Genomic DNA, 49,886 nt, shown 5'->3' on the forward strand with positions numbered 1-49,886 from the left:
GATGGTGGTGTTTGATGAGCACACAAGCGCAAGGCATCACCTGCCAAAGCAATAGTTGCGCTCGACCTATCGACAAGGTCGCAGGGGCGCCCGCCAAGATCAAATTCCCAACGGACCATCGATCTCGGTTCTCACTCGGATAAAATGTACTTGATTGCATTGTTGCAAGAGCCGGTGCTCTTCAGGCGAATACATAGTGCACGGACGCAATTAAAGAGATTAATTCCCTCCGTCCCCTATGTTTCTGTCCCCTATGTTTCTCAAGCTTGATGGAACGGACTGCGCACTAGCCCCTGTCGTCAGTCCGGAGAAAAGTCGACTCTGACCCCTGTTTCTCCTTTGCTTAGGCGCTGAGCTAGGGGGCCATAAGCATCGCCGCGTCTAACCGCGCCAATGGTGCTGCGAATCGTTAGCCTCGCCTCTTCCAGCGAGTGATCGAAGACCGCCGCGCGTAAGCCCGCAGCTCGAATCATTTCTAGCAGGTCAGTAGCGTAAACGCGCTGCTCAGGAGTGTTCAGGTCTAGCAGATCCATGATCAATGGGCCGTCTAGCACTACTCTGAGCGGCGGGTCAGGCATCGCGGAGCTGGGAGGCGCAGCGAGGCCGGCGACCGCGTCAGCCATTAAGGCGCCTTGGGCGATTCTCGCTATCACAAGAAAAACTTCAGGCGCACGTTCCGCGCACGTGAGAACGAACTCGGAGACGAGATAATCAAGGGACTTGTCGTCTGGGAGATCCCGTGTCAGCGACCTCAACCCTAGCAGCCGGCGGAGGCGACCTTTTTTCTTGTCAGTGTCCTCATCTACAAAGATCGAGACAAATTCGGGGCGCGCCACTCGCTCCAGAAATGCATCGGCGAGTTGAGAGCTCTCTTGAATTTTTCCGATGCCGGCGAGCTTGGTGCCTGCCCATTCGGAGAATAGCTCCAAGACTTCGTCAATTTCCTCTTCGCCAACGATCTCGGGCGCCCACTCAAACTGCGCCACGACATAGTCTCGTTCCGTTCGTCGAGCCGGACCGTCTGCAAGGAGGCCGATCTCCACAAGTCGGTCGGCGAGTGCGCTAGCCACAAAAGAGGACATCTGAATGCCGTAAGTTTTTGAAAACTCCTCGGCAAACAGATCTGGACGGTAGTGCTCACCCTTCTTTTCAACCAGGAGGGGCGCGAAGATCGGGCGAAGGCCGCGGATGGGGTCGCCTGACTTCTCGTACTCTTCCTGTACGAGCGCGAAAGCCGAAAGTGGATTCCCTTTAGCCATCCCCGTCCCCCAAAGTTCGGATGTAGAAGTGGCTAGACCTACTCCGATGATCCTTGGACTACATCACCCGCACTTGCTATACCCACAATTCAAACAGGTCGCACACCCATCCATCAGCACCAGCGCCTTCGTGCTGCACTTGTGGCACATGCTCGCGGACGGCGGGAAACTCGCGCCGTCGCCGGTGACTTCGATGTCGCCGACGGGCTCGGGGTAGCCGGGGTCTTCGGGGGTGGCGTCTACGTCAGAGTTTTTTTTTGACTGCTGTTCGTAGGCGCGGCGCTTCTCGGCGATCAATGCCTTCTGCGCGGGGCTCATCTGCGGGTCGTGCAGCATGCCGATCGACTTCAGGTGGTCTTCGACGATGCTGCCCAGTTCCGCCACCAGGCTGGGCATGTACATGCCGCCGGCCTTGAAGTAGCCGCCCTTGGGGTCGAACACGGCCTTCATCTCTTCCACCAGGAAGGTGACGTCGCCGCCCTTGCGGAACACGGCGCTCATGATGCGGGTGAGCGCGACGATCCACTGGAAATGCTCCATCGACTTGGAGTTGATGAAGATCTCGAACGGGCGGCGGTGCTCGTGCTCGTTGCCGGCGTTGAGCACGATGTCGTTGATGGTCACGTACATGGCGTGCTCCACCAGCGGCGACTTGATCTTGTAGGTGCTGCCGATCAGCACCTCGGGGCGCTCGATGCGCTCGTGCATCTGGATCACGTCGGCGGTCTTGGGCAGCTCGGCCTCCACCTGCTCGCGCGGCACGGAAGCGGCCTTGACGGCCTTCTCCTTGTCCTCGGAGGTGACGACGGCATAACCCGTGATTTTCTTGTCGATCTTGACGGCCATTGCGTGATCCTGGTGCTGCGGGGGAACGGGGTGGGGTGGGGGCTTGCGGCCCCGGCCCCCCTCCCGCAGGCGCGGGAGAGGGGAGGGGTCAAGGCTTACTTCTTCTTCGCCGCCTTTTTGGCGGTCGCCTTCTTTGCCGGCGCCTTCCTGGCTGCGGCCTTCTTCGCCGGAGCCTTCTTCGCCGCGGCCTTCTTGCTGGCCTGCTTCGTGGTCTTCTTTACCGCTGCCTTCCTGGTCGCCGCCTTCTTCGCGGGCGCCTTGCGGGCCGGGGCCTTCTTGGCGGTCGCCTTCTTCGCCGGCGCCTTCTTGGCTGCGGCCTTCTTGCCCGCCGCCTTCTTCGCCGGCGCCTTCTTGGCGGCCTTCTTCGCCGACGCCTTCTTCGCGGCCGGCTTGCCGCTCTTGGCCTTCAGGGCGGCCACTTCGCGCTTGCCGGCGGCGCTGGTGCTGGCCAGGGACTTCTTGGCCGCGGCCACGCGCTTGCTCACGGCCTTGCGGGCCTTGCTCGCCGTGGTGGCGGCCTTGGCGGCGGTCTGCTTCGCGGTGGCGGCGGCGGTGCTGGCCTTCTCCACCACGGTCTTGCCGATCTCCTTGGCCGTCTCGGCGACGGTTTCGGCGGCGTGGGTCAGGGTCTGTGCGACCCCGTTGCCGTTGCTCATGGGTGTGTCCTCGTCAGTTTGCTTTTTTTCGGTGATCGGGGTACGGGCAAGGGCCCGTGGAGCGAAATATGTAGCGCGAAGCGCGCGCTACGCAAGCAATACCGCGAAGGGGGGAGGCCCCCACCCCGGCCCTCCACCCGCGACGCGGGGGAGGGAGCACTGCAAGGGGTGTCGCGTGGGCGGTGGCGGGGCGGGCGTGCCTTCCGTGGGACCTGCCTGCCGTGGCCCGGTGTCAGAACTTTCCGTAGTAGCCCTCTTTGAGCGCATCGAACAGGTTGGCGGCGGTGTGGGTCTCGCCGTCGTACTCGATCTGTTCGTTGCCCTTGACCTCGATGGTGCTGCCGTCGTCCAGCTCGAAGCGGTAGGTGGTGTTGGCCAGGTCCGTTTCCTTCACCAGCACGCCCTGGAAGGCGGCCGGGTTGAAGCGGAACGTGGTGCAGCCCTTCAGGCCCTGCTGGTAGGCGTAGCGGTAGATGTCCTTGAAGTCCTCGTAGGGGTAGTCGGTGGGGACGTTCGCGGTCTTGGAGATGGACGAGTCCACCCACACCTGCGCGGCGGCCTGCACGTCGACGTGCTCCTTCGGGGTGATGTCGTCGGCGGAGATGAAGTAGTCCGGCAGCTGGGCGTCGGGGTCTTCCGCGAACGGCATCGCCTTCGGGTTCACCAGTTCGCGGTAGGCCAGCAGCTCGTAGCTCCACACGTCGACCTTTTCCTTGGACTTCTTGCCCTCGCGGATCACGTTGCGGCTGTAGTGGTGGGCGAAGCTGGGCTCGATGCCGTTGGAGGCGTTGTTGGCCAGGCTCAGCGAGATGGTGCCGGTGGGCGCGATCGAGCTGTGGTGGGTGAAGCGCGCGCCGGTCTCGGCCAGCTGCTCCACCAGTTCGGGCGCCACTTCGGCGATCTTCTGCATGTAGCGGCTGTAGCGCGCGTGCAGCACCTTGCCCTCGATCTTCTGGCCCACGCGCCAGCCGTCCTTCGCCATCTCCGGGCGCTTGCGCAGCATCGCGGCGGTGACCTCGAACTGCTCGTCCATGATCGGGGCCGGGCCCTTCTCCTGCGCCAGCGACAGGCCGGTTTCCCAGCCGGCCACCGCCATCTCGCGGGCGATGCGGCTGGTGAACTCGCAGCTGTCCTGGCCGCCGTACTTCATCTTCAGCATCGTCACCGTGCTGCCCAGGCCCAGGAAGCCCATGCCGTGGCGGCGCTTGCGCATGATCTCGTCCTGCTGCTGCTTGAGCGGCAGGCCGTTCACCTCGACCACGTTGTCGAGCATGCGGGTGAACACGCGCACCACTTCCTTGTATTCCTCCCAGTCGAAGCTCGCCTGGTCGGTGAAGGGGTCGCGGACGAACTTGGTCAGGTTCACCGAGCCCAGCAGGCAGGCGCCGTAGGGCGGCAGCGGCTGCTCGCCGCAGGGGTTGGTGGCGCGGATGGTCTCGCACCACCAGTTGTTGTTCATCTCGTTGACCTTGTCGATCAGGATGAACCCCGGCTCGGCGTAGTCGTACGTCGAGACCATGATCATGTCCCACAGGTGCCGGGCCTTGATGTGGCCGTAGACCTTGCAGGCCACCATGCCGTCGTCGCGGCTGATGTAGCCGTCGCTGTGCGGCCAGTCGCGCCAGGTGACGGTGGAGGCGTCGGTGAAGTCGATGTCGGACGCTTCCTTGTCGCTGATCGGGAACACCAGCGGCCAGTCGGCGTCGTGCTCCACCGCGTCCATGAAGCCGTCGGTGATCAGCAGCGAGAGGTTGAACTGGCGCAGGCGCCCGTCCTCGCGCTTGGCGCGGATGAAGTCGCGCACGTCGGGGTGGCTGACGTCGAAGGTGCCCATCTGCGCGCCGCGGCGGCCGCCGGCCGACGAGACGGTGAAGCACATCTTGTCGTAGATATCCATGAACGACATCGGGCCCGACGTGTACGCGCCGGCGCCGGCGACGAACGCGCCGCGCGGGCGCAGCGTCGAGAACTCGTAGCCGATGCCGCAGCCGGCCTTGAGCGTCAGGCCGGCCTCGTGGACCTTGTCCAGGATGCCGTCCATCGAATCGGTGATGGTGCCGCTGACGGTGCAGTTGATGGTGCTGGTGGCGGGCTTGTGCTCGAGCGCGCCGGCGTTGGACGTGATGCGGCCGGCGGGGATCGCCCCGCGGCGCAGCGCCCAGAGGAAGCGCTCGTTCCAGTACTTCTGCTTCTCCGGCGTGGTCTCGGCCTCCGCCAGCGCCCGGGCCACGCGCTGGTAGGTGCCGTCGATGTCGGCATCCACCGGCTCGCCGTGCTTGGTCTTGAGGCGGTACTTCTTGTCCCAGATGTCCTGCGAGGCGGGCTGCATCGGGATCTCCCGTTGGGCGGGCGTCTTCACTGCTTCCAGACGGACGGTGCTCATGCGTCTGCGATCTCCTCTCCGGCCAGGGTGCGTGCCACGGCCTGTTGTTGTTATGGGTGGAATTCGATTGGGGCAATGCCGCCGGCCCGGGGCTCCGGGGACGGCGACGGATCGGTGGCGGTCACGCGGGCGCGCGACCGCCGGAACGTTGCGGGATGCCGGTACTGCTGCGCGGTGTGGCCAATTGCGCGTCCCCTGTCGCCTGGGATGCCCGGGCCGCCGCTGCACCGTCCAAACCCCATGCCTTGGGCTTGTTCCGGCGGGCTGACCCCAACATCTTGTGGCGGGCCGAGCCAAGCTACGCGCGCCTCCAAGTGAAGTCAACAGCCATCCGGCGTGCGCGCGACGAAAGTCGCGCCGTGCCGCGCGCCGCGCCCGGAAAGTCCCCGTTCAGCTGGATCGGGGCGCCCGGGACGACACTTCCACGGGCCGGTCTTGATGCACTGCGGCGTGGCCGATGCGCGGTTCCGGGGTTGCCGGGAGCGCGGGCGGCGCCCATCTTGCCGGTCCTCCTTCCACCGCCTGCCCAGACCCCCGCCATGCGTCCAGCGCCCACCCTGCTCGTCCTTGCCGCCGCCGCCGCGTTCGGCGGCTTCGCCGCCACCGCCATCCGCGATGCGGTGCAGGCGCCCGCGCAGGCGGCCGAGCCGGCCGCGGCGCTGCCGGTGCCCACGGTGGCCGCGCTGCCGATGTCGGTCGACGGCCAGGCGCTGCCCTCGCTGGCGCCGATGCTGCAGCGGGTCACGCCGTCGGTGGTCAGCGTGCAGGCGGCGCAGCGGCGCCAGGTGAGCCCGTTCGGCAACGATCCGTTCTTCCGCCGCATGTTCCCCGAGCTGAGCCAGGAGCGGATCGCGCGGTCGCTGGGCTCGGGCGTGATCGTCGATGCCGGCAACGGCTACGTGCTCACCAACCACCACGTGATCGAGAACGCCGACGAGGTGTCGGTGACGCTGTCCGACGGCCGCACGCTTGAGGCCGAGTTCATCGGCTCCGACCCCGATACCGACGTGGCCCTGATGCGCATCGCCGCCGACGGCCTGACCGCGCTGCCGCTGTCGGCCGCGGCGCTGTCGGTGGGCGATTTCGTGGTGGCGGTGGGCAACCCGTTCGGCGTGGGCCAGACGGTCACCTCGGGCATCGTCTCGGCGGTGGGCCGCAGCAATGTGCCCGGCGTGGGCTACCAGAACTTCATCCAGACCGATGCCTCGATCAACCCGGGCAACTCCGGCGGCGCGCTGGTCAACCTGCGCGGCGAGCTGGTGGGCATCAATACCGCCAGCTTCAACCCGCGCGGCAGCGCCGCCGGCAACATCGGGCTGGGCTTCGCGATCCCGGTGGAGCTGGCGCGCAACGTCATGCAGCAGCTGGCCAGCACCGGCACGGTGCGCCGCGGCACCCTGGGCATCGACACCCAGGCGGTGGACGCGCGCCTGGCCACCGCGCTGGAGCTGGACGAGCCGCGCGGCGTGGTCGTCACCCGGGTACACACCGAATCCGGCGCCGCGGCGGCCGGGCTGCGCACCGGCGACGTGATCACCGCGGCCAACGGCCAGCGCATGGACGACCCGGTGTCGCTGCGCAACTTCCAGGGCCTGCAGCCGCTGGACGCGCCGGTGACGCTCGACGTGCTGCGCGACGGCAAGCCGCTGAAGGTCACCGCGCGCCTGCGCGCCCAGCCGCGCGACGGTGCCAGCTACGACGAGCGCCTGGCCGGCGCCACCCTGGCCGACCTCCCCGAGGCGGTGCGCCGCCAGAACCCCAACGCGCGCGGCGTGCTGGTGGAACGGGTGGACGCGGGCAGCCGCGCCTTCCGCAACGGCCTGCGCGAGGGCGACTTCATCTTCGGCGCCAATGCCGGCGAATTCCGCGACCTGGCCGGCTTCCGCGACAGCCTGTCGGACTCGCCGGACCAGCTGGTGCTGCGGATTTCACGCGGTGGACGCGTCGGAAACCTGATCATGCAGTGACTGGCGTCCCCGGACGTCCCGCGCCCCCGCGCCCCTTCTCCAGGAGATGACGATGAGCCCCAACTCGACTGACGCGATGAAGACCAACCTCGGCGAAGCCGGTGCCCACCTCAAGAACGCCGCCACCGACGCCGGCAGCGCGATCAAGAACGCCGCCCACGTGGCCGGCGACGAACTGCGCATGGGCCGTTCGGCGGTCAAGGCCGACCTGGCCGACTCGGCGCTGGCCGGCATCGCCGCGCTGGAAGAGGGCGGCGGCGCGGCGCGCGAGCAGATGGACCAGCTGATGGACAAGGGCCGCGACCTGATCGACAGCGCCGCCGACCTGATCCGCGAGCGCCCGATCGCCTCGTTCGGCGCCGCGTTCGCCGCCGGCTGGATCATCGCCAAGCTTGCGCGCAGCGGCGACCGGTAATCCCGCGACGTGGAAGGGGGACACCCCAACGCAGGCGCCGGGCGCGACGACAAGGCGCCCGGCCTGGATGAAAGCGTGCGTGCGCTCAACAGTGCGCGCAGGCAGGCGGTCGACGCCAGCCGCGGCACCGGGCGCGCGCTGCGCCGCCTGATCGCGGCCGACTTCGCGCTCGCCCGCAGCGCCTTCGGCCGCGGCCTGGCGTGGGCCGGCGCGGCGACCGTGTTCGGCGCCTCGGCCTGGCTGCTGATCACCGGCACCCTGATCGCGCTGATGCAGCGGGGCGGGATGTCGTGGCTCACCTCGCTGGCGATCGCCGCCGCGGTCAGCGTGGTGGCGGCGGTGTTCTCCGCCTGGCGCGTGTCGCGCTACTTCGACTACACCGGCATGCATGCCACCCGGCGGCAGCTGACCAGGCTCGGGCTGTTCGACGAGGACGGCAGCGCCGACGACGACGACGACGATCCGCCGCCGGACATCTCGCCCGAAGCCGCGGCAGCGGCGGCGGCCGCGCAGGCGGCCAAGTCCGCGGCGCAGGCCTCGGCCGCGAGCCACGTGCGGCCGGCGGGCGTGCCCCCGGGAGCGAACTGATGCGGTTCGAACGCTTGCGCGACGAGGTGGTGATGGCCGAGCGCCGCGTGGAAACGCGGATGCTGCGGGCGCAGACCAACTGGCGCGTGCTCAAGACCGTCTGGCGCGAGAGCTGGACGCCGGCGCGCATCCTTGCCGTCGGCCTGGCCGGCGGCTTCCTGTTCGGACGTGCCCGCCCGTTGAAGAAGATGGGCACGGTTTCGCCGACCCGGTGGATCCAGCTGGCCACCAGCCTGTCGGGCCTGATCGCCACCTTCCGCGCCAAGCAGGCGGCCGAGTCGGCTGAAGTGGCCGCCGCCGATGCCGGCCAAGCTGCAGCCGAGGCCGAAGAGACGGTGGAGGCCGTCGCCACCGGCGCACCCGACGTGGAACTCACGCCCGACACCCCGGTGCGCACCGTCTCCGACGCCCGCCGCCGCCCCGAAGCCCCCTGGACCGGCGAGCCCCGACCGGCGGAAGCCGCGACGGAACTTTCCGAGCGCTGATCGGGGCCTCCCCGCACTGAGGGGGCGTCATCGCGCACCGGGCCGGAAAGAGGGTCGCGTTGTTGTTCGCCGCGACTTCGGCATGGAGCGGGCGGAGTCCGGTTCGCCCGCGACACGGGCAGGGCGAGCCCAAGGCATTCGGCGCAGGCGACCCGACGCTTCGAGGCCGCGCCCTTGCTGTGCCTTCGCCGCTTCCGGGGCATTGCGCCCCGCGCACGCCACAGAGGCGGCAGCAGCACCAGCGCCGCGCAGCTCCAGTCCTTTCGGTTGCCGTCCCGGGAAGGTGCCGGAAGCGGATGGGGCCGGGTCCGCTGTCGCGTTGCCTGCCCCATCCCGCCCTCGGGCCACACTCCCCGCGCGCCGCGCTCCTGATGGTCCTTCCCGCCCGCGGTAGAAGGGGCCGAGGGCGGAGGGGCGAGCCCGCTCCAGCCCGGCACCCCGCCATCACAGGGCCGTGTCCCTCCGCGATGCCATGATCGCGTCCCGATTCCGACGCGCCCGCCATGGCCCACGACGCGCCACCCGTCATCACCGACGTGTCCCTGCCCGAGGCGCCCCCGCCGCCGCTGCGGCCGCGCGCCTCGACTGCGGCCCTGGTGCTGGCGACGCTCGCGGTGGGTTACACGCTGTGGGCCGCGCAGGCGTTGCTGCTGCCGGTGCTGCTGGCGATGTTCTTCTCGCTGGTCGCCAGCCCGGTGCTGCGCCTGCTCAGGCGCTTGTGGGTGCCGCGCTTCCTGTCCGCCCTGCTGGTGGTCTGCGGCGGGCTCGCGGCGTTCGGCGCGCTGGGCTATCAGATGCTGCCCTCGGCGATGGCCTGGGCGCGCGAGGCGCCGCGCGAGATGCGCCAGCTGGCGCCCAAGCTGCGCGAGCTGACCCGGCCGATGCACGAGGCCAACCAGGCCGCCGAGAATTTCGCCCGCGCCGCCGGCGGCGAGACCGGGCGTCAGCCGCAGCTGGTGCGCACCGTGGTCGATCCGTTCCAGAAGCTCACCGAAACCCCGCGCCTGCTGGCGTCGCTGCTGGCGGTGGTGCTGCTGACGTTCTTCTTCATGGTCTACGGCGAGAAGCTGCAGCGGCACGCGATCGCGCTGCTGCCGGGGCGGCAGCAGAAGAAGTTCACGGTGGAGATCCTGCAGTCGATGGAGCGCGAGGTCTCGCGCTACGTGCTCACGATCACCCTGATCAACGCCGTGGTCGGCCTGCTGTTCGCGTGCGTGCTGTACCTGATGCAGATCCCGCTGCCCGAGGCGCTGCTCTGGGGCACGATGGTGGCGCTGCTCAACTTCGCGCCGTACGTGGGGCCGCTGATCGGCATGCTGGCGATGCTGCTGGTGGGCTTCATCACCTTCGACGAGCCGTTGCAGGCGCTGATGCCGGCGGCGGCGTACCTGGTGCTGCACACGATCGAGGGCCAGGTGGTGACCCCGATCGTGCTCGGCCGCAGCATGGCGCTGTCGCCGCTGGTGCTGATCCTGGCGCTGATGCTGTTCGGCTGGCTGTGGGGCATCGTCGGCCTGCTGCTGGCGGTGCCGCTGCTGGTGTGCGTGAAGCTGGTGCTGGCGCGCGTGGAAGGCATGGAGGGCTGGGCGCGGCTGCTCGAATAGGTGCGTTTGCTGGACCAGGGCTCGTCGTTCCGGGCGTGTGCGGGGGGTTCTTGTGCTGTGTGTCGCGCGCGCCTTGTTTACCCGGATGCGGCCTTCGGCCTTATCCGGGCTACGCGCCGCGCGTTGTAGCCCGGGTAAGCGCAGCGCACCCGGGACGCTGCGCCACCTACTCGCGCGGCGGCTTGCGGATGCATCGTCGGGATGCCGAGTCCCCGGATGCGGCCTTTGGCCTTATCCGGGCTACGCGCCTAGCGTTGTAGCCCGGGTAAGCCTAGCGCACCCGGGACGCTGCGCCACCCACTTGCGACGCGGCCTGCGGATGCATCGTCGGGATGCCAAGTCCCCGGATGCGGCCTTTGGCCTTATCCGGGCTACGCGCCCCGCGTTGGTAGCCCGGGTAAGCGCAGCGCACCCGGGACGCTGTGCCACTCACTCGCACGACGGCCTGCGGAGGCATCGTCCGGATGTCGATCCCCGGATGCGGCCTTCGGCCTTATCCGGGCTACGCGCAGCGCGTTTGTAGCCCGGGTAAGCGCAGCGCACCCGGGACGCGAACGTTTCAGGTACGAGGCGCCTGGTCCGCGCCGCCGAGCCTCAGCGCCGCTCGAGCCAGTCCGCCAGCGCGGCCAGGGTGTCGAAGTGCAGGTCCGGCGCGACATCGTCGTGCGGCCAGGTGGCCTGCACGCGGTTGATCCAGCAACTGCGCAGGCCCGCCAGCGCGGCGCCGCGCACGTCGGCGTCGACGTGGTCGCCCACGTGCAGCACCTCGTTCGGTTCGCAGCGCAGCCGCTCGCACGCGGCGAGGAAGATGCTCGGCTCGGGCTTGGCCGCGCCGTGCTCGCGCGCGTGCAGCTGGAAGGCGAAGTGCCGGTCGATGCCGCAGCGCGCCAGGTCGGCATTGCCGTTGCTCAGCGCCACCACCGGCACCTGCGCGGCGATGCGCTCAAGCGCATCGAGCGCGTCGGGGTAGAACTCGACCCGGTTGCGTTCGGCGTAGAAGGCCTCGTATGCCGCGTCGAGCAGGGTCATGTCGCCCTCGCTCTCGCGCAGCGCGATCTCGAGCGTCATCCGGCGCAGGGCGCTGAGATCGTGGGCCAGGTGCGGATGGTCGCGCCACACCCGCTCGCGCAGCGCGCGCATCGCCTCGATCGGGAACATCGTCGCGGTGGCCGGGCTGTGGGTGCGCATCCAGTCGTCGAGCACGCGCTCGATGCGCGCGCCGATCGGCGCGAACGGCCACAGGGTGTCGTCGAGGTCGAGGGTGATCGCGCGTACGGGGAACCGCATGGCGACAGTGTAGCGGGGTGTGGGGTGCGGGTCCCCGGGTGCGCTGTGCTTGCCCGGGCGACGCAAGGCCGCGTCCGTAGCCCGGATAAGGCCGCAGGCCGCATCCGGGGTGGACGGCCGGGTATGTGCTCGTCGCACCTGCGTGGGCTGTGTCATGCCGGTCGCCGCGCTGTTCATGCGCGGGTCCCCGGGTGCGCTGCGCTTACCCGGGCGACGCAAGGCCGCGTCCGTAGCCCGGATCAGGCCGCAGGCCGCATCCGGGGTCGGGCCTCGAATTGGCTCAGCTGCCCGCCAGCCGCCACGCCAGCGGCCGCCACGCGCGGGCCGCGTGGAGTGCCAGGCGGGCGGGGCAGGAGAGCGAGAACGCGCCGGTCGCCACCGGTTCCCGATCGGGCAGCAGGGCGGCCATGTGGCTGTCGCCGCCGGACATGCTGTCGAAGCAGCGCAGCTGCGGCCATGTCGTGCGCAGTGCGCGCATGAGCATCCATTCGTTGAGCCGGCCCGGGCTGTAGCGCGCGAACGCCGGATCGAAGCCGCTCTTGAATGCGTGCAGGGTGTCGCCCACGCGCATGTTGCTGGTGGATGCGACCGCCACGCCATCGACGCGGACCTCGCTGAAGACCATCGCGCCGCGCGCGGCGAATCGCGTGCACAGGTCGCGGAAGAACGCGGCGTGGCGCTGGCTCGACAGCAGCGAGGTGCCGGCCTCGCGCTTCCAGCCGTGGTGCTCCAGGCGCAGGTGGGTCTCGATCGCGGACGCGTCCGCGTCGGCGCCGTGCAGCAGGTGGAACCCGACTTCGCCGCGCTCGCGAAGCCGGCGCAGCCGCCGCTCCAGGTCCTTGCGCACGGACGCAGGCATGCGCGCATCGACGTCGCCGCGGTCCAGGTGCAGCACCGGGCGCTGGAACCGCCCGTGTTCGTGCCAGCGCCCGTGTTCGCGCGCCACCCGGCGCTTGAGCGCGCGCGCCAGCGGGTCGGACATCGCCAGGCGCTCGAACGACAGCCCGTGGCGCCGCCGAGGCGCACGTTCGCGGGTGAAGCGCAGCAGCGCATCGGCGACCGCCTCGTCCTCGCCCGCCTGCACCAGCATGCCGCAGCGGAACGAGTGCACGCTGCGGAAGCCGCCCACCCGCGGCAGCGGCGCGAACAGGTCCGGGCCTTCGTCGACGAAGCAGCCCACGCCGATCAGGCGCGCGCCGCGCGAGACCCGCACCACCGTCGGCGCCGGGCCGTCGAGCCAGCGTGCCGCCGGCAGCACGAATTCCGGCATCGCGAACGGGCTCGCCCACGGAGCCTCCTGGCCCAGCGCGCCCCAGTCCGCAAGCGCACCGGCGTCGAGGGCGTGCAACGGACCCCACTGCAACTCGATCTCGCTCAAGACAACATCTACCGTGATCCCCTGTCACTGGCATACGCGAAATCGGCCGGGCGCAGGCCACGCGCGGACGCCGCCGCGAGAAAATCCGGGCCGCTTCCGTCACACTAGCGGCATGGAACCTGCCGACCTGCCAGCGGGCTTCGCGCCCGCCGATCCCGACGCCCTTCCGCTGCACCTGCTCGAACGCGCGCACTACGACGACTGGCTGCAGGCCCAGCCCGACCCGGTGCGCGCCTGGCTGTCGCAGCAGCAGTTCGACGCCAGCGGGGGCAGCTGCGTGCTGCTGCCGGGCGAGCATGGCGTCGCCGGCGCGGTGCTCGGCATCGGCGATCCGCTCGACCCCTACAGCTACGCGCACGCGCCCACCGCGCTGCCGGCCGGCGACTGGCGCCCGGCCGCGCCCGTGCAGGGCGATGCCGCGCGCGCGCTGCAGCTGGGCTGGGGCCTGGGCGCGTACCGCTTCGCGCGCTACAAGACCGGCGGCCGCGCGCCGGCGCGGCTGTCGCTGCCGGCGCTGGATGCCGAGGCGCGTGACGTGCTCGCCGCCTGCGTGCGCGTGCGCGACCTGGTCAACACCCCGACCGAGGACATGGGGCCGGAGCAGCTCGAAGCGGCGGCGCGCGAGATCGCGCGCACGCACGGTGCGCACTTCCAGAGCATCGTCGGCGAGGCGCTGCTGGCGCAGGGGTTCCCCGCCATCCATGCCGTCGGCCGCGCCTCGCACCGCGCGCCGCGGCTGCTGAAGTTCGAATGGTCCGGCGCGGCCGAGGGCCCGCACCTGGTGCTGGTGGGCAAGGGCGTGTGCTTCGACACCGGCGGCCTGGACATCAAGCCGGCCGACGGCATGCGCCACATGAAGAAGGACATGGGCGGCGCCGCGCATGCGCTGGCGCTGGCCGAACTGGTGATGGCGCGCCGGCTGCCGCTGCGGCTCACCGTGCTGGTGCCGGCGGTGGAGAACGCGATCGGCCCCGAGGCCTTCCGCCCGGGCGAGGTGATTGCCACCCGCAAGGGCGTGAGCGTGGAGATCGACAACACCGACGCCGAAGGCCGCCTGGTGCTGTGCGACGCGCTGGCGCACGCCGGCGAACTGGCGCCCGACCTGATCCTGGATTTCGCCACCCTGACCGGCGCGGCGCGGATCGCGCTGGGCCCCGACCTGCCGGCGTTGTTCGCCAACGACGACGCCCTGGCCGGCGACTGGCTGGCCGCCGGCGAGCGCGAACGCGACCCGCTGTGGCGCATGCCGCTGTGGCGCCCGTACCTGCGCTACCTCACCAGCCACATCGCCGACCTGGCCAACGCCGGCTCGCGCATGGCCGGCGCGGTGACCGCGGCGCTGTACCTGGAGCGCTTCGTGCCCGACGGCGTGCCGTGGGCGCACCTGGACGTGTACGCCTGGAACGACAGCGCCCGCGCCGGCCGCCCCGCCGGCGGCGAGGCCCTGGGCCTGCGCGCCGCCTACGCGATGCTCAAGGCCCGCTGCGGCGGCTGAGCACCGTCAGCGCAGCCAGCCGCGGGCCGCGGCCAGGCGCGCGTACCACAGCAGGAACGCGGCGATGCCGACGATCAGCAGGGTCATCGGCAGGCCCGACACGCCGGAGGCTTCCCAGGCCGGAGTGAGCGCGTAGAGCGCGATCATCTGCACCAGCACCGCGGCCAGCGAGATCGCCAGCAGCGGCACCGCCCAGCGACGCCGCAGCAGCAGTCCCAGCGACCCCAGCGCGCCGCCGCATACGGCAATGGCGTAGAACACGTCGAGCCACGGCGGCATCGCCGCATAGACCGCCTGCTGCGCCGGCGGCAGGGCGGCGATCTGGGCGGCGTCGAGACTGGTCTGCAGGACGAACATCGCGATGCCGGTGAGGTTCCAGGCGAACGCGGCGATCGCGATCACGCGGAACAGGGTCGGGACGCGGGTCATGGCGGTCTCCGGAGCGGTGCGGTACCGGCAGCCTACGCCCGTGGAACGGGCAAGCGGAACGCCCCGGGGCCTCCGATGTAGCCCGGGCAAGCGAAGCGCACCCGGGGCCGGCGGGATGGGTCACCGGCCGGCGTTCGCATCCGTAGGCGGTGCCATTGCGCATCGTGCCGCTCGCCGACCTCCACGGGTGCGGCCTGCGGCTTGATCCGGGCGTCGTGGCGCGGTTCGAAAGGTCCATGCCACCCGGGTAAGCGCAGCGCATCCGGGGAGGCAGGCGGGGCGGGTCATCGACCGGCGTCCGGGATCGTGGCGCCCCCGATGGGGCCTGCGGCCTTATCCGGGCGACGCGCCGTGCCCGTGTAGCCCGGGTAAGCGCAGCGCACCCGGGGCAGGCAGGCGGGGTGCGCCCTCGACTAGCGTCCGGGTGCGTGGCGCCCCGGATGCGGCCTTCGGCCTTATCCGGGCTACGCGCCGTGCCCGTGTCGCCCGGGTCAACGCAGCGCACCCGGGATTCGCGATACCGGGGACGGTCCTACAGCCAGCCCTTCTCGCGCGCCAGGCGGTAGGCCTCGATGCGGTTGCCGACGCCGAGCTTCCCGATCGCCTCGGACAGGTAGTTGCGCACGGTGCCGTGGGACAGGTTGAGCCGCGCGGCGATCTGCCCGGCCGAGAGGCCTTCGCCGGCCAGGCGCAGGGCCTGGCGTTCGCGGTCGCTGAGCGGGTCGGCTTCGCCCCAGGCTTCCAGCGCCAGCTGCGGATCGATCGCGCGGCCGCCGCGGTGTACCTGGCGCAGCGCGTCGGCGAGCTGCTCGGCGGGCGCATCCTTGAGCAGGTAGCCCGACACGCCCGCCTCGAGCGCGCGGCGCAGGAAGCCGCCGCGGGCGAAGGTGGTGACGATCACCACCTTCACCGGCAGGCCATGGCGCTGGATGCGCTGGGCGAGTTCGAGCCCGGTCAGGCCGGGCATCTCGATGTCGGTGACCAGGATGTCGGGCTCGAGCCGCTGCAGTTCGCGCCACGCGCTTTCGCCGTCGGCGGCGGTGCCGGCAACGGTGATGTCGCTTTCCAGTTCCAGCAGCGCCGCCAGCGCGCCGCGCAGCATGGCCTGGTCTTCGGCGAGCAGGATCCGGATCACGGAGCGGGGGCGGGGATTGGCATGGGCATGCGGGCAAAGTAGCAGGTCGGTCGCGTGAGCCGGGGCGGGCGGACGGCACGAAAGGAAGGATGCGTCGGTCAGCCTCGTCGTGCGGAGTCCCGGGTGCGCTTCGCTTACTCGGGCTACGAGGCCCATTCGAGCCCAGCTGCGTAGCCCGGATAAGGCCGTAGGCCGCATCCGGGCGCTGCGGATGCGAAGGGATGGCCCATGTTCAACTCCCGATGGGTCCCGGGTGCGCTTCGCTTACCCGGGCTACGCCGGCCCGTTCGAATCTTGCCGCGTCGCCCGGACAAGGCCGCATGCCGGATCCGGGGATGCGAACCGCGGCGACGTTCAACCGACCGGCGGCGCCGCGTCGTCGTTCGCCGCCAGCGGCACGCGCGCCTCGACCACGGTGCCGCCGCGTTCGCCGGCGCCCACGCGCAGGCGGCCGCGCAGGGCCTCGATCCGTTCGCGCATGCCGGCCAGGCCGTTGCCGGGCACGATCGCGCCGCCGCGGCCGTCGTCGACGATGCGCAGCACCGCGTCGCCGCCGTCGACGCCGAAGCTGACCTCGGCGCGCTGGGCGCGGGCATGGCGCTGGATGTTGGTGGCGGCTTCGCGCACGGCCAGCGCCAGCGCGATCTCCACGCCCGCGGGCAGCGCGCTGTCGGCGAAGCCGGTGTCGAAGCGGTAGTCGAAGGCGATGCCGTCGGTTTCCAGCAGCAGCTTGGCCGAGGCGAGCTCGGCGGCCAGCCCCGCCGCGCGGATCCCGCTCACCGCGCGCCGCACCTGCGACAGCGCCTCGCGCGCGACTCGGCTCACCTCGCCGATCTCGCTGCGCGCGGCCGCGGGATCACGCTCCAGCAGCCGGCCGGCGAGGTCGGACTTGAGCGCCACCATCGACAGCGTGTGCCCGAGCAGGTCGTGCAGGTCGCGGCCGATGCGTTCGCGTTCGGCCAGCGCGGCCAGCCGCCGCACCTCGTCGTGCGACAGGCGCAGCGCCGCGTCGCGCTCGCGGCCGAAGCGCTCCAGCACCACCAGCACGCCGATGATCGCGGTCACGGTGGGCATCCACACCAGCGCCTGCCACGGGTAGCCGATATGCAGCGCGTAGCCCAGCAGCAGCGCGTTGAGCACCACCAGCGCCACCAGGTAGGCCAGGACCGAGCGTCCGGTGCGCGGCTGCAGCATCACGCAGCCGAACACGAAATAGCTCAGGCCCGACGGGTACCACGGCAGCAGCGCGAAGCACAGCGCCACCATCGCCAGCGCACAGGCGTAGGCCTTGCGCGGCGACAGCACCACCGTCATCGCGTACAGCCACACGAACAGCGGATAGGACGCGAGCGTGAGCCAGGCCCAGCGCGCGCTGTAGCCGTAGGCGCCGCCGGAGAACGCGGGGGTGAGGAACACCCACACCGACCACACCAGGTGGATCATCGCCGTCCACGGCGAGCGCCCCATGCGCTGCTCCAGCGCGGCAAGCGAACCGGGCTGCGGCGTCAGCCGGCGCGGCACGGGACGCCGGGTCATGCGTGCGAGGCCCATATGGCGGCGATGCGGCCTGCGGCCTTGTCCGGGCTGCAAACGATGCGGCCTTGCGTCGCCCGGGTAAGCGCAGCGCACCCGGGGATCCGCGCATGCAAAGTGCGGCGACGGGCATGACACGGCCCACGGACGCCTGCAAGGCTGGTCGCGGCGTGTCGCCCGGCACGCAGCGCGCGGATCCGCGCGGGTCGAGCGGGCGCCGGACGATACGCATCGTCCGCCACGCTGGCCGCGCCGCGGCCAACCCGGATCCGGCGCTCGGGTGCGGCCGGGCCCAGGCCGCTGCCACGCGCCACGAACATGGGTGCCGCACTCATGCCATCTCCTCCGTTTCCCCGATGGCCGTCATTCCGCCGCCGTCAGCCGCCGCTGCGCCAAGGCGAAGCACACCGCGGTCACGCCCGCCAGCACCGCGACATGCAGCCAGGCGCAATGGCCATCGTCGTGTCCCACCACCTTCAGCGCAAGCTGGGCGAGATGGTAGGCCGGCCACACCGGGGCCAGCCGCGCCAGCCAGTCCGGCAGCATCGACAGCGGCAGCCACAGCCCGGACAGGAACGCCATCGGCAGGTACAGCGCGTTGAGCAGCACCGGCGCGGCGTTGCCGCCCACGAGGCTGCCGACCCACAGGCCGATGGCCGCGAACGGCACCACGCCGGCCACGTTCACCGCCAGCAGTGCCGCCCACTGCCATGGCGACAGCCGTACGCCGGCCAGGCCCGCGGCGAGCGCCGCCAGCAGCAGCGACACCGCCAGCCCGAACAGCACCGCCATCGCCATGCGCGCGAGCAGCAGCGCGCCGGGCGGGGTCGGCAGCGCGCGCCGCAGGCGCAGGTAGCCGCGCTCGCGGTCCATCGCGATGGTCACGCCGAAGCCGAACATGGCCGCGCCGATCACGCCGAATACGCTGTAGCTGGCGAGCAGGTATTGCGCCGCGCCGGCGCTGCCGCGGTTGAGCAGCACGCCGAACAGCAGGTAGAACAGCGCCGGGAACGCGACCACCGGGATGCAGTACGCCGGCTCGCGCCACATGCGCAGCAGTTCGCAGCGGGCCTCGAGCAGGTAGGCGCGCAATGGCGCGCGGCTATCGATCGCGGTGTCCATCAGGCGGCCTCGGCAGGGGCAGGGCGGGTGAGCGCGAGGAAGGCATCGGCCAGGCCGGCGCGCTGGATCTCCAGCTCGCGCAGCGCGGGGTCGTGCTGCAGCAGGGACCGCACCACCGGTTCGGCCGGTTCGGCGAGGATCCGCAGCGCGTCGCCGTCGCGCGTGGCCGCCTGCACGCCGAGCCACCGTGCGACCGTGTCCGCCGGCAGCGACGACACGCAGCGGATGCGGCGCACCGCCACGCGCGCGCGGATGGCGTCGATGCCGCCCTCGGCGGCCAGGCGGCCCTCCGCGAGCACCGCGACCCGGTCCGACAGCGCCTCGGCCTCTTCCAGGTAGTGAGTGGTGAGCAGCACCGCGCTGCCATCCGCGACGAGTTCGCGCACCGCCGCCCACAGCCGCTGGCGCGCATCGAGGTCGAGCCCGGTGGTGGGTTCGTCGAGGCACAGCAGGCGCGGCCGGCCGCAGACCGCCAGCGCGAACTGCACCCGCCGCTGCTGTCCACCGGACAGCGCGCCGTAGCGGCGGTCGAGCAGTCCGTCCAGGCCGGCGAGCGCGACGCAGTCGGCGACGCTGCGCGGCGCCGGATAGCCGGCGCGCACCAGCGCCAGCATTTCGCCCACGCACAGGCGCTCGGGAATGCCCGCCGACTGCAGCATGACGCCGCAGCGCCGGCGCACTGCAGGCGTGCGCGGCGCTTCGCCGAACACGCGCACGTGCCCGGCGTCCGGCACCAGCAGCCCCAGCAGCAGGCCGACCGCGGTGCTCTTGCCGGCACCGTTCGCGCCCAGCAGGGAGGTGACCTGGCCGGGATGCAGCGCAAGGTCGAGGCCGTCCAGCGCGCGGGTCGCGCCGTAGCGCTTGCCGACCCCGGCCAGCTGCGCCAGTGGCGCGGATGTCGATTCCATGCGGCGTGCTCCGTCGTACGCGTTGACCCGGGGACATCGTGGCGATGGCGGCATGTGCGCGGCAGGCGAGGGCGTCAGCGCAAGCGGGTGACAGCTGTCAGGGGCCTGCAGCCGTCATCGCCGCTACGCTTGACCGTGTCGCGCGTGGCCGTGGGCCGCGTCGACGCGGCCGCTGGGTCACAATGGCCGCGGTTCCCCGTCCAGTGCTCTCATGAACACCAACGCAGACCTGCTCAACGAACTCCGCATCGACCGCTCGCCCGGCCCGCCGCCGTCGCGCAAGGGGCTGTGGATCGCGCTCGCCGCCGCGGTGGTGGTGGTTCTGCTGGCGCTGGCCGGCTGGTGGCTGTTCGCGCGCGAGAAGCCGGTGCCGGTGGAGACCGCGACCGCGGTGTCGCTGTCGGCCAGCACCGCGCCCGCCTCGGTGCTCGATGCCTCGGGCTACGTGGTGGCGCGGCGCATGGCCACGGTGTCGGCCAAGATCACCGGGCGCGTGCGCGAGGTGCTGATCGAGGAAGGCATGGAGGTTGAGGAAGGCCAGGTGATGGCGCGGCTGGACCCGATCGATGCCGATGCCCAGCGCTCGCTCAGCGCGGCGCAGCTGTCGGCGGCGCGCAGCCAGGCCGCGAGCATCTCGGCGCGCCTGACCGAAGCGGAAGCCAATGCGCAGCGCCTCTCGCGCCTGGTCGGCCAGCAGCTGGTGTCCAAGGCGCAGCACGACCAGGCCGTGGCCCAGCGCGACGCGCTGCGCGCCGAACTGGTGACCGCGCGCCGCAACGCCGAGGTCGCGGCCGACAGCCTGCGCATCTCCGACATCGGCGTGGACAACACCGTGGTGCGCGCGCCGTTCGCCGGCGTGGTCATCGCCAAGGCGGCGCAGCCGGGCGAGATCGTCTCGCCGCTGTCGGCCGGCGGCGGCTTCACCCGCACCGGCATCGGCACCATCGTCGACATGGATTCGCTGGAAGTCGAGGTCGACGTCGGCGAGGCCTACATCGGCCGGGTGCAGCCGAAGATGCCGGTGCAGGCCACGCTCAACGCCTATCCGGACTGGAAGATCCCGGCCGAGGTGATCGCGATCATCCCCACCGCCGACCGCGGCAAGGCCACGGTGAAGGTGCGCGTGGCGCTGAAGGAGAAGGACGCGCGCATCGTGCCGGACATGGGCGTGACCGTGAGCTTCCTGGAGCAGGCGCCGGCCGAGGACGAGGCGCCGCGCCGCGGCGTGCGCGTGCCGGCCACGGCGGTGGTCGGACAGGGCGATGGCGCGGCGGTGTTCGTGGTCGGCGACGGCAGCGTGGTCGAACGCCGGGGAGTCGAGGCCGGCGGCACAATCGGCGACGCGCGCGAGGTCACCTCGGGCCTGGCGCCCGGCGAAACGGTGGTCCTCGCCCCGCCGTCCGGACTCGCCGACGGCGCCACCGTCACCACGGAGGCGCCATGAGCATGCCCGTGGCGAACGCCAATCTTCGATCCCACCCACAGTGACAACCCGCGCCCTGCACCGAACCACCCCGCAGGGCAACGACACCGCCACCGGGACGCTCCCGGCCACGACACCACAGCGAGGCAAGCCATGGCATCCCTGGTATCGATCCGCAACCTGACCAAGACCTACCAGCGCGGCCCGGAAAAGGTCGAGGTGCTGCACGGCATCGACCTGGACATCGCGCAGGGCGACTTCGTCGCGCTGATGGGGCCGTCCGGCTCGGGCAAGACCACCCTGCTCAACCTGATCGGCGGGCTCGACTCGCCCACCGGCGGCAGCATCGAGGTCGACGGCCAGCGCATCGACCAGCTCGGCGGCGGCCGGCTCTCGCACTGGCGCAGCCAGAACGTGGGCTACGTGTTCCAGTTCTACAACCTGATGCCGGCCCTGACCGCGCAGAAGAACGTCGAGCTGCCGCTGCTGCTGACCAAGCTCGGCGGCGCGCAGCGCAAGCGCAACGCGCAGATCGCGCTGCAGCTGGTCGGCCTGTCGGACCGGGTCAGCCACAAGCCCACCGAGCTCTCCGGCGGGCAGCAGCAGCGCGTGGCGATCGCGCGCGCGATCGTGTCCGACCCGAAGCTGCTGATCTGCGACGAGCCCACGGGCGACCTCGACCGGCAGTCGGCCGAAGACATCCTCGGCCTGCTGCAGACGCTCAACCGCGAGCACGGCAAGACCATCGTGATGGTCACCCACGACCCGAAGGCTGCCGAGTACGCCAGCCACACCCTGCACCTGGACAAGGGCAGCCTGGTCGACGGCCAGGCCCACGCGGCCTGAGGCCGGGAGGCGCGCGATGAAATACTTCCACCTGATCTGGGCCGCGCTGTTCCGGCGCAAGGCCCGCACCTTCCTCACCCTGGCCTCGATCCTGGCCGCGTTCCTGCTGTTCGGCATGCTCGACGGCATCCGCACCACGTTTGCGCAGCTGGGCCAGAGCGCCGACGGTGCGCAGCGGTTGCAGACCACCTCGCGACTGTCGATCGTGGAGAGCCTGCCGATCTCGCTGGAATCGCGGATCCGCCGGATCGACAACATCCAGGACGTGACCTGGGCCAACTGGTTCGGTGGCGCCTACCAGAACCCGCGCAACCAGCTGTTCACCTTCGCGGTGGCGTCGAACTACCTCGACCTGTATCCCGAGGTGGACGTCGAGCCCGCGCAGCTCGACGCGTGGAAGCGCACCCGCGACGGCATCCTGGTCGGCCAGCAGATGATGACCCGCTTCGGCTGGGAGGTCGGCCAGCGCATCCCGCTGCAGTCGACGATCTTCCCCAACAGCGACGGCACCCTGAACTGGTCGTTCGAGATCGTCGGCGTGTTGCGCGGCAAGGAAGGCCGCAGCGCCGGCTTCACCGACGCGCTGATCCTGATGCACTACGACTACTTCGAGGAAGCCACGCCCTACGTGGACGACACCGTAGGCTGGTACATCAGCCGCGTGTCCGACGTGAACCGCAGCGACGCCGCGGCCAAGGCGATCGACGCGCTGTCGGTCAACTCGCCCAACGAGACCAAGACCATGAACGAGCAGGCGGCGATGGCCGCCCAGCTCAACCAGATGGCCGACATCGGCCTGATCGTGGGCTCGATCATGGGCGCGGTGTTCTTCACCCTGCTGCTGCTGACCGGCAACACCATGGCCCAGGCGGTGCGCGAACGCACCTCCGAACTCGCGGTGCTCAAGACCATCGGCTTTACCAGCGCCAGCGTGCTGGGGATGGTGCTGGCCGAGTCGATCCTGCTGGTGGTGATCGGCGGCGTGCTCGGGCTCGGCCTGGCTGCGGTGCTCAGTCCGGTGGTCACGGCCGCCAGCAACGGCGTGATCAGCCTGCCGGCGATCGGCTGGGAGAGCTGGGCGCTGGGGCTGGGGCTGATGATCGTGATCGGGCTGCTGGTCGGTGCGCTGCCGGCGCTGCGGGCGATGCGGCTGAACATCGTCGATGCGCTGGCCGGACGTTGATGGCCGGCGTTGATCGCCTGCGCGTCGCCGCCACGTTGCGCGGCGCCGGGCGGTCGGACGCGATGGAACTCATGAGGAAATGCAGATGACCACTTTGAAGAAGTTGCTCCGCGGGTTCGGCCTGTTCCTGCTGCTGGCCGTCTTCCTCGCCGCCTGGATCGTGCTGCCGTGGCAGGCGCTGATCGGGATCGCGGTGCTGTTCGCGCTGTGGATGGCGCTCACCCGCAGCGGCCGCCAGGCGGCCTCGGTGACGTGGGTGGGCGTGGGCACGCTGCGCCAGCGCCTGGGCGCCTCGTCGGTGGTGGTGGTCGGCATCGCGGGCGTGGTCGGGGTGCTGGTCGCGCTGCTGGCGATGGCCGAGGGTTACCGCCACACCGTGAGCAGCAGCGGCAGCGACGACACCGCGATCGTACTGCGCGGCGGTTCGTCGGCCGAGCTGATGTCGGTGGTCTCGCGCGAGGCGATCAACGCGATCGAACGCGCGCCCGAAGTCGCGCGCGACGCGGAGGGACGCCCACTGGCCTCGGCCGAGCTGGTGGTGTCGGCCAACGTGCCGCGCCGCGATGGCGAGGACGGCAGCGCCACCCTGCGCGGCGTCGGCGACATGGCCTGGGCGGTGCGCCCGGAGCTGAAGCTGGTGGAAGGCCGCCGGTTCGAGACCGGTCGCCGCGAGCTGGTGGTCGGCACCGGCGCCCGGCGCCAGTTCCAGGGCCTCGACCCTGGCAAGGAGATCCGCCTGGGCAGCCAGGTCTGGACGGTGGTGGGCGTGTTCGAGTCCAACGACGCGATGGCCTCGGAGATGTGGGCCGATGCCGAAGTGGTGGCCTCGACCTTCAACCGCGGCAGCAGCCGCGCCTCGGTGTTCGCGAAGCTGACCGACCCCAAGGCGTTCAACGCCTTCAAGGCCACCCTCGCGGCCGACCCGCGGCTGCAGGTGGAAGCCGACACCACTGCCGACTACTTCGCCGCGCAGTCCGAGGCGCTGACCAAGGTGCTGCGCATCATCGGCATCGTGGTCGGCTCGATCATGGCGATCGGCGCGGTGTTCGGCGCGCTCAACACCATGTTCGCCACCGTGGCCGCGCGTGCGCGCGAGATCGCCACGCTGCGCGCGATCGGATTCCGCGGCATGCCGGTGGTGGTGGCGGTGATGCTCGAGACCATGCTGCTGGCGCTGCTGGGCGGACTGCTCGGCGGGCTGCTGGCGTGGCTGGTGTTCAACGGCTACACCGCCTCGACCCTGGCCGGCGGCGTGGCCAGCCTGAGCTTCGAGTTCCGGGTCTCGCCCGAGCTGCTGTGGGAGGGCCTGAAGTGGGCGCTGGCGATCGGCTTCGTCGGCGGCCTGTTCCCGGCCCTGCGCGCCGCCACGCTTCCGGTCACCGACGCGCTGCGGGCGATGTAGCGCGGGCGCATCATCCTGCGCTGCGGACCAGAGGGCGCTCGCGGCATGGCCGTTCCTTCCCCCCGCTTGCGGGGGAAGGTGCCGAAGGCGGATGAGGGGGCCTGTCGCGCGCCGGATCATTCGCCCATCCGGCCCTTCGGGCCACCGTCCCGTAGAGGGCGCAATGCCCGGTGAAACGGGAACAGGGCAGTGGAGACCGACGTCGCAGTCCGAGGGGCGACGCCGAAGGACGACACCGCAAGTATTCGAAGCCGAGACGGCTCCGCCGTTCCTTCGGGACGCGTCAGTCGTCCAGCAGCCCCGCCTCGCGCAGCGCCGCCTCGACCGCCGGCCGGTTCGCCGCATCCAGCTCGGTCATCGGCAGGCGCAGGGTGGGGCCGCACAGGCCCAGGCGCGCCATCGCCCACTTCACCGGGATCGGGTTGGCCTCGACGAACAGTTGCCGGTGCAGCGGCAGCAGCTGCATCTGCAGCGCCATCGCGCGCGCCACATCGCGCGCCAGCGCGGCCTCGCACAACTCGCGCATCATCCGTGGCGCGACGTTGGCGGTGACGCTGACGTTGCCCTGCCCACCGCAGAGCATCAGCGCAACCGCGGTGGCGTCGTCGCCGGAATACACGGCGAAGCCGTCCGGCGCCTCGCGGATCAGCCACTGCGCGCGCTCGAGGTTGCCGGTGGCTTCCTTGATCGCCACGATCCCCGGCACCTGCGCCAGGCGCAGCACGGTGTCGTGCTGCAGGTCGGCGGCCGAGCGTCCGGGGACGTTGTAGAGCACCACCGGCAGGTCGCCGGTGGCCTCGGCGATCGCGCGGAAATGCCGGTACAGGCCTTCCTGCCCGGGCTTGTTGTAGTAGGGCACCACCTGCAGCTGGCTGTGCGCGCCGACCTCGCGCGCGTACTCGGCCAGTGCGATCGCCTCGGCGGTGGAGTTCGCGCCGCAGCCGGCCATCACCGGCACCCGGCCGGCGGCCTGCTCCACCGCGACGCGGATGATCTCGCAGTGTTCGGCCACGTCCACCGTGGGCGACTCGCCGGTGGTGCCCACCACGCCGATGCAGTCGGTGCCCTGCTCGACGTGCCAGTCGACCAGGCGCCGCAGCGTCGGGTAGTCGACGCGACCGGTGTCGTGCATCGGCGTGACGAGCGCGACGATGCTGCCGCGGGGAAGGGGTGTGGAGGCCATGGTGCGGATGCCGGGCGGTGGGGAAGGCGGAACCGGCGATTCTAATGCTGAATCGCCGCCGCGCTGTCACCGGACTGTCATGCAAACGCGGTAGATGGCCGCGCCCGCGGTTCCTAACCTGTGCAACCTTTTTTCGCCCGAGGACCGCGCCGATGCGCCGCGCGCTGCCGCTGCTGTGTGCCTGCCTGCTGCTGGCCGGATTCGCCTGGCCCGACGGCGGCGATGCCCTCGGCCGGCGCCTGGTCGCGCCCGGCGGCGTGTCGCCGCTGCTGCCCACCGCGCGCATCGAACAGCTGGTCGCGCGCCTGCCGCACCGCGAGGGGCGCGTGCCCACCTCCGCGGGCATCGAGCTGTATTGGCGCGCGTTCGACCCCGGCGCCTACCGGCTCGACTACGCCTACCGTCCGGACGGCAGCGAGCGCGGGCGGATGGATTTCAGCCTCGACGTCGTCGCGCCCACGGTGCCGGTCGCGCCGCGCGGAACGGTGCTGCTGCTGCACGGCTGGATGATGGATGGCGGTTCGCTGCTGCCCTGGTCGCTGCAGCTGGCGCAGGCGGGCTACCGCACCATTGCGCTGGACCTGCGCAACCACGGCCGCTCCGGGGCGGCGCCGGCGGGCTACGGCCTGCGCGAGGCGCGCGACATCGCCGACGCGGTCGCCGCGCTGCGCGCGCGCGGCGAGATCGCCGGCCCGCTGCACGTGATGGGCGTGTCCTACGGCGCGGCCACCGCGATCTTCAGCGCGCGCGAGCTCGGGCTGCAGGTCGAGAGCGTGGTGGCGCTGGAGTCGTTCGACAACGCCGGCCGCGCGATCCGCGACATGGTCCCGCACATGCTGCACAAGGCGCCGGAGAGCCTGGCCCAGCAGGTGAGCCACCGCTGGCTGCGCTGGCAGCTGGACGACGCCGCGCTGGAACGCGCGATCGAGGCGGCGGGCGACACGCTGCGGCTGCCGCTGGACCGCGTGGACGTGGGCGCCGCGCTGGCGCAGGTGCCCGGCTGCGTGCTGCTGGTGCACGGCCGCGAGGACGCGCACGTGCCGGTGGCGCACGGGCGCGCGCTGGCCGCCGCCGCGCCGCGCGCGCAGTATCTCGAGGTGGCGGGCGAGGACCACATCAGTCTGCCGATGCGCCTGGACCGGCTGGCGCCGACCGTGATCGACTGGTTCGACAACGCCGCCCCCGCGCGCCACTGCCAGTCGCCACTCGCGCTGACCGATCCGCCCCCGCCCACTGACGCCTAGCCACCCCGTAGCCCGGATAAGCGAAGCGCATCCGGGGCCCCGCGCATCACCAACGCACACGACGCTCATCGCGCCGCGGTTCGAACGCGCGCTGGCACCGCGGGCCGGCACATGGCGCCCGCAATCCCCGGATGCGCTTCGCTTATCCGGGCTACGAGACGGGTGTCGCGACCCTACGCCTGCTGCGCCACCACGCGGCGGCGATGGGCGAGGGCACCGTCGATCGCGAACGCCGCCAGCCCGATCCAGATGAAGCCGAAACCGATCGCGCGGTCGCTGCCGAAGGGCTCGCCGAAGAAAAACACGCCCAGCAGCAGCTGCAGGGTCGGGCCGATGTACTGCAGCAGGCCGACCACGCTCAGCGGCACCCGCCGCACCGCGTAGGCGAAGAAGATCAGCGGCACCGCGGTCAGCGCGCCACCCAGCACCAGCAGCGCATCGGTCCAGCCACCCCAGCGCAGCGAGAAGAATCCGCCCTGGCCCTGCAGTTCGAACCACGCCAGCAGCGCCACCGCCGGTGCGAACATGAACATGTTCTCCACGCCCAGCCCGCGCACCGCCTCGACCGCGGCGAACTTCCGGATCACCCCGTACAGCGCGAACGAGCCGGCCAGGCACAGCGCGATCCACGGGAAGCTGCCGTAGTGGAAGGTCAGCCACAGCACCCCGCACGCGGCCAGCGCCACCGCCGCCCACTGCGCGCGCGACAGCCGCTCGCGCAGGAACAGCACCCCGATCACCACGTTGAGCAGCGGGTTGATGAAATAGCCCAGGCTGGCCTCGACCACGTGCCCGGCGTTCACCGCCCACACGTACAGGCCCCAGTTGCACGCGATCAGCGCGCCGGACAGCGCCAGCATGCCCGCCAGCCGCGGCTGCGCGGCCACCGCGGCGAACCAGCCGCGCCCCTCGCGCAGGGTGAGCCACGCCGCGACCAGCACCGCGCACCACACCGCCCGGTGCAGCACGATCTGCAGCGAGGGCACCGCCTTGAGCAGGTGCCAGTACAGCGGCATCAGCCCCCAGATCACGAAGGCACCCACCGCGATCCACAGGCCGCGGCGGTCGAGCGCGACCGGGCTCATGCCTCCGCGTCCGCGGGGCGCGGAGGCACCGGCGCCGGTGCCTTGCGCGCACGTGCCAGGGTGATCGCCACCACGCCCGCCAGCACCACCGCCATCGCCCCGAGTTCGTGCGCGCCGAAGCGCTCGCCCGCCAGCGATGCGCCGAGCAGCACCGCGATCACCGGGTTGACGTAGGCGTAGCTGCCGGCCAGCGCGGGGCGCACGTGCTGCAGCAGCCAGATGTAGGCGCTGAAGCCGATCAGCGAGCCGAACGTGGCCAGGTAGCCGACCGACAGCAGCCCGCGGGGCGTGGGCCAGTCCGCGAAGCGTTCGCCCAGCGCCAGGCCGACGATCAGCATCGCCGCGCCGCCGCACAGCATCTGCGCCGCGGCCGACATGAAGGGCGCGGGCAGGTCGCGGCCACGGCTCCAGACCGAGCCGAACGCCCAGGCGATCGCGGCGACCAGCAATGCGACCAGGCCCGCCGGCGTAGCCGACAGGCTGCTGCCGGCATTGAGCCAGGCGACGCCGACGAAGCCCACGCCCAGGCCCAGCCATTCCATGCGCACCGGGCGCTCGCCGCGCAGCATCGCGAACAGCGCCATCCACAGCGGCATCGACGCCACCGCCACCGCCGCCAGCCCGGACGACACCGTCTGTTCGGCCACGCACACCAGGCCGTTGCCCATGCCCAGCAGCAGCACGCCGACGAACGCGGCGTTGCGCCACTGCCGTCGCGTCGGCGCGGCCACGCCGCGCCAGCGCAGGAACGCGTACAGGCCGATGCCGCAGGCGAGGAAGCGCACGCCGCCCATCAGCAGCGGCGGCCAGCCGCCCTCCAGGGCGAAGCGGATGGCGAGGTAGGTCGAGCCCCAGACCAGGTACACCGACGCCAGCGCGAGCACGATGGCGGAGGGCGACGCGGACACTGGGCCGACCGATGCAGGCGCAGGGCGCATCGGGCACCGTGGGGCAGGGGAGGTGCGGACGCGGGTGGCGTGTCGCACGGGCGGACATTCTAAGGCGCCGCGGCGTTCCAGTGCCGCAACAGCGGGGTGCCGGCGATGGCATGCGGGCTGCGTCCGGAACCGCAGACGCTCTCGGGAATGGACCGCACGCCGCGGCCGGCGCCCGCCCGGCGCGGGGCTTCGCACCGCGTGCCCGGTGCCGCGTGTGCGTCTGCCGTGGGCACGGGCCGGATACGCGGTCTGGCTCCCGCGTGCACCGCGCCTGCGCGCCGGTCCCGTCAGTCCTGGAAGGCGCCCGTCGGGCGCCGGCGCGACGGCGCCCGTGCCCCGTCGTCCAGCGGGACCTGCACCGGCCGGCGCGACTTCGGCAGCTTCGCCACCGCACTGCGCCAGGAGTCGTCCACCAGCGCCCGCAGGGTGGCGGCCGGCATCGCGCGCACGTCGACGATCGTGATCCAGCCGAAGCGGCCCAGCCAGCGCGCGGGCTGGATGCCGGGCTGGTCGGTGAGTTCGAGGAACCGGCCCGCCGGCGCCTTGACGCTGAAGCGCCAGCGCTGCGGCGCGCTGGTCTTGAAGTGGGCGAAGCGCTTGCCGCCGACGGCGTAGACCAGGATGTTGGCCGGAGGCCCGTGCAGCGTCGCTCCGGCGCCCGGCAGGCCGGCGCAGTAGCGCTTGAGCGCGGCGACCTGCATGGCTACAGCACGCGCACCGCGCGCAGCGGCGCCGGGTCGTCCCAGCGGCGGCGGCCGTCGAGCGCGGCCAGTTCCACGAGTACGTCCGCGCCGCAGACCCGCGCGCCCTGCCGGCGCAGCAGGGCGGTGGCGGCGCGCAGGGTGCCGCCGGTGGCGAGCACGTCGTCGACCACCAGTACGCGCGCGCCGGGCGGCAGCGCATCGGCGTGCACCTCGAGCCGGTCGTGGCCGTACTCGAGCGCGTAGTCCTGCGCCAGCGTGCGCGCGGGCAGCTTGCCCGGCTTGCGCACCGGCACGAAGCCGCAGCCCAGCGCCTGCGCCAGCGCCGCGCCGAGGATGAAGCCGCGCGATTCGATCCCCGCCACCGCGTGCGGCGGCGTGGCGCGCCAGGTCGCCGCGAGGTCGGCGATGGCGGCGGCAAAGGCGCCGGCGTCCGCCAGCACCGGGGTAATGTCCTTGAACACGATGCCCGGCTTCGGGAAATCGGGCACGTCGCGGATCAGCGTGGACCAGTCGGGCACGGGCGCCCTCCGGCAGCGGTCGGGACCGGCATCCTAGCCTCACGCCGGGCCCCGTGCGCTTCGCGCTATCGTGGCGGCCCCGACACAAGGAGCGCCGCCATGCGCCTGCCGATCCTTCTGGCCCTGGCCCTCGCCGCGTCGGCCGCGCACGCCGCCACGCCCTATGGGCAACCGATCCCCGACGGCGACACCGTGCCGGTGTCGCAGGCGATCGCCGCGTTCGACGCGCATGCCGGCCAGCCGCGCCGTTTCAGCGGCCGCATCGCCGAAGTCTGCCAGGCCAAGGGCTGCTGGCTGATGCTGGAGGACGACGGCCGCGCGGCGCGGGTCATGTTCGGCGACCACGCGTTCTCGATTCCGAAGGACACCGCCGGACGCGCGGTGGTGCACGGCGTGCTCACGCGCAAGGCGCTGACGCCGGCGCAGGTCGAGCACCTGTCCGGCGACAGCGGGCGCGGCGTGGCGGCCGAACCGGTGGAATACCGCATCACCGCGGACGGCGTCGAAATCGCGTCCTGACCCGGTCCGGCCGCGCGCTCATCCAGGCATGCACCGCAAGCTGTCGACGATGTCAGTGGTGCGAAGCGGCTGGCCGCACCCGTGGCGCGGGATCGCCGTCGCCGCCCGCACGCGCGAGGCGCATGACAGGATGCGCCCCGACGTCCAGAAGGCCATGGCGCTGCAGGACGGGCGTGCGGGCGAAACGCGCGTCGGCGGCGGGATCCTCGCGGGGGTGCGGCGCCACGCGCCGGCGGGCCGTATCGCGACGGGCCTGGCCTGCCTGCTGGCGACGACCGCCGGCGTGGCGCCGCCGGCCGAGGCGCGCACCGTGTACCGCTGCGTGCGCGACGGCACCGTCAGTCTCGCCACCGCGCCCGAACCCGGTTCGAAGTGCGAGGCGAAACAGATCGACGACAACGCCGTGCAGACGCCCAACCTGTGGGGCGCGATGGGCGTGTTCAGCGGCACCCTTTACGAACGCGAGCAGGACGGGCGCCTGGTCTACTCCACCCGCAACCTGCCGGGCTCGCGCGTGTTCCTGCGCTTCACCGCGGTGACCCCGCCGGGCGAGCCGGCGCACGAAGGCCTGGGCCAGGTGGGCGCGCCGCGGCTGGAGCCGTTCGCGGCCGAGTTCCGTGCGGCGGCGAAGTCGACCGGCGTGGAGGACGCGTGGCTGCGCGCGGTCGCGCATGCGGAGAGTGCATTCGATGCCGATGCGGTGTCCTCCAAGGGCGCGCAGGGCGTGATGCAGCTGATGCCCGACGTGGTGGCCGACTACGGCGTGGACGATCCGTTCGATGCGCGGCAGTCGATCCGCGCCGGCGCGCGCCACCTGCGCGCGCTGCTGCGCCGCTACCGCGACGACCGCACCCTGGCGCTGGCGGCCTACAACGCGGGCATCGGCACGGTGGATCGCTATGGCGGCGTGCCGCCGTACGCCGAGACGCAGGCCTACATCGCCAAGGTGCAGGCACTGCACGCGCGCTATCGCGAAGCGATGGGGATCCGGGTGGAGCGGCCTGCGCAGTAGCGCAGGCGTGGCGAGCATCGCCTTGATCGAAACGGGCGAAACCGCGAAACCGGGGTCAGAGTCGAGTTTCCCCGGAGTGCGNCCGAGCGCCGCGGAAACAAGGGGAAACTCGACTCTGACCCCGGTTTCCATCAGCCGGGGCGGGGAAACGACACATCCGTCCGTCCCCGCCCGGCATTCCGGCTCCGACTAGCCCTTCGGCGCCAGCCTCAGCAGGCGCCCGTCCTCGCCGTCCTCGATCACCCACAGCGCGCCGTCGGGGCCCTGGCGCACGCCGCGGATGCGCGCGCCCATCTCGTAGCGTTCGGCTTCCCAGGCGCGGTCGCCGTCGAACTCGATCCGTACCAGCGCCTGCGACGACAGGCCGCCGGCGAACGCGTCGCCCTGCCAGTCGGGGAACAGGTCGCCGGAATAGAACGCGAGGCTCGACGGCGAGATCACCGGCGTCCAGGTGATCGCCGGCGCCTTGAACTCGGGACGCGTGTCGTGGTCGGGAATCGGGCGGCCGTCGTAATGGTCGCCGTTGGAGACGATCGGATAGCCGTAGTTGGCGCCGCGCTCGACCTTGTTGAGTTCGTCGCCGCCCTTGGGCCCCATCTCGATGTCCCAGGGCTGGCCGTTGCTGTCGAACGCGAGCCCGAGCGGATTGCGGTGGCCGAGCGACCACACCTGCGCCGCCACGTCGCCCTGGCCGGAGAAGGGATTGTCGTCGGGCACGCTGCCGTCCTCGTTCAGTCGCAGCACCTTGCCCATGTTCGAGGTCATGTCCTGGGCCGGATCGAACTTCTGCCGGTCGCCGGAGGAGATCCACAGCTTGCCGTCGTGGAACACGATGCGGTGCGCGTAATGGCCACGCCCGCTGACCTTCGGCACCTGGCGCCAGACCACCTCGAGATCCTGCAGCGTGCCGCCGCCGGCGTCGTCCATGACCAGCCGCGCGCGGGCCACCGCGGCGCCGGCGGTGTCGCCGTCGCCGGCTTCGGCATAGCTCAGGTACACCAGGCCGTTGTCGCTGAACTGCGGGTGCGGCACCACGTCGCCGAAGCCGCCCTGGCCGCCGTAGGCGACTTCCGGCACGCCGGTGACCTCGGCGGCCTTGCCGGATGCGACGTCGACCAGCTGCAGCGTGCCCGCCTTCTCGCTCACCAGCAGGCGGCCGTCCGGCAGGAAGCTCAGCGCCCAGGGTTCGTCGAAGCGGGCGACGGTTTCGATCGAGAAGGGACCGATCTCGCGGGTCTCGCGCGCAGCCGGCGCCTCCGCGGCGGGTGCATCCGGCCCAGTGGCGGGTGCGTTCGCGGTGGCGGCGGTGCCGTCGGCGTTGCAGGCCGCGAGCAGTGCGAGCGACAGCAGGGTGGTGGTCAAGGCGGTGCGGGGCATCGTCGGTCTCCTCGCCGGGAATCGGTGGGTCGACGCATGATAGCGTCCACGCATGGCCCGCCGGGCCGTCCCGGGATCCGTCCATGCACGCGCTCGAATACGGCGATGCCGCCTGCCCCTACTGCGGCGAACCGCTGACCCTCGCCCTGGACCCCGGCGCCGAGGGCCAGACGTACGTCGAGGACTGCCAGGTCTGCTGCCGGCCGATCCTGGTGCAGGTTTCGGTCGATGCGCAGGGCGATCTGCAGGTCGAGCTGCGGCGCGAGGACGAGTAGCGAGGGGCCGCGCCGCGTCCGGGCTGCGCGCGAGCCCGAGCTGCGTCGTGACCCGCGTGCATGTGTGGCAGTAGCGGCGGCATCGCTCCAGCGCCGTGATGGCAACGGGCTTCAGCGTGTCCCGCGCATGGCCGCCTGCTTCCGGACCAGGCATTGGCGCGCGCAGCCCACAGGAGACTGCGTGCGCGCCGCGCGCCGCGCGCCGCGTACGCACGCACGCACGCACTCACGCAAGGATGCATGTCGTCCTCGACACGCTTGCATGCGCACGCGCTGGACGCTCGCGTGCGAGTGCACGCACCGAGGTGCTGTCTCCGCTGCGTGCATGACGCATCACGTGTGCACATGTGCACCTTCCTGAACCCCAAGCGGCGCGGAACGCATCGTTAACGTCGTACATGCAGGAATTTTTATGGAGCGGTGGGCAAGGTGGGCCCCGTGCGGAAGCGGTCACTCAGGACGCAACGCCGCGCGCCACTCAAACACACGGGAGTATCGTGATGAAGAATGCACGCAAGCCGCTGGCCGGACTGATCGCACTGGGCGCCGCCCTCGCCATGCCGATGGCCTTCGCCCAGGACGCCACCACCCCGGCACCGCAGGATCCGGCCGCGCAGGCGCAGCCGACGCAGTCCACCGCTCCGGCCGCCGGCCAGCAGCCGCTGACCTGGGCCGACCTGGATGTGGACGGCAACGGCACGCTCAGCAAGTCCGAGGCCGGCAACCTGCCGCAGCTCGCGCAGGTCTTCGACCAGGCCGATACCGACACCGACGGTGAGCTGACGCCGGACGAATACAAGGCCTTCGTGGCCGCCGCAAGCGCCTCGCCGCAGCCCGACGCCGGTGGCGCCGACTGAGTCCGGGCGCACAGCAGCGTTGTGCCGGTCGACCTCTCCACTCCACGGCCGGTGGGCGCTCAGTGCCCGGCGCGCACGCCATCCCGGCAGCGCGTTGATGATGTGTCCCCATCGGCGGCCTCCGGGCCGCCGATGTCGTGTGCGCGGCGGCATAATGCGCGCATGGCCCCTGCGATCGACATGGTCGGCTTCGATGCCGACGACACCCTCTGGCGCAGCGAGGATTACTTCGACGCCGCGCAGGACGAATTCGAGCAGATCGTGTCCCGGCACGTGGACCTGGGCGATGTGCGGTTGCGCGACCGGCTGTACGCGGTCGAGCGCGGCAACATCGCCGTGTTCGGCTATGGCGTGAAGGGCATGGCGCTGTCGATGGTGGAGGCGGCGGTCGACATCACCGACGGCCGCATCCCGGCGCGCGACCTGCACCGGATCGTGCAGATCGCCAAGGACATGCTGCGCCACCCGGTGGAACTGCTGCCCGGCGTGCGCGAGGCCGTCGAGGCGGTGGCCGCCGAGCACGCGGTGGTGCTGATCACCAAGGGCGACCTGTTCCATCAGGAGGCGAAGGTGCGCGACAGCGGCCTGGCCGACCTGTTCCGCCGGATCGAGATCGTCAGCGAGAAGGACGCGGGCACCTACGCGCGCCTGCTGGACGAATTCGACATTCCCGCCGACCGCTTCGCGATGGTCGGCAACTCGCTGCGGTCCGACATCGTGCCGGTGCTGGAGCTGGGCGGGTGGGGCGTGCACGTGCCCTACCACCTGACCTGGGCGCACGAGGCCGAGGCCGCGGACGTGAGCGGCCATCCGCGCCTGCGCCAGGTGGCGACCGCGGAGGGCCTGCCGCAGGCGCTGCGCGAGCTGTCGGGCGTGGCCGCCGTCTCCGACCCGTCTCGCTGAAGGAGCGCGCCGTGCGCCTGTCCTCCGCCGTCTTGTGTCTGCTGCTGAGCGCCGCCGGCGTGCATGCGCAGGACGCGGCGGATCCGTCTGCTCCGGACACGGGTGCCGGCGTCGCCGCGGTTCCGGCGCCGTGGCAACCCCGTACCGGCAGCGACTGGATCGACGCCCATCTGCACGACATGGACGCGTATGCCGCGCGCTATCGCGACGCCTTCGTCGACGAGATCGTGCGCTACCACGAGGCGCCGCGCGCGCTGGTGGTCGAGGCGCTGGCCGATCCGGTGCTGCATGCGGGCGATGTCTACTACGCGTGTTCGCTCGCGGGCGCGATCGGCCGTTCCTGCCGGACCGTGCTCGAGGCGCGCCGTCTCGATCCATCGGAGGGCTGGGAGGCGGTGGCCGCGCGGCTCGAGGTCGCGACGGGCATCGACCGCCGCATCCGCGGCGACATCGCCGAAAGCTACGTGCGCTGGGGCCGGCCGCTGGTCGACGCTGCCGGGCGGCGGGACGCACGCTAGCGCAACGACCGACCCGCCGTGGCGAGGCCGACGCGGCCGGGGGCGCGCGGACACGGCGAAGGCCACGCGCGGGCCCCCGGCAGGTTCGGGCTGTGGCCGCGGCCTTCCCGTCTGCCCGGGGGGCGTGCACCCGCACGGCGCTCCCGGCGCGTCGATGCCCCGGCACCGGATGGCGGGTCGCGTCCGGCCGCGCGTGATCGCAGCGCAGCCTCCGTCTTCCCGCGCCCTCCACGGGCACCGGCCTAACGTGTGCGGCTTCGCCTTGCCCGGGATGCGTGCATGTTCGATGTCGCGATCATCGGCGGCGGCCCCGCGGGGCTGACCGCCGCCAGCTACCTGCAGCGCTTCCACCGTCGCTGCGTCGTGTTCGATGCGGGCCAGAGCCGCGCGCGCTGGATTCCGGAAAGCAATAACTGCCCGGGCTTTCCCGGCGGGGTGTCGGGCGAGGAGCTGCTGCGGCGCCTGCACGCGCAGGCGGCGGCGGTATCGGTGCCGGTCGAACCGGTGCGGGTGGACCGCATCGCGCGCGCGGAGGAGGGCTTCGTGATCGCCGCCGGGGATCGCGACTGGAGTGCCCGCGCGGTCCTGCTGGCGACCGGGTTGCGCGACCGGCTGCCGGGTCCATGGGCGGAAGAAGCCATCGCCTGCGGGGCGCTGCGGCTGTGTCCCATCTGCGATGCGTTCGAGGCCAGCGACCTGGCCATCGGCGTGTTCGGGCCGGCGCGCGACATCGGCTCGCACGCGCGCTTCCTGCGCACGTTCTCCTCGCGCGTATTCGCCCTGCCGTCCGATGGCGGCGACGGTGGCGAGGCGGGCGAGGCCGCGCGCGCGGCCGGCATCGAATGGCTGGGCGCCGGCGAACTGCGGTTCGACGGACGACGCTGCCACTGGCACCGCGCCGACGACGTGGTGCCGCTGGAGACGGTGTACTGCTACCTCGGCTCGGACGCGACCCTGCCGCTGGACGGCCTGGACGTGGAGCGCACCCGCAGCGGTGAGGTCGTGGTCGACCGCCACCAGCAGACCTGCGTGCCGGGCCTGTACGCGATCGGCGACGTGGTCGGCGGGCTCAACCAGATCTCGGTGGCGGTGGGGCACGCCGCGATCGCAGCCACCCACGTCCACGGCCAGTTGCCGGACACGCCGCGCGCGGCGCCGGAGGCGGTGCGATGAACCCCGACCTCATCGGCTGGGCGGCCTCGGCGATCCTGCTCGCGACCCTGGTGCGCCAGATCCGCAAGCAGGTCGCCGACGGCACGGGCGCGGGCGTCTCGCGCTGGCTGTTCATCGGCCAGAGCCTGGCCTCGGTGGGCTTCATCGCCTACAGCGTGCTGCTGGACAACTGGGTCTTCATCGTGACCAACAGCTGCATCCTGGTGACCGCGATCGTGGGGCAGTGCCTGCGGCCGAAACCATCCGCCTAGGCGCCAGACGGCCCGCAGGAGAGCGAGGCGCGGCAGGTCGAATGGCCATGCGTCGCTGCGTGATCGCGTTCAGCCCGTTCAGTTCCACCCAGCCCAGCCGCTCAAGGCACCCGCGACGCGGCCGTCAACGGATGTGATCGATTTCATGGCCCCGGCGTGCTGGCGAGGCCCGTTCCGTCCACAGCAGCGCCCGGGCGGCGCCAGCGCTACAGAAGGGGAAATACAATGGGCCACGCCCTCAGACTGCTGCTCGCGGGGATGCTCGCGAGCCTGGCGCTGCACGCGTCCGCGTCCGACCAGGGCGTCGCCCTCGTCAAGAGCGTGGCGGGCGAGGTCGTCATCAGCCGCGACAGCGCATCGCGTGCCGCGACGCAGGGCGCGCACCTGGACGTGTCCGATCGCATCGTCGCCGCCGACGGTGCCACCGTCGCGATCGCGTTCCGCGACGGCACCCTGCTGACCCTGGGCAGTGGCGCGGACATCCTCGTGCGCGACTACGTGTTCGAGCCGAAGGACGGCAACTACGCCTTCTCGCTGTACATGGCCCGCGGCGCGGCGATCTACGAGTCAGGCAAGATCGGCAAGCTCGCGCCAGACGCCGTCAGGGTGGAGACGCCCAAGGCCACCGTCGGCGTGCGCGGCACGCGCTTCCTGATCGAGGCGGACTGACCCATGGGCCTCGCGCTGTCCTTCGTGCGCCTCGCGGCCGCGCTGCTGTGCCTGTCCCTGCTGGCGGCATGCGCCAGCGCGCCCACGCGCATCACCCTGATGCCCGACCAGGACGGCCATGTCGGCGGCGTGGTGGTGGCCAACGCGCAGGGCTCGCAGGCGGTCTCGCGTGCGTGGGAGGCGGTCGAAGTCGGCGACGCCGCGTCGGCACCCGCACTGCGCCGGGCGCGCGATCCGGACGAGGTCGGCCGCACCCATCGCGCCCTGCTCGCGGCGCAGCCCACGCCGCCGCGCAGCTTCGTGCTGCACTTCCTGTTCGACAGCATGGAGCTCACGCCCGAGTCGCGGCAACTGCTGCCGCAGGTGCTGGACGTGGTGCGCGGCCGCCTGCCGACCGAGGTGACGGTGTTCGGCTATGCCGACTCGGCCGGCGCGGCCGCCTACAACCTCGAACTGTCGGCGCAGCGTGCGCGCGCCGTCGCCGCGCTGCTCAGGCAGATCGATCCGGACCTGCCGGTGGAGGTGCAGTACTTCGGCGACCGCGAGCCGCTGGTGAAGACGCCGCCGGGCGTGCCGGAGCCGCGCAACCGGCGCGCCGAGATCTTCATCCTGTGAGTCGGTCGCGTCCCGGGTGCGCGCATCGCGTTCCCGGACGTCCGTGTGCCGGGACGGGCGCATGACCTCGACCCGGGCGATCTCCGAAGCCCTGTCGCGCCGCCAGGCGCTCGCCTTCACCGCGGCGGGCCTGCTGCTCGCGCTTGCCTTGGGGCTGGCGGGACTGTTCGGCGCCGCGCCGGTCGAGCGCCTCGATCACCGCGTCTTCGACGCCCTGACCGCGATGACCGCCGCCGGCGAGGTCGCCGCGGACACGGTGGTGGTCGACATCGACGAAACCAGCCTCGCGGCCGTCGGCCAGTGGCCATGGCCGCGCTACCGGCTGGCCGCGCTGATCGAGCGCATCGCCGCGGCGCGCCCGGCGGCGATCGCGCTGGACGTGCTGCTGCCCGAGGCCGACCGCGCCTCCCTCGACGACATCCGCCGCACCTTCGAGCGCGATTTCGGCCTCGAGGTGGCGATCTCCGGCGTGCCGGAGGGGCTGCTCGACAACGACGGCTTCCTCGGCGGGCAGATGGCCCGCTTCGACGTGGTCGGTGCCCGCTACTTCTACTTCGACCATGCCACGGACGCGGGCCGGCCGTCGCGTCCCGGGGTCGGCTTCGACGGCGCGCTCGACCGGCTCGACCTGCACGACGCCCCGGGCGTGCTCGACAATCTCGATGCGATCGCCGCGCAGACCCGCAGCAGCGGCTTCGTCAACATCCGCACCGACGACGACGGCCTGCTCCGGCGCCTGCCGCTGCTGATCGAGCACCGCGGCGTGGTGCATCCGAGCCTGGCGCTGGCCGCGACCATGCGTGCGCTCGGGGTCGAGTCCGGGCGGGTGGAAGCGGGGCGCGACGGAATCTCGATCCGGGTCGGCGACCACGCCATCCCGGTCGGGCGGGACGGCAGCGCGCTGCTGCGCTTCAACGGTGCGTCGAGCCTCTACCGCAGCCTGCCCGCGGTGCAGGTGCTGTCCGGCGCGGTCGACCCGGACGACCTGCGCGACCGGATCGTGTTCATCGGATCGTCCGCGGTCGGGCTCAACGACCTGCATGCGACGGCCCTCGACCGCAGCTTTTCAGGCGCCAAGGTGCAGGCCGTACTGGCGCAGAACATCCTCGACGGGCGCGTGGTGCGCGTGCCGGCATGGGGCGGCTGGGCGGCGGCGGCGCTCGGCCTGCTGCTCGCCGCGCTGCAGTGCGGCCTGTTCGCCGCCGGATGCCGGCTGGCGGTCCTGTCGGCGGTCACCCTGGTCACGGCCGTGGTGCTGGGCGCGCTCGCGCGCGGCAGCTTCGTCGACAGCAGCGCCTACGTGCCGATCGCTGCGCCGCTGCTGGTGATGGGCACGGTGCTGCTGGCCTGCTTCGCCACCCGGCTGGCGATCCACCGGCACCACGCCAGTCGCTGGAGCCGGCAGCTGGAGAACGCCCGGCAGGTCACGATCGAATCCATGTCCGCCGTCGCCGAGACGCGCGATCCCGAGACCGGCGCGCACATCAAGCGTACCCAGCATTACGTGCGCGCCATCGCGCGGCAGCTGCAGCGCAGCGGCCACTACCGCGACATCCTCGGCGACGACTACGTGCGGCTGCTGTTCCTGTCGGCGCCGCTGCACGACATCGGCAAGGTCGGCGTGCCCGACCACATCCTGCTCAAGCCCGGCCCGCTCACCGCGCAGGAGTGGGTGCTCATGCGCAGGCACGCCGAGTTCGGCCGCCAGATCATCCTCAGCACCGCGAACCGCATCGAAGGCGACAACTTCCTCACCGTCGCCAGCGAGATCGCCGCCACCCACCACGAGCGCTGGGACGGTGGCGGCTATCCGGCCGGGCTGGCCGGGCAGGACATCCCGCTGTCGGGACGGATCATGGCGGTGGCGGACGTGTACGACGCGCTGGTCAACCGCCGCTGCTACAAGGCGCCGTTCCCGCACGCGCAGGCCATGGACATGATGCGGGCGCTGCGCGGCAGCGCGTTCGATCCGCTGGTGCTGGATGCGTTTCTCGCGATCGAGGAGGAAATCCTGCGGATCGTCGCGAGCTTCCGCGACGAGGACGCGCAAGCGGCTGCCGCAGCCGCAGCAGGCGGAGCCGACGTGGCATCCGGTGCAGGCCTTCAGCAGGGGGCGGTGGGCGCCTGCTCCAAACCGGGGTCGACCGCGGCCGCGGACCGCTGCCTAAGGCGCGAATGCCGTGAAGTGCGATCCCCGGCCCTCCGGGAATAGCTGCGTTCAGCGAGATGAAGCGGAATCCCGTCCGTCCAGCGACGGGCGGGCTCACGTTCCGAACCCGGTTGCCGTTATCTTCCTCCGATGAAGACCTCTGCCCCCACTGCCCCGCGCCGGCAGCGCCCACGATGACGGCCATGCGGCAGGTCCCCGGGCCGCAGTCGCGTGAGCTGCGTCCGCGTCGGGTGGGCAGGTCCCTCGCCCGTTGGCGCAGCCGCTCGGGAAGTGGCTTCACGCTGATCGAACTGATCTTCGGCGTGGCGGTGGTCGCGATCCTGGCCGCGATCGCGCAATCGCAGTTCGCAGGTTTCATCGAACGCGCGCGCGTGGCGACCGCCGTGGCCGACATCGCCGCCATGGAGCTGGAGATCCAGCGTTTCCAGGGGTTGCCCGGTGGGCCGCTGCCCGAGTCGCTGGCGGATATCGGCCGGGCAGGGCTCCTCGATCCGTGGGAGCGGCCGTACCACTACACGAATCTCCAGACGACCAACAGAGGCGCGGCGCGCAAGGACCGGCGGCTGAATCCCATCAATTCCGACTACGACCTGTTCAGCGCCGGCAAGAACGGCGTGTTCAAGCCGCAGGTCAGCCAGAAGGACAGCGTGGACGACGTGATCCGCGCGCGCGACGGCGCCTACATCGGCCTGGCCGAAGACTTCTGAGCACGGCGATGGCGGTCGGCCCGCGCCTGTCCACCGCGATTCTCGGCAGCCGCTTCGGCCGGCGGCTGTTCGTGCTGTTCTGCTTGGCGGCGCTGGTGCCGGCCTCGGTCGTGTTCTGGATGACCTACCGCACCGCGACCGCGGACGCGGAGGCGGCGCGGCGCGAGACGCTGCGCACCGGGGCCAAGAACTACGCCCTGGGGGTGTTCGAGCGCATGCAGCTGGCCGGCGGCGCGCTCGCCACCCTCCGTGCCGATGCTCTCGCTGAGGGCAGCGCGGATCCGGTGCTCGGCCTGTACTTCAGCGATGTGCGGGTGCGGCCGCGAGGTGGCGGCGATCCGCGGCCCGGTGCTGCGCAGGTCGCCGGGCCGTGGCTGCGCCTGGTGCCTGGCGACCGCGGCACCGTGCCTGCGCTGGAGCACGCCGATGGCGAGCGCGTGGTGGTCGCCACCCTCGCGCCGGACTTCCTGTGGGGCCTGGCCAGCGAGATGAGCCAGGACATGCGGATCTGCATGTACGCCGCGCGCGAACGGCTGTTCTGCGGCGGCCATCCGGGCACCGATCCCGGCGAGCGCCTGGTGGCGGCGCACTGGGACCTGTTCCTGAAGGCCGGGTTCGATGCGCCGCCGTGGACCGTGGTGTCCGTGGCGGGCGCCGGGCACGGCCTGCGCCACTATCGCGGCGTGGTGGTGCCGGCGGCGGCGGCGGTCCTGCTGCTGGCGCTGCTGCTCAGTTCCGTGCAGATCCGGCGCGTGCTGGTGCCACTGTCGGACCTGCTGCGCCGTATCCAGGGCGTCGAGGGCGGGCATGCGCCGGTGGCGCGGCAGGCGGGCGAGGACGAGTTCGGGCTGCTCACGCGCACCTTCGACGCCATGCAGCAGCGCATCGGCCGCCAGATCGACACCCTGCGGATCCTCTCCGACATCGACCGGCTGCTGCTCGGCGGCGCCTCGCTGGACCAGCTGCTGGACCTGATCGCGCGTCGACTGCGGCACCTCGCGCAGCCGGCGCTGGTGTGCATCGTGGTGCCGCCGCCCGCGCCGGGGGAGGCCGCGACGCTGTACCTGCTGCGCCGGGACGGCGGGGCGATCGAACAGCTGCGCTGCCGCCGCGGCTGCACCGCGGGCGAGGGGTCGCCCCAAGGCCGTTGGCAACCTGTGGACACACTCGAGCCCGGCACTCTCCGCGAGGCCTGCGAGACCGGATCGGTGCGCGATCTGTTCGTGCTGGTGCCGGCCGAGCTGCCGCGCGCGGTGGAGGTCGTGCTCGGCTACGCGGCACGGCCGTTGGCGATCGATCATGCCTTGGCCCAGGCGGCGAAGCTCGCCGAGTCGATCCCGGTGGCGCTGGCGTTCGAGGAGCGCCGCCGTCAGCTGGTGTACCAGGCCCGGCACGACTCGCTCACCCAGCTGCCCAACCGCCTGGCCACCTTCGAGGCGGTGGCGGCGGCGATCGAGGACGCCGCGCGCGACGGGGGCCGGTTCGCCGTGGCCTTCCTCGACCTCGACCGCTTCAAGTCGATCAACGACGGCCTGGGCCACGGCTCTGGCGATGAACTGCTGGTCGGCGTCAGCCGGCGCATCCGCCAGAGCCTGTCGGCGGGCGACTTCGTCGGCCGCTTCGGCGGCGACGAGTTCTGCCTGATCCTGTTCGGCGCCGGCAACGCGGGCGAGGCCGAACATGCGATGCAGCGGGTCACCGCCAGCCTGTCGCAACCGGTCCGTGCCGGCGGCCGCGAGTTCCTGCAGAGCTTCAGCGCGGGCATCGCGCTGTATCCCGGGCACGGGCGCGACGCCAGCACGCTGATCCGCCACGCCGACCTGGCGATGTACCAGGGCAAGCGCGCGGGCGGACGCGCGTTGCGGGTGTTCGAGCCGGACATGGACGCGGCCGCACACGCCAGGCTGCGGCTGGAGAACGACCTGCGCGACGCGATTGCCGCCGATGCGATCGAGGTGCACTACCAGCCGCGCGTGGACAGCCGAGACGGCTCGATCTGCGGCGCCGAGGCGCTGGCGCGCTGGACCCATGCGCAGTCCGGCCCGATCCCGCCGTCGACCTTCGTCGCGCTTGCCGAGGACACCGGCCTGATCGACGACCTCGGCGCGCTCATGCTGCGCAAGGCGTGCGCGCAGCTGGCGGAATGGAACGCGGCGGGCCTGCACTTGCCCAATGTGTCGGTCAACGTGTCCGGGCACCAGTTGCGCTCGCGACGGCTGGCCGAGACCGTGCGGCGCGCGATCGAGGCGGCAGGCATCGCACCGACGGCGCTGGAACTGGAAATCACCGAGACCGCGCTGATCGAGGACCGCGAGGCCGCCGAACACCAGCTCGGCCGCGTGCGCGCGTTCGGCACCACGGTGGCGATCGACGACTTCGGCACCGGCTATTCCTCGCTCGCCTACCTTGCGGCGCTGCCGTTCGACACCCTCAAGATCGACCGTTCGTTCGTGGTCGGGATCGGCGACGGCCACACGCCGATGTCGGCGATCGTGCGCGCGACCATAGGCCTGGCTCGCGAACTGGGCAAGCACGTGGTCGCCGAGGGGGTGGAGACGATGGACGACGTGCAGCACCTGGCCGGCTGGGGCTGCTCGACCATCCAGGGCTACGTCTATCACCGCCCCATGCCCGCCGCCGCGCTCACCGACCTGCTGCAGGCGCGCGCGTCGACAGGCTGAGCCGGCGGCCCCCGCGCTGCGTCGTGCGGTGGCGCCCGGCATGAGGTGACGCCCCGGGAGACCGCGTCGCCGGCGTTCGACGCGACCGCGGCCCCGCGCGACAATGGCACGGTGAACGCCGCCGCCCCCACGACCAGCCAAGGCCCGCGGTCCGCAGTTCGAGCTGTGGACGCGGCTTCGATCCGCCTGTCGGTCGCCCCGATGATGGACTGGACCGACAGCCACTGCCGCGTGTTCCACCGGCTGCTGGCGCCGCATGCGCGGCTGTATTCGGAGATGGTGCACGCCAATGCCGTGATCCATGGCGATCGCGACCGGCTGCTGGCGATGGATCCGGTCGAGCATCCGGTCGCGCTGCAGCTGGGCGGCAGCGAGCCGGCGCTGCTGGCGCAAGCCGCGCGCATCGGCGCCGAGCGTGGCTTCGACGAGATCAACCTCAACTGCGGCTGCCCGTCCGACCGCGTGCAGGCCGGGCGCTTCGGCGCCTGCCTGATGCGCGAGCCTGCGCTGGTGGCGGCCTCGGTCGCGGCGATGATCGAGTCCGTGCAGGCCTCCGCGCATCCGGTGGCGGTGACCGTGAAGTGCCGCCTGGGCGTGGACGACGACCACGACTGGGACCGCTTCCTCGGCTTCGTCGACACCGTGGCCGCGGCCGGCTGCGCGCTGTTCGTGGTGCATGCCCGCAATGCCTGGCTCAAGGGCCTGTCGCCCAAGGAGAACCGCGAGGTGCCGCCGCTGCGCTACGAATGGGCCTACCGGCTCAAGCGCGAGCGCCCGCGGCTGCAGGTGGTGGTGAACGGTGGCATCGCGTCCCTGCCGGAGGCGGTCGGGCACCTCGCGCACGCCGATGGCGCGATGCTCGGGCGGGCCGCCTACCACGATCCCTACCTGCTGCACCGGCTCGATGCGACCCTGCACGACACGCCCGAGCGCCCGCGGCCGGACCTGCTGCGCGCGCTGCGTCCGTATGTCGAGGCGCAGCTGGCCCGCGGCGTACCGCTGCGCCACATCACCCGCCACTTGCTCGGCCTGTTCCATGCGCAGCCGGGCGGGCGCGTGTTCCGCCAGGTGCTGGGCGAGGGCGTGCACCGGCCGGGCGCGGACTGGTCGCTGGTCGAGCGTGCGCTTGCGGCCACCGCCAGTACCGCGGAACTGGCGGCGTGATCACGCGCGACGTCGCGGCCTTCGTCGCCACGGCCCGCGCCTGCGCGCCGGACTTCGGCCCCGCCACCGCGCGCGCCGCGTTCCTGGTGGCGCCCGACGGCTTCGCCCGTGCACAGGAGTCGGCCAGCGACAACCGCTACATGGCCGCGGCGTCCGGCTTCGACCCCGCGCGTGCACTCGCGCAGCACCGGGCGCTGCACGTCGCGCTGTCGCGCCTGCTGCCGACGGTCTGCTTCGCCGGCGCGGACGACACGCCCGATGCGCTGTTCCCCAACAACGTCTTCGCCACCGCACGCGCCGACGCGCGCCGGCCCGAAGCGTTCGCGCCGCGGCTGGTGGTCGGCCGCATGCGCCATGCGGTGCGCCGACGCGAGGCGGCCCGCGGGGACATCCGCGCGTTCTTCCGCGATGCGATGGGATACGAGGAAGTGGACCTGTCGACCCAGCCGCATCCCTGCGAGCTGACCGGCGCGCTGGTGATCGACCGCGCGCGCGGCCTGGGCTACTGCGGCCTGTCCGAACGCTGCGACGCCGAGGGCGCGGCCCTGCTGCATGCGGCCTTCGGCCTGCGCGCGACCCTCGCCTTCGACCTCGCCCCCGGCGAGTACCACGCCAACGTGGTGCTGGCGGTGCTGGCCGGCCGCGCGGTGCTCGCCTGTCCGGACGGGTTCGCCGACGCCAGCGTGGCCACGTCCATCGCCGGGCTGTATCCGCACGCGGCGCTGCTCGGTCCGCGCGAGCGCCAGGCCTTTGCCGGAAACGCCATCAGCCTGTCGCCCCAATCGGTGAGCATGAGCGCGACCGCCCGGCGTGCGCTCGCGCCGGAGACGGGAGCGATGCTGGATGCGGCCGGCTTCACGGTCCAGGGCGTGGAACTCGACGCGATCGAGGCTGCCGGCGGCTCCCTGCGCTGCTGCGTGGCCGAAGTATTCTGAGTCGCGGCATCGCACCGGATGCACGGCGATGAACGCCTGCCCGCTGGTGAAAGAAAAGTTAAGGACCGATTCACCGCCGGCCGCCAAGAATGCCGGTCCACCTTGCGAACCGGCGCCGATGCGCCTTCCGTCGACGTCCATGACCGCCTTGCCGCCCCGCTGCTCCCGGCCCGTCCTCGCCGTCATGCTGGCATTCGCCGCACTGGCGGCCAGCGCGACGGCCTGGTCGCAGGAGCCGCCGCGCGATCGCGGCGGCAGCGAGGATCGCGAACGCGGTCGGGTGGAGGGTCCGCCCAACCGCAACCGGGACGCCCTCTCGGATTCGGTGCGCCGGTTCGAGCGCAGCAACCGCGGCAGCCGCGTCCTCAGCGCCGAGCGCATGCAGGCCGACGGCCGCGACGTGAACCGTATCAAGGCGATGGACGACCGCGGCCGCGTGCGCATCTACGTCGACGATCCGCAGCGCCGTGCGCCTACGCCGCAGCCCCGCCGGCCTACACGCGACGACCACGACTGACCCGGCACTCTGTTCAGGAATCTCCGGCCACACTGGCCGCATCAACGAACTGAACGGAGTCATTCCATGCGCATCCTGCTCGTCGAAGACGAAGCTCCCCTGCGTGAAACCCTAGCCGCGCGACTCAAGCGCGAGGGCTTCGCCGTGGACGCCGCCCAGGACGGCGAAGAAGGCCTGTACATGGGGCGCGAGGTGCCGTTCGACGTCGGCATCATCGACCTCGGCCTGCCGAAGATGTCCGGCATGGAGCTGGTCAAGGCGTTGCGCGACGAGGGCAAGCAGTTCCCGGTGCTGATCCTGACCGCGCGCTCGAGCTGGCAGGACAAGGTCGACGGCCTCAAGCAGGGCGCCGACGACTACCTCGTCAAGCCATTCCACGTCGAGGAGCTTCTGGCCCGCATCAACGCCCTGGTGCGCCGCGCCGCGGGCTGGAGCAAGCCGACCCTGGAATGCGGCGCGGTGGTGCTCGACCTCGCCGCCCAGACCGTGACCGTGCATGGCCAGAACGTCGACCTGACCAGCTACGAGTACAAGGTGCTCGAGTACCTGATGATGCATGCCGGCGAGCTGGTCTCGAAGGCGGACCTGACCGAGCACATCTACCAGCAGGACTTCGATCGCGACTCGAACGTGCTCGAGGTGTTCATCGGCCGCCTGCGCAAGAAGCTCGATCCGGACGGCACCCTGAAGCCGATCGAGACCGTGCGCGGTCGCGGCTACCGCTTCGCGATCCCGCGCAACGGCGAGGGTTGAGGACGACCGGGTCGCGGTCGCGTCGACCGCCACGGTCGTCAGGCCCGTCGCCGACGACCGGCATCGGCTATCGTGAAGCCCCGGCGCGCGTCCGTGCCGGGCCCGGCACCGATGACAACTCCCTGATCCGATGAGCACCGGCAAGTCCCCGCGTGTGCTGAAATGGCGCCCGCGCTCGCTGCAGGCGCGCCAGCTGATGGCCGCGAGCCTCGGGCTCGTGGCCTTCCTCGCGCTCGCGGGGTACGCGCTCGACCGCGCCTTCATCGACGTCGCCAGCGAGGGCCAGCGCGACCGCCTGCGCAACTACGTGTTCGCCTACGCCGGGGACGTCGAGTTCCTGCGCAACGGCGAACTGTATGCGCCGGACAATGGCCCCGACGACCGCTTCGACCGGCCCGGCAGCGGCCTGTACGCCGAGATCGTCCTGCCCAACAGCAGCTGGATCTCCCGCTCGGCCTCCGGCCCGCAGCTGCCCGAGGCGCCGATGCTGGCGGGCGGCGAGGAACTGTTCGAGGGCCCGCTGCCGATGACCCGCAGCGACGGCACGCCCGGCCAGGTCTACCGCTACGGGGTGGGCATGGTCTGGGCGCCGCAGGAGTCCGCGCCCGAGGCCGAATTCCCCTTCACGATCTACGTGGTGGAGGACGCCGGCACCGTGCCGCGCCAGGTGCGCGTGTTCCGCGCCGCGCTGTGGGGCTACCTCGGCATCGCCGGGGTGATCCTGCTGCTGTTGCAGACCCTGGTCCTGCGCTGGAGCCTGTGGCCGCTGCGCAAGGTGATCGACGAGCTCACGCGGGTGCAGCGCGGCCAGGCCAACCGCATGGGCGAGCGCCATCCGCGCGAGCTCGAACCGCTGACCGACAGCATCAACGCGCTGATCGAGAGCGAGCGCGAGAACCTCGAGCAGCAGCGCAACACGATGTCCGACCTCGCCCACAGCCTGAAGACGCCGCTGGCGGTGATGCGTGCGCGGCTGGACGCGGACGCCGACGATGGCGGACTGCGCACCGACATCGCCACCCAGCTGCAGCGCATGAACGACCTGGTGAGCTACCAGCTCGGCCGCGCCGCCTCCACCGGACACACGCTGTTCGCCGCGCCGATCGAGGTCGAGCCGTACGCCGAGACGCTGGTGCAGGGGCTGGAGAAGATCTACGCCGGCAAGGGCGTGATCTGCGAGTTCGAGATCGATCCCGCCGCGCGCTTCCATGGCGAGCCGGGCGACCTGCAGGAGTTGCTGGGCAACCTGATCGAGAACGGCTTCAAGTGGGCGCGCTCGCGCGTGCTGCTCACCGTGCGGCCCGGCGCCAGCGCGCCGAACCGGCGGCCCGGCCTGCTGCTCGCGGTCGACGACGACGGCCCCGGCATCCCCGAGGACCGCATCCCGCTGATCCTGCAGCGTGGCGTGCGCGGCGACGAACGCGTGCAGGGCCACGGCATCGGCCTGTCGATCGTGCAGGACATCGTGCGCAGCTACCGCGGTGAACTGCAGGTCGGGCGCTCGGCGGAACTCGGCGGCGCGCGGTTCGAGGTGCGGCTGCCGCCGGGACTGTAGCGCGGTCGCCTGGCGGAGCGGTCAGTGATCCGCGGCCGCCGCGGCAGGCGAGGGTCCGTACAGGCGTTCCAGGTGCGCCGCGACCTCGGGCAACGCGCCACGCAGCGTGGCTGGATCGCTGAAGTGGTACTCGCTGCAGACCGCGAAGAATTCCTCAGGCGATTCGGCCGCGTAGGTGTCGATCGCGACCTCGCGACCGGCGTCGACCTCGGACGCGAAGCGGTCGAAGGCCTGCTGGAAATCCCGTGCCCACGCGCGCTGCCAGTCGCGCGGCAGCGGCGGGGTGCCGTCGAGCACGCCGTCGAGCGCGTCGAGCTTGTGCGCCATTTCGTGCACCGCCACGCAGAAGCCGTCGTGCGGATCGTCGAGGTCGGATTCGACGTCGGCCCACGACAGGATCAGCGGGCCGTCTTCCCAGGCTTCGCCGATCAGCTCGTCGTCCCATTCGTGCAGCACGCCGGCGGCATCGACGTGGCTGCGGTTCACGCGAAAGGCGTCGGGGTAGACAATCAGCTGCGTCCAGCCGTGCAGGCCCTCGGCACCGAACTCGAGCAGCGGCAGGCAGCACAGGGCGGCGAGGATCGCGCGCCGGCTGTCGTCGAGCTCCAGCGGCTCGATCGGGGTGATGGCCTTGCGCTGCAGGAAGTGCGAGACGAGGGTGCGCAGGCGCTGCGCGCGGTCGGCATCCAGCATGGCGACCAGGCGAACGTGCGCCAGCACCTGCTGCCAGGTGGCGTCGTCGATCGGGTCGGGCGCGCGGCCGAACAGCCGCTGGATCAATCGTCCGGGCACAACCCGGGATTCCTCAGCGGATCATGCCCGGCAGGAAGCTGTGCCAGCGCGGCGCACGGGTGGCCGCATCCGTGTCGCCGCCACGCCGCGCGGCCGGCGCGCGCGCGCGGGTGGGCGCAACCGCGCGCTTGTCCGTGCGCACGGGCTCCAGATCGGTCTCCGCTTCCGCGGTGACGGGGCAGCCCGCACCGGCGCCGTTGGCGTCCATCATCGCGGGCTGCCGGGCCGCCGCGGGCAGCGCGGCGCAGCCCAGGACCAGGCACAGCAGCACGCGGGAATTCAGTCCTCGAGCCATGGCAACCATCCTTCGGCCAGCTGTTGCGGCGGCAACAGTTCACTATACCCCGGATGCGCCCGGGGGGCGGAGGGTTGCAGCGATCGTGCGACGAACCGGCCCGCGGCCGCGCCGGACGGTGGCCGCGGGCCG

General features: G+C 71.7%; 46 protein-coding genes and 2 pseudogenes (1 of these 48 only partly in view). 29 read left to right on the forward strand and 19 right to left on the reverse strand.

Translation table 11 applies throughout. The features are described 5' to 3' along the window. The 5 genes from QFW80_RS17600 to QFW80_RS14410 form a co-directional block, all read right to left on the reverse strand. Positions 1-119 carry the beginning of a DUF6988 family protein gene (locus QFW80_RS17600; RefSeq protein WP_425603583.1) on the reverse strand. It extends 643 nt beyond the left edge of the window, so 119 of the gene's 762 nt are visible here — the first part of the coding sequence; the start codon lies at positions 117-119; the stop codon falls past the left edge of the window. Positions 120-299: 180 nt separating this feature from the next. Then, entirely contained in the window at positions 300-1,259 is a 960-nt protein-coding gene (locus tag QFW80_RS14395; RefSeq protein ID WP_280602670.1) for a hypothetical protein, read from the reverse strand. A gap of 63 nt (positions 1,260-1,322) precedes the next feature. After that, complete coding sequence (locus QFW80_RS14400; protein WP_280602671.1) at positions 1,323-2,105, reverse strand: TSCPD domain-containing protein; 783 nt, start codon at positions 2,103-2,105, stop codon at positions 1,323-1,325. Between the two features lie 95 nt (positions 2,106-2,200). Next, complete coding sequence (locus QFW80_RS14405) at positions 2,201-2,761, reverse strand: hypothetical protein (RefSeq protein WP_280602672.1); 561 nt, start codon at positions 2,759-2,761, stop codon at positions 2,201-2,203. Between the two features lie 232 nt (positions 2,762-2,993). After that, on the reverse strand, positions 2,994-5,144 hold the full coding sequence (locus QFW80_RS14410; RefSeq protein ID WP_280602673.1) for an adenosylcobalamin-dependent ribonucleoside-diphosphate reductase: 2,151 nt from the start codon (positions 5,142-5,144) through the stop codon (positions 2,994-2,996). 539 nt (positions 5,145-5,683) lie between these two features. On the opposite strand from QFW80_RS14410, the gene QFW80_RS14415 reads away from it, so the two are divergent. From QFW80_RS14415 to QFW80_RS14435, 5 genes and pseudogenes are all read left to right on the forward strand, one after another. Next, positions 5,684-7,111 (forward strand): Do family serine endopeptidase, encoded by a 1,428-nt coding sequence (locus QFW80_RS14415; RefSeq protein WP_280602674.1) that lies wholly within the window; start codon positions 5,684-5,686, stop codon positions 7,109-7,111. A gap of 52 nt (positions 7,112-7,163) precedes the next feature. Further along, positions 7,164-7,526: a hypothetical protein gene (locus QFW80_RS14420; protein ID WP_280602675.1), complete on the forward strand. Its 363-nt coding sequence runs from the start codon at positions 7,164-7,166 to the stop codon at positions 7,524-7,526. Positions 7,527-7,535: 9 nt separating this feature from the next. Then, positions 7,536-7,979, forward strand: a pseudogene (locus QFW80_RS14425) (phage holin family protein); the annotation flags it as partial. 134 nt (positions 7,980-8,113) lie between these two features. Then, positions 8,114-8,599: a protein sip-5 gene (locus QFW80_RS14430; protein ID WP_280602676.1), complete on the forward strand. Its 486-nt coding sequence runs from the start codon at positions 8,114-8,116 to the stop codon at positions 8,597-8,599. Positions 8,600-9,102: 503 nt separating this feature from the next. Then, a complete protein-coding gene (locus QFW80_RS14435) occupies positions 9,103-10,203 on the forward strand; it encodes an AI-2E family transporter (protein WP_280602677.1) in 1,101 nt (366 codons plus the stop codon). 594 nt (positions 10,204-10,797) lie between these two features. Here the strand turns inward: QFW80_RS14435 and QFW80_RS14440 are convergent. Together QFW80_RS14440 and QFW80_RS14445 are read right to left on the reverse strand one after the other, a co-directional pair. Next, positions 10,798-11,490 carry an HAD family hydrolase gene (locus QFW80_RS14440; RefSeq protein ID WP_280602678.1) on the reverse strand — a complete coding sequence of 231 codons (693 nt, stop codon included), beginning with the start codon at positions 11,488-11,490 and terminating at the stop codon, positions 10,798-10,800. Positions 11,491-11,770: 280 nt separating this feature from the next. Next, the gene (locus tag QFW80_RS14445; protein ID WP_280602679.1) at positions 11,771-12,868 is read right to left on the reverse strand and encodes a GNAT family N-acetyltransferase; all 1,098 of its coding nucleotides are present in this window, start codon (positions 12,866-12,868) and stop codon (positions 11,771-11,773) included. Between the two features lie 112 nt (positions 12,869-12,980). On the opposite strand from QFW80_RS14445, the gene QFW80_RS14450 reads away from it, so the two are divergent. Next, on the forward strand, positions 12,981-14,363 hold the full coding sequence (locus QFW80_RS14450; RefSeq protein WP_280602680.1) for a leucyl aminopeptidase family protein: 1,383 nt from the start codon (positions 12,981-12,983) through the stop codon (positions 14,361-14,363). 6 nt (positions 14,364-14,369) lie between these two features. Here QFW80_RS14450 and QFW80_RS14455 read toward each other — a convergent pair whose 3' ends face one another. The 5 genes from QFW80_RS14455 to QFW80_RS14475 all read right to left on the reverse strand — a co-directional run bounded on the left by QFW80_RS14455 (position 14,370) and on the right by QFW80_RS14475 (position 19,490). Then, positions 14,370-14,792 (reverse strand): hypothetical protein, encoded by a 423-nt coding sequence (locus QFW80_RS14455; protein ID WP_280602681.1) that lies wholly within the window; start codon positions 14,790-14,792, stop codon positions 14,370-14,372. Positions 14,793-15,324: 532 nt separating this feature from the next. Beyond that, positions 15,325-15,927, reverse strand: a complete 603-nt coding sequence (locus QFW80_RS14460; RefSeq protein WP_280602682.1) for a response regulator transcription factor — start codon at positions 15,925-15,927, stop codon at positions 15,325-15,327. A gap of 354 nt (positions 15,928-16,281) precedes the next feature. Next, positions 16,282-17,463: a sensor histidine kinase gene (locus QFW80_RS14465; protein WP_280602683.1), complete on the reverse strand. Its 1,182-nt coding sequence runs from the start codon at positions 17,461-17,463 to the stop codon at positions 16,282-16,284. A gap of 360 nt (positions 17,464-17,823) precedes the next feature. After that, positions 17,824-18,582 carry an ABC transporter permease gene (locus QFW80_RS14470; protein WP_280602684.1) on the reverse strand — a complete coding sequence of 253 codons (759 nt, stop codon included), beginning with the start codon at positions 18,580-18,582 and terminating at the stop codon, positions 17,824-17,826. Beyond that, a complete protein-coding gene (locus QFW80_RS14475) occupies positions 18,582-19,490 on the reverse strand; it encodes an ABC transporter ATP-binding protein (protein ID WP_280602685.1) in 909 nt (302 codons plus the stop codon). Before QFW80_RS14475 ends, QFW80_RS14470 begins: the two co-directional genes overlap by 1 nt. A 211-nt stretch (positions 19,491-19,701) precedes the next feature. Between QFW80_RS14475 and QFW80_RS14480 the strand changes: the two genes are divergently transcribed. From QFW80_RS14480 to QFW80_RS14495, 4 genes are all read left to right on the forward strand, one after another. After that, complete coding sequence (locus QFW80_RS14480; RefSeq protein ID WP_280602686.1) at positions 19,702-20,934, forward strand: efflux RND transporter periplasmic adaptor subunit; 1,233 nt, start codon at positions 19,702-19,704, stop codon at positions 20,932-20,934. A gap of 132 nt (positions 20,935-21,066) precedes the next feature. Further along, positions 21,067-21,759: an ABC transporter ATP-binding protein gene (locus QFW80_RS14485; protein WP_280602687.1), complete on the forward strand. Its 693-nt coding sequence runs from the start codon at positions 21,067-21,069 to the stop codon at positions 21,757-21,759. Positions 21,760-21,775: 16 nt separating this feature from the next. After that, complete coding sequence (locus QFW80_RS14490) at positions 21,776-22,942, forward strand: ABC transporter permease (protein ID WP_280602688.1); 1,167 nt, start codon at positions 21,776-21,778, stop codon at positions 22,940-22,942. 85 nt (positions 22,943-23,027) lie between these two features. Beyond that, positions 23,028-24,344 carry an ABC transporter permease gene (locus tag QFW80_RS14495; RefSeq protein ID WP_280602689.1) on the forward strand — a complete coding sequence of 439 codons (1,317 nt, stop codon included), beginning with the start codon at positions 23,028-23,030 and terminating at the stop codon, positions 24,342-24,344. A gap of 283 nt (positions 24,345-24,627) precedes the next feature. On the opposite strand, the gene dapA is transcribed toward QFW80_RS14495, so the two are convergent. Continuing rightward, positions 24,628-25,527, reverse strand: coding sequence for a 4-hydroxy-tetrahydrodipicolinate synthase (dapA, locus tag QFW80_RS14500; RefSeq protein ID WP_280602690.1), 900 nt, complete (start codon positions 25,525-25,527; stop codon positions 24,628-24,630). A gap of 152 nt (positions 25,528-25,679) precedes the next feature. On the opposite strand from dapA, the gene QFW80_RS14505 reads away from it, so the two are divergent. Next, positions 25,680-26,771 carry an alpha/beta fold hydrolase gene (locus QFW80_RS14505; RefSeq protein WP_280602691.1) on the forward strand — a complete coding sequence of 364 codons (1,092 nt, stop codon included), beginning with the start codon at positions 25,680-25,682 and terminating at the stop codon, positions 26,769-26,771. A gap of 173 nt (positions 26,772-26,944) precedes the next feature. Here the strand turns inward: QFW80_RS14505 and rarD are convergent, their stop codons facing one another. The 4 genes from rarD to QFW80_RS14525 all read right to left on the reverse strand — a co-directional run bounded on the left by rarD (position 26,945) and on the right by QFW80_RS14525 (position 30,016). After that, on the reverse strand, positions 26,945-27,856 hold the full coding sequence (gene rarD, locus QFW80_RS14510) for an EamA family transporter RarD (protein ID WP_280602692.1): 912 nt from the start codon (positions 27,854-27,856) through the stop codon (positions 26,945-26,947). Continuing rightward, positions 27,853-28,794 (reverse strand): drug/metabolite exporter YedA, encoded by a 942-nt coding sequence (gene yedA, locus QFW80_RS14515; protein ID WP_425603584.1) that lies wholly within the window; start codon positions 28,792-28,794, stop codon positions 27,853-27,855. Before yedA ends, rarD begins: the two co-directional genes overlap by 4 nt. A gap of 287 nt (positions 28,795-29,081) precedes the next feature. Continuing rightward, entirely contained in the window at positions 29,082-29,495 is a 414-nt protein-coding gene (locus QFW80_RS14520; protein WP_280602694.1) for an MmcQ/YjbR family DNA-binding protein, read from the reverse strand. Between the two features lie 2 nt (positions 29,496-29,497). Continuing rightward, positions 29,498-30,016 carry an adenine phosphoribosyltransferase gene (locus tag QFW80_RS14525; protein ID WP_280602695.1) on the reverse strand — a complete coding sequence of 173 codons (519 nt, stop codon included), beginning with the start codon at positions 30,014-30,016 and terminating at the stop codon, positions 29,498-29,500. A gap of 99 nt (positions 30,017-30,115) precedes the next feature. Here QFW80_RS14525 and QFW80_RS14530 point away from each other — a divergent pair, with 99 nt between their 5' ends. Beyond that, the gene (locus QFW80_RS14530) at positions 30,116-30,535 is read left to right on the forward strand and encodes a DUF4920 domain-containing protein (RefSeq protein ID WP_280602696.1); all 420 of its coding nucleotides are present in this window, start codon (positions 30,116-30,118) and stop codon (positions 30,533-30,535) included. Positions 30,536-30,665: 130 nt separating this feature from the next. Beyond that, positions 30,666-31,547, forward strand: coding sequence for a lytic transglycosylase domain-containing protein (locus tag QFW80_RS14535; protein ID WP_280602697.1), 882 nt, complete (start codon positions 30,666-30,668; stop codon positions 31,545-31,547). 189 nt (positions 31,548-31,736) lie between these two features. Here QFW80_RS14535 and QFW80_RS14540 read toward each other — a convergent pair whose 3' ends face one another. Continuing rightward, positions 31,737-32,924 (reverse strand): PQQ-dependent sugar dehydrogenase, encoded by a 1,188-nt coding sequence (locus tag QFW80_RS14540; protein ID WP_280602698.1) that lies wholly within the window; start codon positions 32,922-32,924, stop codon positions 31,737-31,739. A gap of 83 nt (positions 32,925-33,007) precedes the next feature. On the opposite strand from QFW80_RS14540, the gene QFW80_RS14545 reads away from it, so the two are divergent. The 16 genes from QFW80_RS14545 (at position 33,008) to QFW80_RS14620 (ending at position 48,667) form a co-directional block, all read left to right on the forward strand. Next, the gene (locus QFW80_RS14545) at positions 33,008-33,199 is read left to right on the forward strand and encodes a CPXCG motif-containing cysteine-rich protein (RefSeq protein WP_280602699.1); all 192 of its coding nucleotides are present in this window, start codon (positions 33,008-33,010) and stop codon (positions 33,197-33,199) included. Between the two features lie 494 nt (positions 33,200-33,693). After that, positions 33,694-34,056: an EF-hand domain-containing protein gene (locus QFW80_RS14550; protein WP_280603069.1), complete on the forward strand. Its 363-nt coding sequence runs from the start codon at positions 33,694-33,696 to the stop codon at positions 34,054-34,056. 162 nt (positions 34,057-34,218) lie between these two features. Beyond that, entirely contained in the window at positions 34,219-34,959 is a 741-nt protein-coding gene (locus QFW80_RS14555; RefSeq protein ID WP_280602700.1) for an HAD family hydrolase, read from the forward strand. A gap of 11 nt (positions 34,960-34,970) precedes the next feature. Continuing rightward, complete coding sequence (locus QFW80_RS14560; protein ID WP_280602701.1) at positions 34,971-35,477, forward strand: hypothetical protein; 507 nt, start codon at positions 34,971-34,973, stop codon at positions 35,475-35,477. Positions 35,478-35,756: 279 nt separating this feature from the next. Then, positions 35,757-36,650 carry an NAD(P)/FAD-dependent oxidoreductase gene (locus QFW80_RS14565; protein WP_280602702.1) on the forward strand — a complete coding sequence of 298 codons (894 nt, stop codon included), beginning with the start codon at positions 35,757-35,759 and terminating at the stop codon, positions 36,648-36,650. Further along, entirely contained in the window at positions 36,647-36,901 is a 255-nt protein-coding gene (locus QFW80_RS14570) for a hypothetical protein (protein WP_280602703.1), read from the forward strand. Before QFW80_RS14565 ends, QFW80_RS14570 begins: the two co-directional genes overlap by 4 nt. A 225-nt stretch (positions 36,902-37,126) precedes the next feature. Beyond that, positions 37,127-37,570 carry a FecR family protein gene (locus tag QFW80_RS14575; RefSeq protein ID WP_280602704.1) on the forward strand — a complete coding sequence of 148 codons (444 nt, stop codon included), beginning with the start codon at positions 37,127-37,129 and terminating at the stop codon, positions 37,568-37,570. A gap of 3 nt (positions 37,571-37,573) precedes the next feature. Further along, a complete protein-coding gene (locus QFW80_RS14580; protein WP_280602705.1) occupies positions 37,574-38,185 on the forward strand; it encodes an OmpA family protein in 612 nt (203 codons plus the stop codon). Between the two features lie 61 nt (positions 38,186-38,246). After that, the gene (locus QFW80_RS14585; RefSeq protein WP_280602706.1) at positions 38,247-40,397 is read left to right on the forward strand and encodes a CHASE2 domain-containing protein; all 2,151 of its coding nucleotides are present in this window, start codon (positions 38,247-38,249) and stop codon (positions 40,395-40,397) included. Positions 40,398-40,537: 140 nt separating this feature from the next. Beyond that, on the forward strand, positions 40,538-41,062 hold the full coding sequence (locus QFW80_RS14590) for a prepilin-type N-terminal cleavage/methylation domain-containing protein (protein ID WP_280602707.1): 525 nt from the start codon (positions 40,538-40,540) through the stop codon (positions 41,060-41,062). An 8-nt stretch (positions 41,063-41,070) separates the two neighbouring features. Beyond that, complete coding sequence (locus QFW80_RS14595; RefSeq protein ID WP_280602708.1) at positions 41,071-43,743, forward strand: putative bifunctional diguanylate cyclase/phosphodiesterase; 2,673 nt, start codon at positions 41,071-41,073, stop codon at positions 43,741-43,743. Positions 43,744-43,944: 201 nt separating this feature from the next. Further along, positions 43,945-44,907 (forward strand): tRNA dihydrouridine(20/20a) synthase DusA, encoded by a 963-nt coding sequence (gene dusA / locus QFW80_RS14600; protein WP_425603596.1) that lies wholly within the window; start codon positions 43,945-43,947, stop codon positions 44,905-44,907. Next, entirely contained in the window at positions 44,904-45,842 is a 939-nt protein-coding gene (locus QFW80_RS14605) for an arginine deiminase-related protein (protein WP_280602710.1), read from the forward strand. The genes dusA and QFW80_RS14605 overlap by 4 nt, the downstream gene beginning before the upstream one ends. 28 nt (positions 45,843-45,870) lie before the next feature. Then, complete coding sequence (locus tag QFW80_RS14610) at positions 45,871-46,359, forward strand: hypothetical protein (protein WP_280602711.1); 489 nt, start codon at positions 45,871-45,873, stop codon at positions 46,357-46,359. Between the two features lie 66 nt (positions 46,360-46,425). Continuing rightward, entirely contained in the window at positions 46,426-47,112 is a 687-nt protein-coding gene (locus QFW80_RS14615; protein ID WP_280602712.1) for a response regulator transcription factor, read from the forward strand. Between the two features lie 130 nt (positions 47,113-47,242). Then, on the forward strand, positions 47,243-48,667 hold the full coding sequence (locus tag QFW80_RS14620; protein WP_280602713.1) for an ATP-binding protein: 1,425 nt from the start codon (positions 47,243-47,245) through the stop codon (positions 48,665-48,667). A gap of 21 nt (positions 48,668-48,688) precedes the next feature. Here the strand turns inward: QFW80_RS14620 and QFW80_RS14625 are convergent. After that, positions 48,689-49,506: pseudogene (locus QFW80_RS14625) on the reverse strand (M90 family metallopeptidase). Positions 49,507-49,886 lie beyond the last annotated feature (380 nt).

This window comes from Luteimonas rhizosphaericola, assembly GCF_029888045.1.
In the GTDB taxonomy this organism is placed as follows: Bacteria; Pseudomonadota; Gammaproteobacteria; order Xanthomonadales; family Xanthomonadaceae; genus Luteimonas; species Luteimonas rhizosphaericola.

What these genes read in the sequence shown, in the direction of transcription:
- QFW80_RS14395 (WP_280602670.1), bottom strand. Translation starts at nt 1,259, where the DNA reads ATGGCTAAAGGGAATCCACTTTCGGCTTTCGCGCTCGTACAGGAAGAG.
- QFW80_RS14400 (WP_280602671.1), bottom strand. Translation starts at nt 2,105, where the DNA reads ATGGCCGTCAAGATCGACAAGAAAATCACGGGTTATGCCGTCGTCACC.
- QFW80_RS14405 (WP_280602672.1), bottom strand. Translation starts at nt 2,761, where the DNA reads ATGAGCAACGGCAACGGGGTCGCACAGACCCTGACCCACGCCGCCGAA.
- QFW80_RS14410 (WP_280602673.1), bottom strand. Translation starts at nt 5,144, where the DNA reads ATGAGCACCGTCCGTCTGGAAGCAGTGAAGACGCCCGCCCAACGGGAG.
- QFW80_RS14415 (WP_280602674.1), top strand. Translation starts at nt 5,684, where the DNA reads ATGCGTCCAGCGCCCACCCTGCTCGTCCTTGCCGCCGCCGCCGCGTTC.
- QFW80_RS14420 (WP_280602675.1), top strand. Translation starts at nt 7,164, where the DNA reads ATGAGCCCCAACTCGACTGACGCGATGAAGACCAACCTCGGCGAAGCC.
- QFW80_RS14430 (WP_280602676.1), top strand. Translation starts at nt 8,114, where the DNA reads ATGCGGTTCGAACGCTTGCGCGACGAGGTGGTGATGGCCGAGCGCCGC.
- QFW80_RS14435 (WP_280602677.1), top strand. Translation starts at nt 9,103, where the DNA reads ATGGCCCACGACGCGCCACCCGTCATCACCGACGTGTCCCTGCCCGAG.
- QFW80_RS14440 (WP_280602678.1), bottom strand. Translation starts at nt 11,490, where the DNA reads ATGCGGTTCCCCGTACGCGCGATCACCCTCGACCTCGACGACACCCTG.
- QFW80_RS14450 (WP_280602680.1), top strand. Translation starts at nt 12,981, where the DNA reads ATGGAACCTGCCGACCTGCCAGCGGGCTTCGCGCCCGCCGATCCCGAC.
- QFW80_RS14455 (WP_280602681.1), bottom strand. Translation starts at nt 14,792, where the DNA reads ATGACCCGCGTCCCGACCCTGTTCCGCGTGATCGCGATCGCCGCGTTC.
- QFW80_RS14465 (WP_280602683.1), bottom strand. Translation starts at nt 17,463, where the DNA reads ATGACCCGGCGTCCCGTGCCGCGCCGGCTGACGCCGCAGCCCGGTTCG.
- QFW80_RS14470 (WP_280602684.1), bottom strand. Translation starts at nt 18,582, where the DNA reads ATGGACACCGCGATCGATAGCCGCGCGCCATTGCGCGCCTACCTGCTC.
- QFW80_RS14475 (WP_280602685.1), bottom strand. Translation starts at nt 19,490, where the DNA reads ATGGAATCGACATCCGCGCCACTGGCGCAGCTGGCCGGGGTCGGCAAG.
- QFW80_RS14480 (WP_280602686.1), top strand. Translation starts at nt 19,702, where the DNA reads ATGAACACCAACGCAGACCTGCTCAACGAACTCCGCATCGACCGCTCG.
- QFW80_RS14485 (WP_280602687.1), top strand. Translation starts at nt 21,067, where the DNA reads ATGGCATCCCTGGTATCGATCCGCAACCTGACCAAGACCTACCAGCGC.
- QFW80_RS14490 (WP_280602688.1), top strand. Translation starts at nt 21,776, where the DNA reads ATGAAATACTTCCACCTGATCTGGGCCGCGCTGTTCCGGCGCAAGGCC.
- QFW80_RS14495 (WP_280602689.1), top strand. Translation starts at nt 23,028, where the DNA reads ATGACCACTTTGAAGAAGTTGCTCCGCGGGTTCGGCCTGTTCCTGCTG.
- dapA (WP_280602690.1), bottom strand. Translation starts at nt 25,527, where the DNA reads ATGGCCTCCACACCCCTTCCCCGCGGCAGCATCGTCGCGCTCGTCACG.
- QFW80_RS14505 (WP_280602691.1), top strand. Translation starts at nt 25,680, where the DNA reads ATGCGCCGCGCGCTGCCGCTGCTGTGTGCCTGCCTGCTGCTGGCCGGA.
- rarD (WP_280602692.1), bottom strand. Translation starts at nt 27,856, where the DNA reads ATGAGCCCGGTCGCGCTCGACCGCCGCGGCCTGTGGATCGCGGTGGGT.
- yedA (WP_425603584.1), bottom strand. Translation starts at nt 28,794, where the DNA reads ATGCGCCCTGCGCCTGCATCGGTCGGCCCAGTGTCCGCGTCGCCCTCC.
- QFW80_RS14520 (WP_280602694.1), bottom strand. Translation starts at nt 29,495, where the DNA reads ATGCAGGTCGCCGCGCTCAAGCGCTACTGCGCCGGCCTGCCGGGCGCC.
- QFW80_RS14530 (WP_280602696.1), top strand. Translation starts at nt 30,116, where the DNA reads ATGCGCCTGCCGATCCTTCTGGCCCTGGCCCTCGCCGCGTCGGCCGCG.
- QFW80_RS14535 (WP_280602697.1), top strand. Translation starts at nt 30,666, where the DNA reads ATGCGCCCCGACGTCCAGAAGGCCATGGCGCTGCAGGACGGGCGTGCG.
- QFW80_RS14540 (WP_280602698.1), bottom strand. Translation starts at nt 32,924, where the DNA reads ATGCCCCGCACCGCCTTGACCACCACCCTGCTGTCGCTCGCACTGCTC.
- QFW80_RS14545 (WP_280602699.1), top strand. Translation starts at nt 33,008, where the DNA reads ATGCACGCGCTCGAATACGGCGATGCCGCCTGCCCCTACTGCGGCGAA.
- QFW80_RS14555 (WP_280602700.1), top strand. Translation starts at nt 34,219, where the DNA reads ATGGCCCCTGCGATCGACATGGTCGGCTTCGATGCCGACGACACCCTC.
- QFW80_RS14565 (WP_280602702.1), top strand. Translation starts at nt 35,757, where the DNA reads ATGTTCGATGTCGCGATCATCGGCGGCGGCCCCGCGGGGCTGACCGCC.
- QFW80_RS14570 (WP_280602703.1), top strand. Translation starts at nt 36,647, where the DNA reads ATGAACCCCGACCTCATCGGCTGGGCGGCCTCGGCGATCCTGCTCGCG.
- QFW80_RS14575 (WP_280602704.1), top strand. Translation starts at nt 37,127, where the DNA reads ATGGGCCACGCCCTCAGACTGCTGCTCGCGGGGATGCTCGCGAGCCTG.
- QFW80_RS14580 (WP_280602705.1), top strand. Translation starts at nt 37,574, where the DNA reads ATGGGCCTCGCGCTGTCCTTCGTGCGCCTCGCGGCCGCGCTGCTGTGC.
- QFW80_RS14585 (WP_280602706.1), top strand. Translation starts at nt 38,247, where the DNA reads ATGACCTCGACCCGGGCGATCTCCGAAGCCCTGTCGCGCCGCCAGGCG.
- QFW80_RS14590 (WP_280602707.1), top strand. Translation starts at nt 40,538, where the DNA reads ATGCGGCAGGTCCCCGGGCCGCAGTCGCGTGAGCTGCGTCCGCGTCGG.
- QFW80_RS14595 (WP_280602708.1), top strand. Translation starts at nt 41,071, where the DNA reads ATGGCGGTCGGCCCGCGCCTGTCCACCGCGATTCTCGGCAGCCGCTTC.
- dusA (WP_425603596.1), top strand. Translation starts at nt 43,945, where the DNA reads ATGATGGACTGGACCGACAGCCACTGCCGCGTGTTCCACCGGCTGCTG.
- QFW80_RS14610 (WP_280602711.1), top strand. Translation starts at nt 45,871, where the DNA reads ATGAACGCCTGCCCGCTGGTGAAAGAAAAGTTAAGGACCGATTCACCG.
- QFW80_RS14615 (WP_280602712.1), top strand. Translation starts at nt 46,426, where the DNA reads ATGCGCATCCTGCTCGTCGAAGACGAAGCTCCCCTGCGTGAAACCCTA.
- QFW80_RS14620 (WP_280602713.1), top strand. Translation starts at nt 47,243, where the DNA reads ATGAGCACCGGCAAGTCCCCGCGTGTGCTGAAATGGCGCCCGCGCTCG.